The 54,682-nt window shown below is 70.2% G+C and carries 61 protein-coding genes (2 of these 61 running past the window's edge); 27 read left to right on the top strand and 34 right to left on the bottom strand.

Translation table 11 applies throughout. The annotated features are described in order from the left end of the window. Positions 1–759 carry the 3' portion of a metalloregulator ArsR/SmtB family transcription factor gene (locus tag DMB42_RS14545; RefSeq protein ID WP_125634686.1) on the top strand. The gene continues 99 nt to the left of window position 1, outside the view, so 759 of the gene's 858 nt are visible here — the last part of the coding sequence; its start codon lies off the left edge, out of view; it ends in the stop codon at positions 757–759. Then, on the top strand, positions 756–1,358 hold the full coding sequence (locus tag DMB42_RS14540) for a dihydrofolate reductase family protein (RefSeq protein WP_125634684.1): 603 nt from the start codon (positions 756–758) through the stop codon (positions 1,356–1,358). Before DMB42_RS14545 ends, DMB42_RS14540 begins: the two co-directional genes overlap by 4 nt. Before the next feature lie 92 nt (positions 1,359–1,450). On the opposite strand, the gene DMB42_RS14535 is transcribed toward DMB42_RS14540, so the two are convergent. Next, positions 1,451–2,665 carry an MFS transporter gene (locus DMB42_RS14535; protein ID WP_260477681.1) on the bottom strand — a complete coding sequence of 405 codons (1,215 nt, stop codon included), beginning with the start codon at positions 2,663–2,665 and terminating at the stop codon, positions 1,451–1,453. A 78-nt stretch (positions 2,666–2,743) separates the two neighbouring features. Here DMB42_RS14535 and DMB42_RS14530 point away from each other — a divergent pair, with 78 nt between their 5' ends. From DMB42_RS14530 to DMB42_RS14520, 3 genes are all read left to right on the top strand, one after another. Next, a complete protein-coding gene (locus DMB42_RS14530; RefSeq protein WP_125634681.1) occupies positions 2,744–3,133 on the top strand; it encodes a MerR family transcriptional regulator in 390 nt (129 codons plus the stop codon). Between the two features lie 90 nt (positions 3,134–3,223). Beyond that, positions 3,224–3,805 carry a helix-turn-helix domain-containing protein gene (locus DMB42_RS14525; RefSeq protein ID WP_125634679.1) on the top strand — a complete coding sequence of 194 codons (582 nt, stop codon included), beginning with the start codon at positions 3,224–3,226 and terminating at the stop codon, positions 3,803–3,805. Further along, complete coding sequence (locus DMB42_RS14520) at positions 3,805–5,127, top strand: MFS transporter (protein ID WP_125634677.1); 1,323 nt, start codon at positions 3,805–3,807, stop codon at positions 5,125–5,127. The genes DMB42_RS14525 and DMB42_RS14520 overlap by 1 nt, the downstream gene beginning before the upstream one ends. Before the next feature lie 95 nt (positions 5,128–5,222). Here the strand turns inward: DMB42_RS14520 and DMB42_RS14515 are convergent, their stop codons facing one another. The 4 genes from DMB42_RS14515 to DMB42_RS14500 form a co-directional block, all read right to left on the bottom strand. After that, positions 5,223–6,542: an MFS transporter gene (locus DMB42_RS14515; RefSeq protein WP_260477680.1), complete on the bottom strand. Its 1,320-nt coding sequence runs from the start codon at positions 6,540–6,542 to the stop codon at positions 5,223–5,225. A 158-nt stretch (positions 6,543–6,700) separates the two neighbouring features. After that, positions 6,701–7,339: a DUF6461 domain-containing protein gene (locus DMB42_RS14510; RefSeq protein ID WP_125634673.1), complete on the bottom strand. Its 639-nt coding sequence runs from the start codon at positions 7,337–7,339 to the stop codon at positions 6,701–6,703. Further along, entirely contained in the window at positions 7,336–7,911 is a 576-nt protein-coding gene (locus tag DMB42_RS14505) for an NUDIX hydrolase (protein WP_221762140.1), read from the bottom strand. Before DMB42_RS14505 ends, DMB42_RS14510 begins: the two co-directional genes overlap by 4 nt. Before the next feature lie 144 nt (positions 7,912–8,055). Further along, entirely contained in the window at positions 8,056–8,664 is a 609-nt protein-coding gene (locus tag DMB42_RS14500) for an XRE family transcriptional regulator (protein ID WP_125634671.1), read from the bottom strand. Positions 8,665–8,776: 112 nt separating this feature from the next. On the opposite strand from DMB42_RS14500, the gene DMB42_RS14495 reads away from it, so the two are divergent. Further along, positions 8,777–9,595, top strand: a complete 819-nt coding sequence (locus DMB42_RS14495; protein ID WP_125634669.1) for an MBL fold metallo-hydrolase — start codon at positions 8,777–8,779, stop codon at positions 9,593–9,595. A 43-nt stretch (positions 9,596–9,638) separates the two neighbouring features. On the opposite strand, the gene DMB42_RS14490 is transcribed toward DMB42_RS14495, so the two are convergent. Then, positions 9,639–10,346, bottom strand: a complete 708-nt coding sequence (locus tag DMB42_RS14490) for a 3'-5' exonuclease (protein ID WP_312024730.1) — start codon at positions 10,344–10,346, stop codon at positions 9,639–9,641. A 75-nt stretch (positions 10,347–10,421) separates the two neighbouring features. On the opposite strand from DMB42_RS14490, the gene DMB42_RS14485 reads away from it, so the two are divergent. After that, positions 10,422–10,682, top strand: a complete 261-nt coding sequence (locus DMB42_RS14485; RefSeq protein WP_125634667.1) for a hypothetical protein — start codon at positions 10,422–10,424, stop codon at positions 10,680–10,682. 112 nt (positions 10,683–10,794) lie between these two features. Continuing rightward, positions 10,795–11,241 (top strand): nitroreductase family deazaflavin-dependent oxidoreductase, encoded by a 447-nt coding sequence (locus tag DMB42_RS14480; protein ID WP_125634863.1) that lies wholly within the window; start codon positions 10,795–10,797, stop codon positions 11,239–11,241. A gap of 48 nt (positions 11,242–11,289) precedes the next feature. Here DMB42_RS14480 and DMB42_RS14475 read toward each other — a convergent pair whose 3' ends face one another. Further along, positions 11,290–12,486, bottom strand: a complete 1,197-nt coding sequence (locus DMB42_RS14475; RefSeq protein ID WP_125634665.1) for an MFS transporter — start codon at positions 12,484–12,486, stop codon at positions 11,290–11,292. Between the two features lie 100 nt (positions 12,487–12,586). Between DMB42_RS14475 and DMB42_RS14470 the strand changes: the two genes are divergently transcribed. Then, positions 12,587–13,672, top strand: coding sequence for a helix-turn-helix domain-containing protein (locus tag DMB42_RS14470; RefSeq protein WP_125634663.1), 1,086 nt, complete (start codon positions 12,587–12,589; stop codon positions 13,670–13,672). Here the strand turns inward: DMB42_RS14470 and DMB42_RS14465 are convergent. Together DMB42_RS14465 and DMB42_RS14460 are read right to left on the bottom strand one after the other, a co-directional pair. Beyond that, complete coding sequence (locus DMB42_RS14465; protein ID WP_125634662.1) at positions 13,649–14,503, bottom strand: DUF4240 domain-containing protein; 855 nt, start codon at positions 14,501–14,503, stop codon at positions 13,649–13,651. The two genes, DMB42_RS14470 and DMB42_RS14465, sit on opposite strands and share 24 nt — an antisense overlap. A gap of 75 nt (positions 14,504–14,578) precedes the next feature. Next, positions 14,579–15,307, bottom strand: a complete 729-nt coding sequence (locus tag DMB42_RS14460; protein WP_125634659.1) for a TetR/AcrR family transcriptional regulator — start codon at positions 15,305–15,307, stop codon at positions 14,579–14,581. A gap of 86 nt (positions 15,308–15,393) precedes the next feature. On the opposite strand from DMB42_RS14460, the gene DMB42_RS14455 reads away from it, so the two are divergent. The 3 genes from DMB42_RS14455 (at position 15,394) to DMB42_RS14445 (ending at position 18,058) form a co-directional block, all read left to right on the top strand. Next, positions 15,394–16,239, top strand: coding sequence for an alpha/beta fold hydrolase (locus DMB42_RS14455; RefSeq protein WP_125634657.1), 846 nt, complete (start codon positions 15,394–15,396; stop codon positions 16,237–16,239). A gap of 143 nt (positions 16,240–16,382) precedes the next feature. Further along, positions 16,383–16,790, top strand: coding sequence for a SigE family RNA polymerase sigma factor (locus DMB42_RS14450; protein ID WP_396982224.1), 408 nt, complete (start codon positions 16,383–16,385; stop codon positions 16,788–16,790). After that, positions 16,787–18,058: a hypothetical protein gene (locus tag DMB42_RS14445; protein WP_125634655.1), complete on the top strand. Its 1,272-nt coding sequence runs from the start codon at positions 16,787–16,789 to the stop codon at positions 18,056–18,058. The genes DMB42_RS14450 and DMB42_RS14445 overlap by 4 nt, the downstream gene beginning before the upstream one ends. 31 nt (positions 18,059–18,089) lie before the next feature. On the opposite strand, the gene DMB42_RS14440 is transcribed toward DMB42_RS14445, so the two are convergent. From DMB42_RS14440 to DMB42_RS14395, 10 genes are all read right to left on the bottom strand, one after another. Then, on the bottom strand, positions 18,090–18,764 hold the full coding sequence (locus tag DMB42_RS14440; RefSeq protein ID WP_125634653.1) for a serine protease: 675 nt from the start codon (positions 18,762–18,764) through the stop codon (positions 18,090–18,092). A gap of 13 nt (positions 18,765–18,777) precedes the next feature. Then, positions 18,778–22,995: a caspase, EACC1-associated type gene (locus tag DMB42_RS14435; RefSeq protein WP_125634651.1), complete on the bottom strand. Its 4,218-nt coding sequence runs from the start codon at positions 22,993–22,995 to the stop codon at positions 18,778–18,780. Next, positions 22,988–23,383, bottom strand: a complete 396-nt coding sequence (locus DMB42_RS14430; RefSeq protein WP_125634649.1) for an effector-associated constant component EACC1 — start codon at positions 23,381–23,383, stop codon at positions 22,988–22,990. The genes DMB42_RS14435 and DMB42_RS14430 overlap by 8 nt, the downstream gene beginning before the upstream one ends. Positions 23,384–23,474: 91 nt before the next feature. Continuing rightward, positions 23,475–24,050, bottom strand: coding sequence for a hypothetical protein (locus DMB42_RS14425; protein WP_125634647.1), 576 nt, complete (start codon positions 24,048–24,050; stop codon positions 23,475–23,477). 31 nt (positions 24,051–24,081) lie between these two features. After that, positions 24,082–25,284, bottom strand: a complete 1,203-nt coding sequence (locus DMB42_RS14420) for an alpha/beta hydrolase (RefSeq protein ID WP_125634645.1) — start codon at positions 25,282–25,284, stop codon at positions 24,082–24,084. Positions 25,285–25,913: 629 nt separating this feature from the next. After that, positions 25,914–26,378, bottom strand: coding sequence for a hypothetical protein (locus tag DMB42_RS14415; RefSeq protein ID WP_125634643.1), 465 nt, complete (start codon positions 26,376–26,378; stop codon positions 25,914–25,916). A gap of 48 nt (positions 26,379–26,426) precedes the next feature. Next, entirely contained in the window at positions 26,427–27,644 is a 1,218-nt protein-coding gene (locus tag DMB42_RS14410; protein WP_125634641.1) for an MFS transporter, read from the bottom strand. Next, positions 27,635–28,510 (bottom strand): alpha/beta fold hydrolase, encoded by an 876-nt coding sequence (locus DMB42_RS14405; protein ID WP_125634639.1) that lies wholly within the window; start codon positions 28,508–28,510, stop codon positions 27,635–27,637. Before DMB42_RS14405 ends, DMB42_RS14410 begins: the two co-directional genes overlap by 10 nt. A gap of 150 nt (positions 28,511–28,660) precedes the next feature. Further along, positions 28,661–29,299, bottom strand: coding sequence for a DUF4386 domain-containing protein (locus tag DMB42_RS14400; RefSeq protein ID WP_260477691.1), 639 nt, complete (start codon positions 29,297–29,299; stop codon positions 28,661–28,663). Continuing rightward, complete coding sequence (locus DMB42_RS14395; RefSeq protein WP_260477679.1) at positions 29,281–29,760, bottom strand: nitroreductase family deazaflavin-dependent oxidoreductase; 480 nt, start codon at positions 29,758–29,760, stop codon at positions 29,281–29,283. The genes DMB42_RS14400 and DMB42_RS14395 overlap by 19 nt, the downstream gene beginning before the upstream one ends. Positions 29,761–29,944: 184 nt before the next feature. Here DMB42_RS14395 and DMB42_RS14390 point away from each other — a divergent pair, with 184 nt between their 5' ends. Beyond that, a complete protein-coding gene (locus tag DMB42_RS14390) occupies positions 29,945–30,592 on the top strand; it encodes a TetR/AcrR family transcriptional regulator (protein ID WP_125634633.1) in 648 nt (215 codons plus the stop codon). 45 nt (positions 30,593–30,637) lie between these two features. Here the strand turns inward: DMB42_RS14390 and DMB42_RS14385 are convergent, their stop codons facing one another. Then, a complete protein-coding gene (locus tag DMB42_RS14385; RefSeq protein WP_125634631.1) occupies positions 30,638–31,126 on the bottom strand; it encodes a MarR family winged helix-turn-helix transcriptional regulator in 489 nt (162 codons plus the stop codon). Positions 31,127–31,238: 112 nt separating this feature from the next. Here DMB42_RS14385 and DMB42_RS14380 point away from each other — a divergent pair, with 112 nt between their 5' ends. From DMB42_RS14380 to DMB42_RS14370, 3 genes are all read left to right on the top strand, one after another. After that, positions 31,239–32,087, top strand: coding sequence for an alpha/beta hydrolase (locus DMB42_RS14380; protein WP_125634629.1), 849 nt, complete (start codon positions 31,239–31,241; stop codon positions 32,085–32,087). Beyond that, positions 32,084–33,457, top strand: a complete 1,374-nt coding sequence (locus DMB42_RS14375; protein ID WP_125634627.1) for an FAD-binding oxidoreductase — start codon at positions 32,084–32,086, stop codon at positions 33,455–33,457. Before DMB42_RS14380 ends, DMB42_RS14375 begins: the two co-directional genes overlap by 4 nt. Positions 33,458–33,627: 170 nt before the next feature. Then, positions 33,628–34,035 (top strand): hypothetical protein, encoded by a 408-nt coding sequence (locus DMB42_RS14370; RefSeq protein WP_125634625.1) that lies wholly within the window; start codon positions 33,628–33,630, stop codon positions 34,033–34,035. 185 nt (positions 34,036–34,220) lie between these two features. Here the strand turns inward: DMB42_RS14370 and DMB42_RS14365 are convergent, their stop codons facing one another. Beyond that, positions 34,221–35,189, bottom strand: a complete 969-nt coding sequence (locus tag DMB42_RS14365; RefSeq protein ID WP_125634623.1) for a YafY family protein — start codon at positions 35,187–35,189, stop codon at positions 34,221–34,223. Between the two features lie 65 nt (positions 35,190–35,254). Between DMB42_RS14365 and DMB42_RS14360 the strand changes: the two genes are divergently transcribed. Next, positions 35,255–36,757 carry an MFS transporter gene (locus DMB42_RS14360; protein WP_125634621.1) on the top strand — a complete coding sequence of 501 codons (1,503 nt, stop codon included), beginning with the start codon at positions 35,255–35,257 and terminating at the stop codon, positions 36,755–36,757. On the opposite strand, the gene DMB42_RS14355 is transcribed toward DMB42_RS14360, so the two are convergent. The 3 genes from DMB42_RS14355 to DMB42_RS14345 form a co-directional block, all read right to left on the bottom strand. Next, complete coding sequence (locus DMB42_RS14355; RefSeq protein ID WP_125634618.1) at positions 36,743–37,384, bottom strand: M15 family metallopeptidase; 642 nt, start codon at positions 37,382–37,384, stop codon at positions 36,743–36,745. The two genes, DMB42_RS14360 and DMB42_RS14355, sit on opposite strands and share 15 nt — an antisense overlap. Before the next feature lie 141 nt (positions 37,385–37,525). Next, positions 37,526–38,383, bottom strand: coding sequence for a hypothetical protein (locus DMB42_RS14350; RefSeq protein ID WP_125634616.1), 858 nt, complete (start codon positions 38,381–38,383; stop codon positions 37,526–37,528). Positions 38,384–38,576: 193 nt separating this feature from the next. After that, on the bottom strand, positions 38,577–39,770 hold the full coding sequence (locus tag DMB42_RS14345) for an MFS transporter (RefSeq protein ID WP_260477678.1): 1,194 nt from the start codon (positions 39,768–39,770) through the stop codon (positions 38,577–38,579). A gap of 97 nt (positions 39,771–39,867) precedes the next feature. Between DMB42_RS14345 and DMB42_RS14340 the strand changes: the two genes are divergently transcribed. From DMB42_RS14340 to DMB42_RS14330, 3 genes are all read left to right on the top strand, one after another. Beyond that, positions 39,868–40,449, top strand: coding sequence for a TetR/AcrR family transcriptional regulator (locus DMB42_RS14340; RefSeq protein ID WP_125634614.1), 582 nt, complete (start codon positions 39,868–39,870; stop codon positions 40,447–40,449). A 138-nt stretch (positions 40,450–40,587) separates the two neighbouring features. Continuing rightward, on the top strand, positions 40,588–41,085 hold the full coding sequence (locus DMB42_RS14335) for a SigE family RNA polymerase sigma factor (protein WP_125634612.1): 498 nt from the start codon (positions 40,588–40,590) through the stop codon (positions 41,083–41,085). Then, positions 41,082–41,804 carry a hypothetical protein gene (locus tag DMB42_RS14330; RefSeq protein WP_125634610.1) on the top strand — a complete coding sequence of 241 codons (723 nt, stop codon included), beginning with the start codon at positions 41,082–41,084 and terminating at the stop codon, positions 41,802–41,804. The genes DMB42_RS14335 and DMB42_RS14330 overlap by 4 nt, the downstream gene beginning before the upstream one ends. A 31-nt stretch (positions 41,805–41,835) precedes the next feature. On the opposite strand, the gene DMB42_RS14325 is transcribed toward DMB42_RS14330, so the two are convergent. From DMB42_RS14325 to DMB42_RS14315, 3 genes are all read right to left on the bottom strand, one after another. Next, the gene (locus DMB42_RS14325; protein WP_125634608.1) at positions 41,836–42,096 is read right to left on the bottom strand and encodes a hypothetical protein; all 261 of its coding nucleotides are present in this window, start codon (positions 42,094–42,096) and stop codon (positions 41,836–41,838) included. A 162-nt stretch (positions 42,097–42,258) separates the two neighbouring features. Then, positions 42,259–42,729, bottom strand: coding sequence for a hypothetical protein (locus DMB42_RS14320; protein ID WP_125634606.1), 471 nt, complete (start codon positions 42,727–42,729; stop codon positions 42,259–42,261). A 26-nt stretch (positions 42,730–42,755) separates the two neighbouring features. Continuing rightward, positions 42,756–43,919, bottom strand: a complete 1,164-nt coding sequence (locus DMB42_RS14315) for an MFS transporter (protein ID WP_221762139.1) — start codon at positions 43,917–43,919, stop codon at positions 42,756–42,758. A gap of 220 nt (positions 43,920–44,139) precedes the next feature. Here DMB42_RS14315 and DMB42_RS14310 point away from each other — a divergent pair, with 220 nt between their 5' ends. The 3 genes from DMB42_RS14310 (at position 44,140) to DMB42_RS54960 (ending at position 45,602) form a co-directional block, all read left to right on the top strand. Continuing rightward, positions 44,140–44,484 (top strand): helix-turn-helix transcriptional regulator, encoded by a 345-nt coding sequence (locus tag DMB42_RS14310; RefSeq protein WP_125634602.1) that lies wholly within the window; start codon positions 44,140–44,142, stop codon positions 44,482–44,484. A 237-nt stretch (positions 44,485–44,721) separates the two neighbouring features. Continuing rightward, entirely contained in the window at positions 44,722–45,471 is a 750-nt protein-coding gene (locus DMB42_RS14305) for a Clp protease N-terminal domain-containing protein (RefSeq protein ID WP_125634600.1), read from the top strand. 8 nt (positions 45,472–45,479) lie between these two features. After that, complete coding sequence (locus DMB42_RS54960) at positions 45,480–45,602, top strand: hypothetical protein (RefSeq protein WP_260477677.1); 123 nt, start codon at positions 45,480–45,482, stop codon at positions 45,600–45,602. Between the two features lie 22 nt (positions 45,603–45,624). Here DMB42_RS54960 and DMB42_RS14300 read toward each other — a convergent pair whose 3' ends face one another. From DMB42_RS14300 to DMB42_RS14285, 4 genes are all read right to left on the bottom strand, one after another. Beyond that, positions 45,625–46,137, bottom strand: coding sequence for a hypothetical protein (locus DMB42_RS14300; protein WP_125634598.1), 513 nt, complete (start codon positions 46,135–46,137; stop codon positions 45,625–45,627). A 163-nt stretch (positions 46,138–46,300) separates the two neighbouring features. Beyond that, positions 46,301–46,576, bottom strand: a complete 276-nt coding sequence (locus tag DMB42_RS14295) for a hypothetical protein (RefSeq protein ID WP_125634596.1) — start codon at positions 46,574–46,576, stop codon at positions 46,301–46,303. A 168-nt stretch (positions 46,577–46,744) separates the two neighbouring features. Next, positions 46,745–47,953, bottom strand: coding sequence for a serine hydrolase (locus DMB42_RS14290; RefSeq protein ID WP_125634594.1), 1,209 nt, complete (start codon positions 47,951–47,953; stop codon positions 46,745–46,747). Positions 47,954–47,963: 10 nt separating this feature from the next. After that, positions 47,964–48,395, bottom strand: a complete 432-nt coding sequence (locus tag DMB42_RS14285) for a hypothetical protein (RefSeq protein WP_125634592.1) — start codon at positions 48,393–48,395, stop codon at positions 47,964–47,966. A gap of 92 nt (positions 48,396–48,487) precedes the next feature. Between DMB42_RS14285 and DMB42_RS14280 the strand changes: the two genes are divergently transcribed. Beyond that, the gene (locus tag DMB42_RS14280) at positions 48,488–49,444 is read left to right on the top strand and encodes a helix-turn-helix transcriptional regulator (protein WP_125634590.1); all 957 of its coding nucleotides are present in this window, start codon (positions 48,488–48,490) and stop codon (positions 49,442–49,444) included. A 15-nt stretch (positions 49,445–49,459) separates the two neighbouring features. Here DMB42_RS14280 and DMB42_RS14275 read toward each other — a convergent pair whose 3' ends face one another. Continuing rightward, positions 49,460–50,353, bottom strand: a complete 894-nt coding sequence (locus DMB42_RS14275; protein ID WP_125634588.1) for a hypothetical protein — start codon at positions 50,351–50,353, stop codon at positions 49,460–49,462. A 222-nt stretch (positions 50,354–50,575) separates the two neighbouring features. On the opposite strand from DMB42_RS14275, the gene DMB42_RS14270 reads away from it, so the two are divergent. Both DMB42_RS14270 and DMB42_RS14265 read left to right on the top strand, forming a co-directional pair. Next, positions 50,576–51,256 carry a TetR/AcrR family transcriptional regulator gene (locus DMB42_RS14270; protein ID WP_125634586.1) on the top strand — a complete coding sequence of 227 codons (681 nt, stop codon included), beginning with the start codon at positions 50,576–50,578 and terminating at the stop codon, positions 51,254–51,256. Beyond that, positions 51,253–52,479, top strand: coding sequence for a cytochrome P450 (locus DMB42_RS14265; RefSeq protein ID WP_125634585.1), 1,227 nt, complete (start codon positions 51,253–51,255; stop codon positions 52,477–52,479). The genes DMB42_RS14270 and DMB42_RS14265 overlap by 4 nt, the downstream gene beginning before the upstream one ends. A 49-nt stretch (positions 52,480–52,528) precedes the next feature. Here the strand turns inward: DMB42_RS14265 and DMB42_RS14260 are convergent, their stop codons facing one another. Together DMB42_RS14260 and DMB42_RS14255 are read right to left on the bottom strand one after the other, a co-directional pair. Then, a complete protein-coding gene (locus tag DMB42_RS14260; protein WP_221762138.1) occupies positions 52,529–53,062 on the bottom strand; it encodes a chloramphenicol phosphotransferase CPT family protein in 534 nt (177 codons plus the stop codon). 100 nt (positions 53,063–53,162) lie between these two features. Next, positions 53,163–53,972, bottom strand: coding sequence for an IclR family transcriptional regulator (locus DMB42_RS14255; RefSeq protein WP_185844650.1), 810 nt, complete (start codon positions 53,970–53,972; stop codon positions 53,163–53,165). Positions 53,973–54,267: 295 nt separating this feature from the next. On the opposite strand from DMB42_RS14255, the gene DMB42_RS14250 reads away from it, so the two are divergent. Then, positions 54,268–54,682: the 5' portion of an amidase gene (locus tag DMB42_RS14250; RefSeq protein WP_125634581.1), read on the top strand. It continues 1,001 nt past the right edge of the window; 415 of the gene's 1,416 nt are visible here — the first part of the coding sequence; the start codon lies at positions 54,268–54,270; the stop codon falls past the right edge of the window.

Raw genomic sequence — 54,682 nt, 5'->3', positions numbered from 1 at the left:
GCCGAGGCACGTCAGCCGCAGACGACCAAGCACCTGCAGACCCTTGAACGTGCCGGTGTCGTCGTCTCGCGGCGCACCGGCCAGCGTCGCATCTACGCGCTCCAACCAGGTCCCCTACGGGATCTGGCGGGCGTACTCAGTCGGCTCGCCGACACCGCGGACCGGCGCGGCGGCCCACGCGAGGCGTACGACCGTTACGTGGCCGGCCTCGACACCGAGCGGCACGCCGCGCAGGAGCCGGGGTGGGCCGACGGCCGCTCGTTCCGGTTCCACCGCTCCCTGACGGGACCGCCCGAGCTGGTCTGGCACCACCTGACCGACGCGTCATCGCTCGCCCAGTGGTGGGCGCCCGACGGCCTGCGCGTGTCCGAGTTCGTGTTCGAGGCGCGACCGGGCGGGCGGATCGTCCTGGAATACCGCGACGCCGAGGACCTCGACGACTCCGACGTGGTCGTCGGGCGCGCTCAGGGGGTTGTCGACGACGTACGCACCGGCGAGCACCTGGCCTACCGGCTCTCTCCCCTGCTGCCCGACGGCGGCCTCGCCTTCACCGGTCACCTCGACTTCGATCTCCGGCCCACCCGTACCGGTGCCGACCTGGAGGTCCATTACCGGATCACCGACAGCACCACCGACTCGGCGGATTTCGTCGCCGGCATCGAGATCGGCTTCGGCCAGAGCCTCGACCGACTCGCGGCGGCCCTCGCCGCCGACACCCACAACATCGAGCACGACACCGATACAAGGAGCACGAAATGACCGGGCAGCCCACCGGACGCAAAGTTACCGCCAACCTGGTCATCAGCCTCGACGGGCGTTACCACGGCGCCGGCGGGCCGGCCGATTTCGCGGCGTTCGCCACTTACGCGACCACCGACGTGGCACGCGACCAGATGACCCGGATGCGGGAGAACGCGACCACGGCCGTGCTCGGCCGGATCCTCGCCGAAGGGTTCATGTCGTTCTGGCCGTCGGTCGCCGCCGACGACAACGCCGATCCGCGCGACCGCGACTACGCCAAGTGGCTGGTCGAGACCGAGAAGGTGGTCCTGTCGACCACCCTGACCGAGGCGCCGTGGGAACGGACCCGCGTGGTGAACGGCCCCGTCGCCGAGCTCGTCGCCGACCTAAAGGCCGACGGCGAGGGCGACATCCTCGTCAACACCAGCCCCAGCGTCACCAAGGCGCTGCTCGCGGCCGACCTGCTCGACCGGATGTACCTCGTCGTCATCCCGGAGATCGCCGGAGGCGGGCTGCGGCTCTTCGACGACGGCCTCCCGCCGTCGAAGTGGCAGCTCACCTACCAGGAGACCGGCGAACAGGGCGCGATGGCCCTGGTCTACGACCGGGTCCGCTGAACCCGCACGGTTTCGAAGGACCGAGCCACAGGACGGTCGAGGAACCGCGCCCCTCCTCGCCGTGACTCTGCGAGGTGGATGCACGGGGAATCTCAGACGACGATCGGGGCTTCGTGCCCGGCCGCCTTCTCCGACGTCCGTGTCCGCGTCCGTGTCCGTGTCCGCGTGCGAGGGAGGACGAGGTAGGTGAGGGCCAGTCCGATCAGGCTCAGTGCCGCGCCGGCCAGGCCGGTCCACCGCAGAGCGCCGGCGGCGACGATCGCGCCGCCGATGACCGAGCCGGCCGCGGCCCCGAGGTTGAAGGCGCCGACGTTGGCGGAGACCGCCAGGTTCGGGGCGGCGCCCGCGTGGTGCAGGATGAGTCCCTGCAGCGGGGCGATGGTCGCGGTGCCGAGCAGGCCGAGCACCAGGACCGCGGCCACGGCGGTGGGCTGCCACACCACGGCGAACGGGACGAGCAGAAGCGTCCCGGCCAGCCCGCCGAAGACCCCGCGTACGGTGGCGCTCATCGACTTGTCGGTCAGCCGTCCGGCGGCGATGTTGCCGATGAAGCTGCCCGCGCCGTAGGCGAGCAGCAGGCCGGAGACTGCCGCGGCGGAGAAGCCGGAGACGCCGATCAGCAGCGGGGCGATGTAGGTGAACACCGTGGCGACGCCGGAGAAGCCCACCGCGGTGGTGGCGATGGCGAGCATGACCGGCCGGCGTGTCACCACGCGGATCTCCTCACGCAGCCGGGTGGACGGGGCGTCCTCCCGGGGCAGAACTGCGGCCAGGAGCATGGTGGCCAGCAGGGACAGAACGGTCAGCACGGCGAACGGGGCCCGCCATCCGGCGGCCTCGCCGAGCAGCGCTCCCAGGGGCACTCCGAGGAGGGTGGCCACGGTGAAACCGGAGGCCACGGTGGCGATGGCCGAGCCCGTCCGCTCGGCCGGGACCACGCGGGTGGCCGTCACCAGGGCCAGGGCCAAGAAGGCGGCGTGGCTGAGCGAGGACACCACGCGGCCCGCCAGGAGCAGGCCGAACGACGGCGCCGCCGCGCTGATCGCGCTGCCCGCGGCGAACAGCAGCATCAGGCCGACGGCGAGTCCCTTGCGGGGCAGGCGCGAGGTCAGCAGCGCCATGAGCGGCCCTCCGGCCACCACGCCGAGGGCGTACGCGGTCACCGCTTGTCCGGCGGTTCCCACGGAGACGTCAAGATCGGCTCCGACCTGGGGCAGCAATCCGGCGATCAGGTATTCCGAGGTGCCCACGACGAAGACGCTCGAACACAGTGCCGCGAGCGTCGCCAAACCCTTGTTCATCTTCATGGCGTAGACGCTAAAGTCTCATATCGATGTGAGAGTCAAGTCGAGCCGGGGTGATGCCCGTCTCGTCAGGAGGTCGTCGTGCGCATCGGTGAGCTGTCCCGGCGGACCGGCGTGGCCGTGCACCTGCTGCGCTACTACGGACAGCAGGGTCTGCTCCATCCGCAGCGGCGCGCCAGCGGCTACCGGGAGTACGTCGAAGAGGACGTCGCCGTCGTCCGCCGCATCCGCAGCCTGCTGGCGGCCGGGCTGAACACCTCGACCATCACCACGGTCCTGCCGTGCCTGCGCGACACCGGCGACCGCCTCGTCCCGACCTGCCCGGACCTGCTGGCCGACCTTCACCAGGAGCGCGACCGCATCGCCCAGGCCATCGGCGACCTTCAGGCCTCCATGGACGCGCTCAACGACGTCATCGCCGCGGCCCCGGCCGACGTCACCCGCCGCGCCCTGACCGCACTCGGCAGGTGAACGCTCGCTCGGGACGGCCGGCACTGATTGCCAACATTTCTTCGCGAATGAGTCTTTGCGAATGAATGTTTGCGGTCTAGCCTTCGAGGCATGACCGAACCCCGCGAGAACGTGATCGTCCTCGACGCCAAAGGGCTGCGGGCGCTGGCCCACCCCGTACGGGTGCAACTCGTGGACCTGCTGCGCAAGCATGGGCCGTCCACCGCCACCCGCCTGGCCGAGCACCTCGGCGTGAACTCCGGCACGGCCAGCTACCACCTGCGCAGGCTCGGCGCCGCCGGGTTCGTGGAGGAGGACACCGAGCGCGGCAACGCCCGCGAGCGCTGGTGGCGCTCGGTCCACCACATCACCCGGCTCACCGACGACCAGCTGGCGGAGCAGGAGCCCGAAGCGGTGCTGGCGTACATGCAGTCCATCGCCGCCCTGTACAACCTCCGTACCCAGCGGACGCTGAACGAGCTGCAGACCATGCCGGGACAGTGGCGGCGCGTGCTCGACCTCAGCTCCATCGCGCTGCGCCTGACCCCGCAGGAGGCGCAGCGGCTGCGCGAGGAGCTGGAGGAGGTCGTCTCCCGCTACCGCCCCGACCTGCCCGGCGCGGCGGCGCCCGAGGGCGCCGCGCGGGTCTCGTTGATCACGCAGCTCCTGCCCGAGCTGCCTGAGGACTCGTGATGGGAACACGCGGGTCCTTACGCCCGATGGCCGGCCTGCTCGCGGCCATGACGGTGTCGTTGACCGGTACGCGGGTGTCGGCCCTCGCACTGCCCTGGTTCGTCCTGACGACGACCGGGAGCGCGGCGCAGACGGGGTTGGTGGCGTTCGCGGAGATGGCCCCGTACGTGCTGGTCAAGGCGCTGACCGGGCCGCTGGTCGATCGGGTCGGGCCGCGCCGGATCTCCTGGGCCGGCGACGTGCTGAGCGCCGCGGCGGCCGGGGCGGTCGTCCTTCTGCACGCGCTGGACCTGCTGCCCCTGGGCACGTTGATCGCCCTGGTCGCGGTGGTCGGCGCGGCCCGCGGTCCAGGGGACCTGGCCAAGGAGATCATGGTTCCCGAGGCGGCCGAGCGCGGGCGGGTGCCGCTGGAGCGAGCCACCGGGCTGATGGGCGTGACCGAGCGGCTGGCCCAGACGCTGGGGCCCGCGGCGGGGGGCGCGGTGGTGGCGCTGCTCGGGCCGCTGGCCAGCCTGGGCATCAGTGTCACCTGCTTCGCGCTCGGCTCCGTGATCGTGGCGTGGGCGCTGCCGCGCGGCATGGGGCACCGCGCGGCGGCACAGGAAGGGCAGGAGGGGCAGGACGGGTACTGGCGGCGGTTCGGCCAGGGCTTCACGTTCCTGCGTGGCGAACCGCTGCTGCTCTCCGTGATCGTGATGGTCGGCGTCACCAACCTGCTCGACGCGGCCTTCAGCCAGGTGCTCGCCCCCGTGTGGGCCAAGGAGTCCGGCTACGGGCCCGCCATGGTCGGCTTGAACAGCAGCGTGATGGGGTTGACGGCCGTCGGAGGCAGCCTGGTCGCGGCCGCCGTGGCACACCGGATGCGGCGCAGGCCGGTGTTCTTCGTGGCGTTCCTGCTCGCCGGGCCGTCACGCTTCCTCGTCCTGGCGTTGGACGTGCCGGTGTGGGCCATCGTGGCGGTGTTCGCGGTGGGCGGGTTCGCCGGCGGGTTCCTGAACCCGATCCTCGGGGCGATCTCCTACGAGCGGGTGCCGCGACGCCTGCTGGGCCGGGTCAACGCGTTGTCGGACTCCCTCGCCTGGGCCGGGATCCCGCTCGGCGGGCTGGTGGGCGGGGTGGCGGTCGCGGCGGCGGGGCTGGCGCCGGTGCTGTTCGCGGGCGGGGCGGCCTACGCGCTCACCACGAGCCTGACGGGACTGCGGCCCGAATGGCGGGAGATGGACCGGCTGCGCGGCCAGGGCCCACCCGGCGTACCACGGGCACAGCCGGAAGACGCCGGGAACACCCCGCGCGCAGCTTCACTTGAGGAGCCCGCGCCATGACGACGGACGGACTGCGGAGCATCGAGGTGGTCCGCGGCGATCCGTGGGTTCGGCCCGATCTCATGGCTTCCGGGTGCGCACATGTCGCCGGCCTGTCAGGCGGGGGCGTGCGGGGCCCTGTCATCGGTTGAACTGCCGTCCCCTGAAGTGCCGTCTCCGGCCGTGGAGGCTTCTCCGGTGAAGTGGCGCAACTGCGGGCTGAGCGCGGCCAAGGCGGCGGTCAGCCCGAGCAACCCGCCCAGCACGACGAGTGCCGCCGCGCCGCCCAGCGCCGCGGCCAATGCCCCGCCGAGGACCGGCCCGAGGGGCTTGAGCGCCATCCCGCCCATGCTCAGGACCGCGCCCATCCGGCCGAGCATCGTTTCGGGCACCATTCGTGCGATCACCACGTTCATCACCACGTTCAGAGAGGGCGTGGACAGGGTGATGAACACCAGCGGGATCATCGGCCACCACGCTCCCCAGGGCAGTGCCGTGGCCGCCAGCGCGGCGCCGAAGACCGTCACGACGGCCAGCAGGAGCCTGCCGGGAGGCAGGAGCTTGCTGATGCGGCCCGACAGCAGCGCACCGGTCAGTCCGCCGATACCGAGACCGGCCAGGACCGTGCCGGTGACGCGCGCGTCGCCGCCGCGTTCGCCGACGAGCACGATCAGCGGGATGAGGAATGCCCCGCCCAGCAGGTTGAGGATCATCACCGCTGCGGTGACCTCCCTCAGGCCATGCCGGCGCCACAGCCATGTGACGGCCTCGGCCGCTTCCCGGCGCATGCTGCGCCGGATCGGCCGCTGCTCCTCGCCGTCGTCCCTGGCGGAGGGTCGCGGCTCGTCCGCCGGGCGGCGCGGCACCTTCGCAAAAGCGTAGAAGAGCGTGGCGGCAAGGAAGGTGACGGTGTCGACGACGAACGGCACCGCCCGCCCCAGGCCGTACAGCAGGCCACCGAGCGGAGGGCCGAGCAGCCCGGCCGCGTGGGTACGGGCCTCCTCCTGCGCATATGCACTGTGCAGTTGGCCCGAGGGGACGATGCCGCGGATCGCCGTGTCTTTGACGGGACCGATGAACGCGGCGCACAGCCCGTCCAGCGCTGCCAGTGTGACGAACTGCCAGACCTGCACCTGACCGGTGAGGATGAGCGCGGTCAGCAGGGCGGAGGCAATCGCCTGGAGGCCCTGGGCAGTGATGAGCGTACGACGGCGGTCCCAGCGGTCCACCCAGACGCCGGCCGGCATCTGGACCGCGACGAAGGCGACGGTGCGGGCGCCGGCGACGATGCCCGCCAACCCGGGCGAGCCGGTGAGCGCCAGCACCAGCAGCGGCATGGCGAGCCTGGTGAGCTCCGACCCCAGCTCGGAGACCGCGCTGCCGACCCACAGCAGTTGAAACCGCACGTTCTTGCGCAGCGGGACGATGTCGGTCACGAAGTGTCTTCCTCGGATGCGGGGGGCGGTCACCTGGCCTGAGGCACCACTCTCGGTTCCGGACAGGTCGGGCGGGACCCGGAGAAGATACCTACCGGAGATGACGCTGTCCATCGAATAGAACGGACGTCGTCCAAGGTCCGCCTGATCGCGGGGAGTCAGCGTAGGGCGTCGGGCATGCGGACCGTTACGTACGGATGTGGTTGTTCCAGCCACTCGCTGGTCAGCCTGGCCCCTGTGGTCTGGTCGATGACCGCGAGCATGGCGGCCTGCCAGTCGTAGTCCTCGCCGCGTTCCTCGAAATCGACGAAGAAGTCCGTCATCGCCCGCAGTTCGGGCCATTGGCCGATGCCGGGGTGGTCCTCCGGTCTGCCGGGGCCGAACGCGTCGATCGCCAGGACCAGCTCGCCCGATGACGCGAAACTCAGCCGGTTGTGGGCGTTGACGTTCCACCAGGCGCTGTAGACCCGGGCCCCCTCGCTGAGCCGCCGGAGTACGGCGGGTGTTGATCCGAGGAAGTCGTCCTCCACGAGCATGGCGGCGGCTCCGCACCAATCGACGGACACGGGAAGGTCGGTGTCGTAAGGAAGCAGGACGGCTTTGGGCGGCGCCGGCTCAAAGAGCCGGTACGGCGCGTCTCCGCTGAGCCTGGCGGCGAGTTGGTGCAACGGGAGCGCTTGCCCGCTGTCGGGGACCACGACGGTCCAGCACATGGCCACGTCGAGCCATGGCTGGCTGGAACGGAGTTGCCTGTAGTGCTCGCGCAGGCCGACTGTCGGGGGTTGTCCGATGTTCACGCATTACTCCCTTGCTCGCCGAATTCGCCTCCCGGAACGGATCTCAGAGAGGGCCCGAGGCCGTCACCTGTCGCCGCCACGTCCAGAGCACGGAAGGAGACCCGGGTCGCGGCCAGGTCGGGATCGCGGACGTACGTCTTCGCCTCGGACTCCGGAACCAGCCGCCGGTGCTGTATCTCGAACTCCGGCGCCCATTCCTCGAGCCGGACCTCCGCACGCCAGTAAGAGCGGATGAGGACCAGACCAAGCTCGCGCCCGCGCACGCATTCGCTGCGGGAGTATCCAAGCAGGCGGCTGCCGATGACCGTGACGCACGCTTCTTCGAGCATTTCCCGGCCAAGGGTCTCCTCGATCGTCTCCGTTCCTTCGGGGCGCCCGGCGGGAAAACCCCAGTGCTCGCCGTCATGGCTGATCAGAACCAGCTCATCGGGGGCCGTCACGCATATGCCGGCGGCCCCGTGAGGCCTGCCTTCCTGCGGGTCGTCGACGGAATGCCAGGACACGTGCCAATCCTGGCCGTTCGAATGCGTCAGCATCCGCTCCCCGTCACGGGCAGGGACGATGGCTGTCATGTGGCTCTCCCATTGAGGTTCGCGGGCAGAAGAACCGGCCGCGTCCGGCGGCTGGATGACTCCGGCATCACTCACCCCCCGCAAATAGGGCCGGTTCCCACGCTCAGACCCACAGCGTTGTCCTGATCCGCAAGCTGCGGCCGATCAGCTTCTGCGCGAGATGACCATGATGTATTCGCAGGGAGCATTCGTTCGGTTGGCGAAGCCGTGGTCCGCGTCGGCCTGGAAGAACAGGGAGTCGCCCGTGTCCAGGGTCTCGGTGATGCCGCCGATCGCGACGGTGAGGGTGCCTTCGAGCACCACGAGTTGTTTCTCCGTACCCGGCGGATACGCGGGCAGCAGCCCGGTGGAGACCTGCGCGGGAAGGTAGTGGACGATCATCTCGGCTCCTCCCGCGCCCGGGGCCGCTGACACGATGTGCCGCTCGAAGCCGGTTTCCGGGTCACGGAAGACGGGGCGATCGTTCTTGCGCATGGCAATGGCCACGCCGGACGCGGCGGCAGCCGGCGCGCCGATCAGGTCCGAGAGCGACGCGTCGAGCGCGTGCGCGATCCTGGACGCGACGCCGATCGTCGGGCTCTTCTCACCGCGTTCGACCTTGGACAACATCGCCCGGCTGACCGACGACTGCGTGGACAGCTGCTCCAGCGTCAGTCCCGCCTCCTCGCGGCGTCGCCGTACGTTACCGCCGAACGCGCCGGCCAGGTCGTCACCGTGCTCTGGTTCGGCCGCGTTTCCGTCTTTCTCGACCACCGTGCTCCTCGATCGATGGGTATGTCGCTGCCCACAGTGTAGGGTTTCTCCTAAAGTAGATATAGTCTTCTTTAGGAGACGCACGACGTGCGCTCGACACTACGGAGGTTCCATGCGTTTGATCTCGAGTGGCCTGCACCATGCCACGTTCGAATTCGGCGATCTGCAGGTGGTCTCGTTGCGAGACGGGTACATCGACATGCCGCCGACACGGCTCCGCGACGAGGACGGGCACACGCTCGACGAGCTGCCGGCCGCCGTCCTGCTGGCCGGCGACAACCTGCGGTTGTCGGTCAACGCCTTCTTCGTCACCGACGGCACGCGGTCGGTTCTCGTCGACACCGGCGCGTCCAATGTCTGGCACGACCCCACCATGGGATTGATCTACGACGCCCTCGACGAAGCGGGAATCGACCGCGCGCGGATCACTGATGTGGCCATCACCCACAGGCACGAAGACCACGTGAGCGGCCTGATCACGCCGGACGGTTCAGAGGCGTTCACCGGACTCGAGCGCGTGTGGATCGGCGCGGGCGACACCTCGGTGTTCACCGGGCGGCTGGAGCCGATCCGCGACCGGGTCGTACCCGTGTCGGAGAAGGTCGCGATCAACGACTGGACCACCGCGATCCCGACACCGGGCCACACACCCGGGCACACCGTCTACGAGATCAGGAGCGACACCGGCCACCTTCTCGTCTGGGGCGACACCGTTCACGTTCCCACGCTGCAATTCGACCAGCCGAAGGTGTCCTGGGAGCTCGACGGCGACCAGTCCCAGGCCCGCGCCGCGCGAGCGGTCCTCCTCGAACAACTGACCCGACCACACCACTTCGTGGCCGGCGCCCACCTCGACTCCCCCGGCATCGCCCGCGTTGCCCCCTCCGGCGACGGTTACGCGCTGGAATACCTCGCACCCCCGATCGGCTGATCGACCCCGCCAGCTCCGGGGCGCCCACCCCGGACCGGGATTTTCAGGTGAGGCCGGACGCACTCGTGAACCCGCCTGACGGCGCCGGCCATGCCCCGCGGCCCAACAGATCGAGAACGATCGCCGCGATGTTCCACGCGTCGTCCTCGCCGCGGTGATGGCGTCCCTCGAGCGGCAGTCCGGCGACCCGCAGAGCGTGATCCATACCGGGTTTCTTGTGCAGCCCGTACGCCTCGGCGAACACGGCCTTGGCGTTGGTGTGGGTACGTTCCGTCGGATGGCCGAACGGATAAGCCACCCCGTCGGCCTGACTCTGCCGAGCGAACTGCCGACGGTCGTACTCGCCCCAGCTCGCCCACGGGCGCTCCCCGGCCCCGAACTCCCCGACCAGGATCCGGCACGCCTCGGCGAAGGTGACACCCCGTTCCACCTCGGCTTGCGTCAGGCCGGTCAGCTCGGTACAGAACTCACTCACCGCCGACCGGACAGGACGGACCAGGACACGATGCCGCGACACGCGGCGCCGCGCCGACACGTCCACGACGGTGAGACCGATCTCGATGATCTCGCTCACAGAGCCGGGCGGCGGCTGCCCCTCCCAGCAGGTGGCCTCCACGTCGATGACGTTCAGCAGGGCGGATTCGTGGCGCATGAGGCCGAGGGTAGGGATGCGCACCCGGTTCCGGCACCTCAATTTCCCCATGCCCACCTCTCGATCGGCGGGGCGGGACCACTGGTTGGCTGGAGACATGGCGGGCACTCCAGCGCGACGGCACGTACGACACGCTGCCCACCGCCGCACTCGGCAGACCTCGTATGCCTGCTGATGCAGTCGGACCTCGGGGCACGCGACCCGCAAAAGATCTTCCTCGCCGGCCCCGCCGGACGCGACGCCGATCCCCTGCAGGTGGACGCCTTCCTCGTGGCACTCGGCAGCTACTGGACCCACACCGCCACGCTCCCCGGCCCCGACCACGCACCCCACCTGCGCGAACGGCGCGAACACTCCAGACGCGCCACGATGAGCCGGCTCAGATCGCGATGGACACAGAACGGCGCGCCGCCGACCACCGGCACCCTCCGGTAGGCGAAGGCGCTCCCCACCACCGCCGTTCCTCGGGCGCAACGGTCTTCAGCACTTACGATTGGAACGGCTGGACTGCGCAGCACAGTCCGCGAACGACGACGGGATGGCCACCATGCCGCTCGAAGGCGAGTACGGGCCGAGTCCGGCTCAGTGGATACGCGACCAGGTCGAGCTGTACGAGAGTTCAGGCGGCACGCAGGGAACGACGCTCTGGGACACGGGCCTGCCCGTCGTCATTCTCACGACGCGCGGCGCGCGCAGCGGCAGGATTCGCAAGATCCCGCTGATGCGCGTGGAACACGAGGGACGGTATGCGGCCGTCGCCTCGAAGGGCGGCTTCCCGCGTCATCCGGAGTGGTACTTCAACCTCAGGTCCGACCCGCACGTGGAACTCCGCGACGGCGCCGTATGCCAGGACATGACCGCACGTGAGGTTGCCGGGGACGAGAGGGCCGAGTGGTGGGAGCGCGCGGTCGCCGCGTTTCCGACGTACGCGGATTACCAGGAGCAGACCGACCGGGTGATCCCGGTCTTCGTACTGGAGCCGCGTGTGTGGTAGGGCTGGTCGGCGGTTCTCAGTCACATGCCAGCGCCTTTACAATGTAGATCACGTCTTCTGATCCTTCTCGGCGGCAACGGCTGAGGCGGACAGGAGCGTCGCGGCGGAGAGGCTGCCCCAGAGGGCGGCCGGGCCGTGGGAGGCGAGAGCGGTGATCACCGCCGGGGAGACCGCCAGGCCGAAGCCCGTGGAGAGCTGGAAGCGGGCGAGGGCGCGTCCCAGCAGATGTGCCGGGGCGAGGGCGGTGACGAGCGCGGTGGCGCTGCCGGCGTAGATGATCTCGCCGATGGTGCAGACCACGGACACCACGGCGACGGCCGGGGCACCCCAGCCGCCGCCCAGCGAGGTGGCCACGAGGAAGCCGAGGTAGGAGACGGCGAGCACCACGCCGGCGAGAGCCAGGACGGCCCGCCGGGAGAAACGGGACATCAGCACGGTGACCGGAACCTGGAGGGTGACCACCAGCACCGTGTTGGCCACGAAGATCGCCGCCGACCACACCGGAGAGGCGTGCATCTGCGTCACCAACACCAGAGGGAGCGCGATCTCGGGCACGTTGAGGCAGAAGACGTAGATCACGTTGGCGCCCAGCAGCGCGCTCATCCGAGGTGCGGGCTCGGCGTCTCTGTCCGCGGCCGCGGCCGGCTCAGCGTGAACGTGCACCGACCACGCCAGAGCCGCCGCGGCGAGATAGGCGACCCCGGTGACGGCGGCCAGCGCCTGCAACGCGGTGGTGCCGCCCGCCAGGCATGCGGTGGCGAGAAGGGCGCCCACGCCCAGACCCGCGTTACGCAGGGCGCGGCCTCCCGCGAGGGCGGCGTCGCGTTCGCGGCCGTGGGCGACCGTGGCCACGAGGGCGGCGTGGGCGGCCGGCCAGGCCTGGTTGCCGATGCCGAGGAAGAGCGCCGCCGTCCCGAACAGCCAGACGTGCCCCGTCGGGGCGGCCAGCAGCAGTGCCACGCCCAGCACCCGTACCAGCATCGACGCCGCCACGACCGTACTGCGTGCGCCCCGGTCCAGCCATCGGCCGACCGCGGGCATGCACACCAGACCCATGACGACGCCGGCCGTCATGGCGATGCCGGTGGCCGGCGCGGACAGCCCCAGCACCGTCACCCCGTACAGCAGCAGGAAGGGCCGCAACAGGCCGGTGCCGAGCGCGTCCACGGCCAGGGCGACGGCGTAGCGGGGACCTCCGGAGGCCCGGACGAGGGCACGGGGCCGGATCTTGGTGGTGGTTGCCATGGCGTCAACAGTGCGTTCGGCCGCCGGGCTCGACCGTGTCAGTTGACGGACACCGTCAATCGACGCGGTCGTCGGCCATCCGACCAGCGATGATGAGGGGATGACGTTGAGGATCGACATCGGCGGGCTGCCGTCCGGGCGGCTGCGGTTCGCCGCCTCCCCGCTGGCCGAACTGACCGCGATGTTGCACGTGCTGGCCGAACCCGGGCATCACCCGCAGCTCGCCGGCTGGGCCGGGGACGTCTGGGCCGGGCTGCGGCCGGAGCTCGCCGAGCGGTTGCGGGAGGCGGAGTTCCTCTGGCGTTCCTCACGAGCCGACTTTCTGGTCCCCGCGCGTCCTCGGCCGACCCTCGCCGACGAACTGGACGACGTGGACCGGATCGACGACGAAACCTATGTCACCGCCGCGCTCATCACCACGTGCGGCAGCAACCGGGTGCACTTCGCCGCGCCGTCGCCGCTCGCCGACGCGACGGCACGCGACCGGGCCCTTGACCTGGCCCAGGCCCGCGGCCCCCTTCAGGAGGCCTTCGCGGAACGGCTGCTCGCGGACCCGGCCGCCGTACGGGCGCGGGTGCGCCACACCCTCGAACAGTGCGCCGAGGCCTTCTTCGACGCCGCCTGGGCGGGCGTCGCCGTGCAACTCGCCACCGACCTGCGCCTGAAGAACGACCTGCTGAAACGCCAGGGCATCGGGGCGGCACTCGCGTCGGTCTCCGGCGCGATCACCCTGGCGCCGGACGGCAACTGCATCATCGTGGACAAGCTGCAGGACAACGCGACCGCCGCCGACAGTGCCGGAGTCACCTTCCTCCCCAGCGTCTTCGGCCGCCCGCACCTGGTGGTGGTCCACGCGCCCGGGTGGCAGCCGGTGGTCCAGTACCCCGTGGCCGAGGCGAGTCCGTCGGAGCCGGTGTCGCTGGAAACGGTGACGCTACGGCTGGAGGCACTCGCCCATCCGGTACGGCTGCGGCTGCTGCGCACCCTGGCCCGCGGCCCGCACACCACCGGTGAGCTGGCCCACGCCTGGGAACTCTCGCCCCCGGAGGTCTCCCGCCACCTCGCCGTCCTGCGCCGCGCGGGCCTGCTCACGTCCCGGCGGCACGGCCGTTACGTCCGTTACACCCTCAATCTCCCCGACCTGACGACGCTGGGCGCCGATCTACTGACGGCCGTACTGCGCTGAGCACCATCGATCTGCTTGGCGATGACGTCGCTCCCGAGTGCGGCGTCCGCCTGAAGCTTTGCGGTGGAACGACCAGGCGCGGGTGCGTTCGCCGCCCCATGCCGGGCCGTAGGGCCAAGGGGTGCGGCGGGTGCGGGCGGGGCTCGGCTTGTCGTGCTCCTGAGGCTCGTCGGTGATGCCGTAGCGGCGGGCCAGGCCGGGGAGCCGGCGTGTGTACTCGGCCCTGTCGCTGAAGTCCCACGGCTCGTCCTCGGGCTCTGCGAGATGGCTCAGGAAGGGGAAGACGCTGGTGATTCCGCGTGCCTGGACGGCTTCGCCCGGGTGGGCCGTGTCGTCCCCCATGACCCGCTCGTACGCCTGGCAGGCCACGTAGGCGAACGACTCGAACTCCGGCCAAAGTTCGTCCGGCCAGCGCTGACGCCGGACCCGTGTCAGCCGTACGAGCCGGACGGCGCCGTCCTCGGAGGCCGAGATCCGCCTGTGGGAGAAGTTCCGCGACAGCTCGAAGAGGCGCTGCACCTCGGGGAGTTCGACAAGGCGGTCGGGACGCTCGGTGATCTTCTCGAAGACGTCGCGGCCGAGGCTGATCAGCCAGTCCACGAAGTACTCGAAGCCGGCTGAGGATCCGAAACCGGTGATGGTCCAGCAGGCCGCGTACAGGTCCCAGGTGCAGGCACGGTTGGCGCAGAGCGTGAACCAGGCCTCGTAATCCACGATCTCCTCAGCGGTCAGGCGGGAAAGACGCTCTTCCAGCCAGTCCACCCTCTCCTCTTTGGTGACGGTCTCCTGCGCGGAGCGTTCGACCAGTGCCCGGAAGCCATCGACGTCCATGGCACCTGATCATGGCACCTTGATCGAGCGCCGCTTCTGCTCGACCGGCCACCAGGAGTCGCGCCCGCTCCGGCGCTATGACGGGGAGGGGGTCGCGCACCGGATGGCGAGGCCGTCCAGGAGACAGCCGAGGCCGAACGCGAAGCGCCGCTCGCTCTCGCGTTCGACGTCGATCTCGCCCGTGGCGGCCATCCGGCCGGCCAGCGTCGGGTGGCGTTCGGCGGCCTGGCGCAGGTACTCGGCAGCCCGCTCGTCCCAGCCGGCCCCGGTCCCGCTCATGCGAGCCAGCGTGTCGCGCCAGGCGGCCTCCGCGATGACCGCGCCGACCACGTGGTCGTTGACGGCGGCCATGGCGGCGTCGAGGTCGGGGCCGGCGAACCCGGCACGCTCCAGCAGGCGCAGGCCGGTCTCGGCCAGGGCGAGCGCGTTGGGGCCGAGGTTGGGCCTGACGGTCAGTTCGGACAGGGCCCACCGGTGGCGCAGCAGCATGGCTCGGTTGCTGCGGGCCAGCGCGGCCAGGCCGTCACGCCAGTCGGACGTGCCGGGGCCGGCGCGCACCTCGGCCAGCACGCGGTCGAGGGCCAGCTCCAGCAGGTCGTCCTTGGTGTCGACGTACCAGTACAGCGACCCGGCGGTCACCCCGAGCTCGGTGGCGACGCGGCGCATGGACAGACCGCGGTGCCCCTCGGCGTCGAGCTGGTCGACCGCCACGTCGACGATCCGCCCGCGGGTGAGCTGGCGGTCGCGCGGCGGCCGCTCGGGACGCAGCCACACGGACCCGCCGGAGGACTCTGACGACGGCACGCGATCACCCTACCCGCCTTGACGTCGCCCTCCGACTGCCTTATACAACGTTCAAGACTATTAAACGCTGTTTAAGGAGGAGTCGGATGTCCACCCACACCCCGCTGTTCAGAGCGAACGGCCCGCTGCCGGGCGACGTGCACGTGACCGCGCTCGGCCCCGAGTCCGGGCCGCGGGCGGTCTTCGTACACGGCTCCACGAGCTGGGGCGACGACCCGGTGTACGGGTTCGCGGCGCAACGCCCGCTGGCCGGCCGGTTCCGGCTGCTGCTGATGGACCGCCGGGGCTGCGGCGGCAGCCCGGACGCCGGGGACAGGCTCCCCGGCGACTACCTGGCCGACGCCGACGACGTCGCCGAACTCCTCGGCGCGGGCGCGCACCTGGTCGGCCACTCCTACGGCGCCGTCGGAGCCATGATCGCGGCGGCGCGCAGGCCGGAGGCGGTGCGCTCGCTCACCTTGATCGAGCCAGGCTGCTACCAGGCGGCCGCCGACCACCCCGCCGTGGCCGAGGCGCTGCGCGCCAACCGCGCCGCCTACGCCGACCTTCCCGACCTGACGCCGGAGGAGTGGCTGCGGGCCGCCGCCGGCTCGGCCGGTACGTCGGAGCCGGAGACGGGCGATCGGCGGTTGCGCGCGGCCGCCACGGCACTGCGCGAACGTGTCTGCTGGGAGGCGGGCCTCCCGCTGCCGGCGTTGCGGGCGGCGGCCTTCCCCAAGCTGGTCGTCTCGGGCACCTGGGAGGACGCCCCCGGGCCGTACCGGGAGCGCGGCGGCGTACCTCTCATGGCCTGCGCACGGGTCACGGCCGAGCGGATCGGCGCCCGGCACGAGCAGGTGCCGGGCAGCGCCCACTACCCGCACGTCGAGGCGCCGGAACGACTGAACGCCCTGCTCACCGCCCTCTGGTCCGGCCGAGAACTGCTGATGTGAAGGATGAACCTCCGGCCGGGGCGTTGCCGTCCGGAATGGTAGCTTCGTGCAACAGTTGTGTGCCCCTACCGGTCCTTGGGTTTGTGGAAGATTTCGACGAGTTCGTCCGAGCACGAGGGGACGCGCTCCTTCGGTACGGCTATGTGCTGACAGGCAATACCGAGGACGCGGCCGATCTCGTGCAGGAGGCGCTGGCTCGCCTGGGGGACGCCTGGCCACGGGTCCACAAGAAGGACAACCCCGAGGGGTACGTCCGCACGACCATGGTCAGGCTGCACATCAGGTCGTGGGGCCGGCGTCAGCGCGAGGAGTTGGTCGCCGCCGTCCCCGACCACGGCAGCCTCGACCAGTACGGCGACGCCGCCCTGTGGGCAGGGCTGCAGGAGCTGCCGCGCCGGCAGCGGGCCGTGCTCGTGCTGCGCTACTACGAGGACCTGCCGGACCAGGAGATCGCCGAGATCCTCGGCGTCTCCCGCGGGACCGTACGGAGCCAGGCCGCCCGCGCTCTGGACAAGCTCCGGATCAAGCGCGTGTTTCAGGAGGCACGATGAGCGACGAACAGGACCTGATCCGGACGCTGCGCACGGCGGCGGACCAGGTGGAACGCCGCGACCTGGTGGCGAGCGTGGCCCGGCGGCGCCGTGCCCGGCGTACCAGGCAGCGGGTGAAGGTCCTGCTCGCGGCGGTCGCGGTCGTGGTGATCGCGGGCGGCACGACCGCGATCGTGTCGGGCGAGGACGGGCGGGACGCCCCGCCTGCCGTGCAGGTCACTCCTTCGTCGTCCGTGCCCGCCGCGCGGCCCGCCGCCGAGTTGTGGCCCAAGGCGGTCGTCAAGGTGCCGATGAGGGACTCCGAAGGGCGGGGGGTGCAGCTGGTGACCGGCCTGGGCACGACGGAAGTGCTACTGGTCGTGAACTCGGCGTTCGAGAAGGCAGGGCGGCTGGAGGTGTACGACTCGGCGTCGGGGACGACGCGGGCGCTCGGTGACATCCCCAGCCCGCGCAAGAAGTACTACCCGCAGCTCTTCGCCGCGAGCCGCGAGTACATCGCCTGGTTCGGCACGACTCCGCAGGACTCCGTCCCCTGGGCGGACTTCTGGGTCATGCCCGCACAGGGTGGTAAGGCCAGACGTGTGGGCGAGGTCGACGCCGACGTCGACAGGATCGCCCTCGCCGGCGACTCGCTCGTGTGGTCGGTGAAGGAGGGCGGCGTCTATCGTATGCCGCTGACCGGCGGCGCTCCCGAGCGGCTGCCCGCCACCGACGGGCTGCACCTGATGGCCTGGCCGTGGGCGGCGGGGCTGAGCGACGACCGGCCGTTCGCCAACCAGAACCGCGTCGTCAACCTGGAGACCGGCCGCTCGGCCGACGTCGCGCTGCCCGAGAAGGCGGAGGGCGTGCAGTGCGACGCGCAGTGGTGCGTCGGGATGCTCGACGAGCACGTGCTGGTGCAGCGCATCGACGGGTCCGGGCGCAGGACCCTGCCACAAGGGCTGAGGCTACGTCCCGGGCGGACGCTGCTGGGCGGCTCGTACGCGCTGTTCAGGGTGTACGACCCGGACCGGTACAAGAGCGGCGTGCCGATCGCGATGTTGTACGACCTGGCGACGGGCACGATGGCGGGGGTCGGCGAGCGTTCCGTGGGCGTTTTGTCCGGGAACGTGGGAGCGGGGGCGTCCTTCTCCTCACCGTCCACAGCCGTCTTCTGGGACGCCGACGAAAAGTACTACGAGCAGTGTGCGAACGGGCAGTGCCAGGTCAAGACCCGCGGCGGAGGCAAGGAGTACACCGTACTGAACCTGGCGGCCGTCACCCGGTGAGCACAGCCTCGATCCGTTCCCGCTCGGCGTGTCAGTCCGGCTTCAGGTGCAGTTTGTCGAGGATGGGCTTCATGGCGGCCAAATCGGGCTGTCCAGTGGTACGGGCGGCGGCCTTCGCGTAGAGATAGGCGAACTGGGAGTCGAAGTAGGCGAAGGCCAGGCCGTCCGGGCGGTTGCCGGGGGTGTCGCCGAGAAGGTCGCTGACGACGCCGACCACGTAGGTGATGCCTCGGCGCTGCTCGAAATCGTCGATCACCGGACCGCCGGAGGCCATGCGGTCGATGCGGCACTTGATGGTGAGGGCCTCATGACCGGACATCCGGCCGGAGGAGCCCTCACACCACTGCAAAGCGCTGCCGGGGAAGAGTCGGGGCTCTCCGGTGGAGGTACGGGGGTAGCCGAAGGCGTGGTACCTGTTGCCGATGCGGCGGTTCCAGGCAAGGCCCTGGGTGGGCACGTTGCTGCCGAGCGGGCCCAGGTCCACGGCGCGGCCGGACGGGTGGGAGCCGGCGCCGTTGTAGACGGTGGCGAAGCCGTAGTCGTAGGCGGGGTCGCTGGTGTCGTCCAGGAAACCTGACGGGACGAACAGGTCTTTCAGCAGGTAGACGCCGTGTGGAGCGATCTTGTCATGGTATTGCGGGATGAAGACCAGGTCCTCGTGCTTCTTGCGGGTGCGCAGGTCGACGAGGCAGCGCGCCGAGGTCATGATCAGGTTCTGCCTACGGGACTGTACGGCGGTCGCCGCGCAGTGCACGGTGTCGCCCTTCGAGACCCGGAAGAGGGCGCCGACGGAGAGCACCTGTCCCGACAGGGTGACCGGCGCGCTCTCCGTCGATGTCGGAGACGGGCTGGGCGGGGAGGCGGCCGACGTGGCGGGAGGCGCCGAGCATCCCGCCGCGATCAGCAAGGGCAAGGCCGCGAGAGGGCTGAGACGTGGCTTCATCAGGGCAGACCTCTTCGAATGTCATGTCGAGCCGGCGGTCGTCCACCCGGCCGTCGAGGACCGGCCGGCGGCTGAACCGGCAGACGTCGGCGAACGGGTCGGCGGAGCGGCCGACCTCCCACCGGTGGATGTTTCCCTTGGTGTCTCCGGTGACGACCGTCGTCTCGCCGGGGTCGATGGCCACGGTCTGGGCCTCTCCGGGGAGGCCGGTCAGGGACGCGCCGATCTGGCGGTGCGTGGTGACGTCCCACACCCGCGTGGTGCCGTCAGCCCCCGAGGTCACGACCACCTGACCACTCCGGCCGAAGGCCGCCGACAACACCCGGCCGGTGTGGCCGGTCAGCGGTTCGCCCTCCGCCACCAGGCCGGGCCCGTCCACCTTCCAGATCCGGGCGGTTCCGTCGGCGCCGGCGGTCACCAGGCGGCTGCCGTCGGCGTTGAAACCTGTTCTGACCACCGGGAACGAGCGGGCGTCGACCGTGAGGAGCGGGCGGAAGGTGTGTGCGTCGAACACGCGGATCGTTCTTCCCGCGACGACGAGCCTGCGTCCGTCGGGGCTGAAGGCCACGTCGTCGAACGACTCGGAGGGCCCGGCGATGCCCGGGGCCGCCTCTCGGTGGGTGGCCGTGCTCCAGAGGCGTACCGAATCGCCGGCGCCCACGGTCACGAGCGTGCGCTGATCAGGGCTCACCGCCACGGCGACGATCGACCCCTTGTGCCCCCAGAAGGGCTGCCCGATCTGCCGGCGTGTGGACACGTCCCAGAGGCGGAGGGTGCCGTCGTCGCCGACGGTCGCCAGGCGCCGGCCGTCGGCGGTGAAGGTGAGCCCGGTCGCCTGTTTCGCGTGGCCGGTCAGCCGGCCGGCCTCTTTCCAGGTGGTGGTGTCCCAGAGACGGACGTCTGCACCGGCCGTCGCCAGGAGGCGCCCGTCGGGGCTGAACGCCGTTGCGGTGATCCCCTGGTCGCTGACCGCGAGTAGAGCACCACGCGGGTAATGGGTGTCGATACGCCACAGGGCGCTGCCGTCGATGGCCGCGGTGACCAACGTGCGGCCGTCCGGACTGGAGTCGAAGCCCAGCGGATCGTGGGCGCTCGCCGGGATTCTGGCCCGTGTACGGAAAAGTCCGTCCTGGATCTCGATGAGATGGTCCGAGGGTACTGCGAGACTTTGGCCGTCCGCGCTGAACTTGACGGCTCCGACCTGCCGGGCCTGACCGATCGGACGAAGGCGGAGTGCGTCCCATGTCCGGAGGTACCCGTCGGCGTACGTGGCCAGAAGGGCTCGGTCACGGAAGGCGAGATCGGTGACGGGGCTTCCGTTCGTGGGCAGAGGCCGCCCGATGGTCTTGCGCGTGGCCACGTCCCAGAGCCTCAAGGTGCCGTTCCGGTCGCCTCCGGCCAGTACGGTCCCGTTGAAGGCCAGTGCGTTGACGGGACTGCCGCCCACGAACGCGGCGCCCGTCGGCGCACCCGTACGGTCGTCCCACAGGCGTACGGCTCCGTCCTCACCGGCCGTGGCCAGCACGTGAGGGCCGAAGGCCACGTCGAAGAGCTGGCCCGTACCGACGTCGATCGGGCTGCCCACAGGCTTCCCGGTGGGCACCGACCAGCGGCGGACCACTCCGTCAGCACCGGCGCTGACCACGACCCGGCCGTCCGGGCGGAAGGCCAGCGCGTTCACCGGCCGGTCGTGGGCGTCGATGGTCTCCCCCACCTGCTGATACGTACGGGTGTCCCAGAACTCGACGGCGCCGGCGTCGGTCCCGATGGCCACCAGACGCCCGTCGGGACTGAAGACCGCGGCGTTGGTCCGCACACCAGGGTTGAGCACGATCCTGATCGGGTGGGCCAGCGCGTTGAACAGGCTGTACCGGGCCTCCGGGGTGTGCGCGAGGTGCCAGGCTTCGGCGGCGAGCCAGCGGGCCGACTCCGGTTCGGTCTGGATCAGGTCGGCACTCGTCTGGGCGAACTGCCGGGAGAGGGTGTTGTCCCGCTCGGCGGCCACGGTGTTCGCCGACACGACGGCGATGCCCGCCGCCACCACGGACAGTACGGTCAGCCCGGCGAGCAGGCCGATGACCGTACGCCGGATTCGGGCCGCCCGCGCGACGGCCCGGTCGCAGGCGTGCAGGAAGGCCAGCGTGGTCGCGCTCAGGGCGGTCTCGTCGGCGAGACGGTCGCGGACGGGGCCGACGGCGGCCAATCTGGGCGCGGAGTAGAGGTAACCGGGCTGGCGCCCCGCGGCGTTCCATTGGGCGGCGTCGTCGGCCAGCCGGTGCTGGACGGTGAGGTCGGCACGGTCGGCCTCGATCCAGCCGCGGAGCCGGGGCCAGCTGCGGATGAGCGCGTCGTGGACGATTTCGGCGTTGTCCTCGTCCACGGTCACCAGGCGGGCCTCGACCAGGACGTCGAGCACGTGGCGCCCGGGAAGTTCGCCGATGGGCACCCGGCTGCGGGTGTCCTCGGTGCCCGTGCCGAGCCGTACCAGCCGGAGCAGGATCGTGCGGGCGATGCGCAGGTCCGCCTCCGGCAACGAGTCGAGCACCTTGTCGGCGGCCACGGCCAGGGAGCTGGCGATGCCGCCGGTCGCGCGGTACGCCCGCAGGGTGAGCACGCCGTCGGCGTGGCGGAGCCAGGTGGCGAAGAGGGCGTGCGAGAGGAGCGGCAGGGAGATCCCTGCGGAGGCCACGTCCTCCAGGAGCAGGCCGACCAGGCCCTCCTCCAGGGTGAGTCCGGTGGCCAGGGCAGGTTTGGCGATGACCTCGCGCAGCTGCTCCTCGGTCATCGCGGCGACCGGTTCGGGGTGGCGCAGGGCCGGGACGAGCTCGGTGAAGTCCGTACAGTGACTGAAGAAGTCGGCGCGCAGCCCGAGCACGACATGGGCGCGGTCACAGAGCCGCACCAGATCCGCGACGAAGGCGCGGCGGCGCGGCTCGTCCGCGCAGAGGGTGAAGACCTCTTCGAACTGGTCGACGACCAGCAGCCCGCCGTCCGGAACACCACCCGGAACGCGCGGCTCCGCCCCCGGTTTCATGATCATGTACGGTCGCGCGCCCCACCCGTTGAGCAACCCCGCCCGCAACACCGACGACTTCCCGGCCCCCGACGGCCCGACCACCAGCAGCGGCACGCCGTCCCGCCGCTCCAACCGGTCGATCAGCCGTCCGGTCAGATCGTCGCGGCCGAAGAAGAACGCCTCCTCGTCCACACCGAACGGGCGGACCCCCGGGTAGGGGCAGTGCTCGTCCCCGCCGGACGCGACGGCGGACAGCGCACGCTCCTGACGCGGCCGGGCGGCGTTGACGGCGAAGGGCAGGCGGGCGCCGGAGTCGGCCGCGACGCGGTGCGGCCGAGGGCGCCCGTCGAGAGCGCGGGTCAGGCAGCGGTAGACGTCCTCGATGGTGAGCACGGGCGGCGCGGCCGGATCGCCTTCGCGCAGCACCCGGATGAGCGCCCCGCCGAACGCCGTGTGCTCCTCTCCGGGCACCGCCCAGGCCTGATCCTCCCGGCTGGTCGCGGTGAGCAGATAGCTGCCCGGCCACGCCTCGGCCATGCCTGCGTGGCAGCAGTCGAGCACCACGATGGTCAGCCGGGCGCGGCTGCGCGACAGCAGGTCGTAGACCTCCTGGTAGGGCAGCGCCTGGTAGGTGGCCGACCCCTTGGTGAGGTCGACAGTCCGGCTGGTGGCCAGGTGGAGCGTGTGCTGCGGACCGATCAGCCCATGGCCGACGTAGTAGAGGAACAGAACGTCCGGACGGCCCTGGCTGAACCGGTCGACGGCGTCGGCCAGCTTGCGCGGGCCGTCCGGGTCGATCAGTTCGGTGATCGCCTCCCGAGCGACACCGGCCCGTTCCACCAGCGCGGCCGACAGGTCCGCGACCGTCCGCGCCACCGCGGGTACGTCGCCCAGCTTGGCCGCCTGCTGATGGCGGCCGGTGCCGACCAGCAGCACCCGGGCGTCGGCCGCCGACAGCAGCAGCGGCGGCTCATCCACCGGCCCCGCCGTCAGGGGGAAGCTCGGCTGGAGGCTCTCCGCTGATCGCCCGCTTGATCTGCTCGACCAGATGAGCGCCGTCGAGCGCCCTCACCCGGGTCACACTGACGTCCACCTGACTGGTGGACCTGGTGTTCCTGATCTTGATCTTCACGTCGCCGCGCCGAAAGCGCAGCCAGGCGATGATCACACTGGTGACCCCCGCCACCACCTCCGGCGACTCCACGGCGATCTGCACCAGATCGGCCACCGGCCCCAGCGCGCCGTCCGGCGGCGGGCTCTCCACCAGCTCCACCCAGGCCCGCAGCTCGTGATCCTGGGTCAACCACGCGTGCAGGTCACGCAGGTCGGCCGACGCGTCCATCTCGATCGTCGCGACAATGCTCACATGTATGACATCTGCCGCCGCCACCGATTCGTCACACCTGTCATCGCCGGTGCCGTGGACCTACCCCGGCACGCGGTTCTCCCCCGTTCGATCACCAGTCGTCGGTGATGAGGTGCTTGGGCGGGGCCGTGATCTTGACCGGACTCCCCCATCCTCGGTAGATGGTGTTCATCGTCATGGTCTCGACCCCACCACCGCCGTGCGTCGGGGCGAACCTCAGGACGGCGTGGAAGCGTCGCGGCAGGTTGTCCGGGCCCACCCACAGCTTCCAGGTGATCGACCCGCGCCACGAGCCGTCCTCCTGCTCGGTCCCGAAGAACATGCCGGCCTGCCGCTCCCCCAGCTCCGGAACCGTCACGACGCCGTTGAAGACCGTGGTCCGGACTCCCTCGAAGGTTCCGCCGTCGGCGCTGTACGCGGTGTTGAAGGCGCCCAGCCTGAGGAAGCCCGGGTTGATGCCGTTGATCAGGTCCTCTCCCCGGACGACACCGGGGAAGTTCTGCCCGTAGGACCACTTCCCCAGCACTGACGGCGACTTCCACGTGTATCTGCCGTCCTTGGCACGTACGTAGTCCTGGGAGTAGAACCTCCGGCCGATGCTGATCTCCCGGGACCGGCCCGTCCCCCCTACCTCCTGGGAGATCGTCGTGGTGTCGGCGGCGTACACACCCGAGGCATTGAAGCGGTACGCGCCGGACTCAGGGGTTGTGGAAGGCCACTTCCGGGTTGGCGGGGGACGGGCCGTTCAGCAGGGGCTGGTTCTCGCCGCGGAGGTGCTGGTCGAAGAAGGCGCCGACGTACGCCGTGGTGATCTCGCCCGACCGCTTGCCCGACAGGGGCGCGGAGGGGTCGACGATCCCGACCTGCGCGCCCAGGATGGGCAGGTCGATGAAGGTGAAGTGGCCGGAGTCGGCCACGGTCAGCCAGCGCTTCCAGCCGTCCAGGCGCGGCCAGTCCCGCGTCCAGGTGGTGTCGGCGGCGCCGGGTGAGTGCTGGACCTTGGTGCCGAGCATGAGGAACGGCCGCCTGCCGAGGCCGGAGACCGCGACCGGGGCGAAGAACGAGCCGTCCAGGTTCACCCCGGCGCGTACCCGCTGGTCGGCGGCCATGACGCTCGCCGCGGCGTTGCCGCCGAGCGAGTGGCCCGCGGCGCCGATCCGGCGCGGGTCGATCATCTGCCAGTGCCTCCAGGCGGGGGCTGACCGTACGGGACGGGTCAGCCGGTCGATCACGAAGGACAGATCGGCTGCCCGGTTGACCGCGGCCTTGGCCATCAGTTCCTTCTCCGCCTCGTCGGTGGGGGCGCTCTCCACCGTCTCGCACGCGACGCAGGTCAGGGTACGGCCGCCGGGGAAGGTCGTGCCGAACGACTCGTAGGCGTGATCCACGAGGGCGACGACGTAGCCCTTGGAGGCGAGGTCTTCGGCGAGCGTGGTCAGGGTGGCGCGGTTGAGGGTGAACCCCGGGGAGAGCACCACCAGGGGGTGCCGGCCACCGACGGGACGTGCGTTCAGGTGCGCGTTCGTGCTGACGCCGGCGAGTTGCCCGGCCTTGAAGACGGTGTCGAGTCTCTGCCCCTTGAGGAGGAGCCGAGCCTCGTCAACGCTCATGTACGGCGCGGCGCTCCCGCCGGTGCGGGCCGGGTAGTACACCGACACCATCAGCTCGCGTGCCGCTGTGGGCATCCACGGGTCGCGGCGGCCGGCGTCGACGAGATGCAGGGTGTCGCGGCCGACTTCGTACTGGCCGGTGGGGCGCGGGATCGCGACGCGTACGTCGGAGGTGTCCGCGGTGGAGGCGGCGGCGGGCGACGACATCGAGCCGGCCGCCGCGGCCGCCGCCGGGAGGGCCAGCGTCAGGGCGAGGAGGAGGGGGGCAGGGTTGCGGCGAGTTCTGATCATGCACAGAACTGTAGAAACGAGGCCACCACCCCCCACATGCCCGAAAGACAAGCCCGGCCCCTTACTTTTGGCAGGGGTCAGGCCGGTACGCCCTCCGTCCGCCGAGCGGCAGGCTCGCCCGCCGTGGAGTCCTGGCCAAGAACCTTGGGCGCAGATGCCTGTACGGGAGCCGGGCAGCGGCCTCGGCAGTAGCCGTTGGCGACAACGAGGCGTCCGCGGGCGGATGTGTAGTCGCTGCGCTGCCGGGCGACGAGGACTCCCCTGCAACTGGGGCAGCAGATGGGCTGGTCAGCGGTCATCAGGGCCTTCCATAGGGGTGGGATGTCGTGAGGCTGATGCTCTGGGCCCCCGAAGGCACCGGAGCATCAGGCCGGCGGGAGGTGTCGTGGCGACCTGCGCTCGCCCTGTGCAGTATGCCCAGCTCGGGTACGCGACGAGAGCGTCGCCCCCGCAGCAGGCTAAGGATCGTCCCTCACGGAGTCCTTTCCACCACCCCGTGAGGAAGAAGCACCCACCCGGCCGACGGAACGCGTACGCGCCGTCAGTTCGTACGGCGCAGCGATGGCGGGCGGCCCCGACAGCACCGGCAAGCCCTCGCCGACCTGATCGGACCGTCCCTGGGCTCGCCGTCAGACGGTCTCGTCCAACTGTCCGGCCAACTGCTCCAGTCCGCCTCTGATGAGCTGCCCGTACTCGTCGTCGCCCAGCGCTCCGATACCGGCCCGCGCCTGCTGGAGGTGCTCACGGGCGCGGTCGAGATCGCCCAGCCTGCGATAGCAGTCGCACAGGTTCAGGTGCAGGGACGGATACAGGCCGGCCACCGAGAGCGGCACCCCGGCCTGGGCCACCCGCTCATCGGTGATCAGGCCGACGGCGGCGAGCGCGCGCAGATCCCACATCAGCTCCTGAGCCACATCGTCCTGCACGTCGGCCATCGAGTGGGCGAGGACGCAGACATGCAGCGGATCGCCTTGCTCGCCGCCGATGTCGTCCCAGATCTGCGCGAACAACTCGCGGGCGGCTTCACGCTGACCCTGGTGGTGATGCAACTGCACTCCCTGGCCGATCCGGGCCATCGTCGGGTCGGCGGTCATGAGCGGCTCCCTCCACTGTGGCAGGCGATCATGGTCAGCCTATTGGCCTCAGGCGCGTTGGCGAGCGGCAGCCGGGTCTCCTGTCGCGGCGCCCGCTTGACGGGCGTGAGCCGGGCGAGGGAGTTTGCGTGCTCGGTGGAGTCCTGCGGCGATGGTGGCCGCGGCGGCCAGGACCGGGAGCGCGGCGGCGACCGGCAGCGGCCCGGGGCCAAGGAGCCTCAGTGTCTGGCCGCCCAGCGTCGAGCCGGCGGTGATGCCGAGGTTGAAGGCGATGATGAACAGTGTGGAGGCGGCTGCGACGGCGTGCGGTGCGGTCTTCAGCGCGAACGTCTGCAGCAGGGTGGGCAGTGCCGCGTACGCCAGGCCCCACACCGCGATCACGGCGATGGTGACCACGCCGCCGGTGACCGGCAGCACCGCGACGGCGGCCGCGTGCAGGCCGAGCGTGACCAGCAGGTAGCGGCCGGTTCCGCGGTCGGCCAGCAGGCCGGCGGCCCAGACTCCCAGGATTCCGGCGGCGCCGAAGACGAACAGCGCGACCGTGGTGGCCCCGCCGCTCTGATCGGCATCCCCGAGGTAGGGCACCAGGTAGGTGTGGAGGGTGAACTGCCCCAGCATGACCAGGGCCGTGGCCGCCGTGACGATCCGTACCGAGGGCAGGCGCAGCGCTCCCCGCAGCCCGCTGGGGGCGGGGGACGCGGACTGTTCGGGTAGCAGGATCCTCGCGGCGACCAGGAGCAGGGCCGACAGGCCGCTCAGGACCGCGAAGCCGGTGCGCCATCCGGCCGCCTGCCCCAGGAGGGTGCCCAGCGGGACGCCCGCGGTCAGCGCGGCGGAGTTGCCGGCGAACACCACGGCCACCGCCCGGCCCGCCTTGTCACGGGTGACCAGAGAGGCGGCGTACCCGGCCATGGCCGACCACAGCACCCCGTGGCCGGAGGCGGTCACCAGGCGGGCCAGGAGGGCGGTGGGATAGTTCGGGGCGATGGCCAGCAGCGCGTTGCCCACGGCGAACAGGCCCATGATCAGCACCAGCAATCGGCGGCGGTCCAGGCGTGCGGTCATCGTCGCGAGGGGCATGGTGATCACGATGATGACCAGCGAGTAGCCGCCCACCAGCCAGCCGATCCGGTCCTGCGAGGCCCCGAGGCCGTCGCTCATCTGCGGCAGCAGGCCCATCGGAAGCGTCTCGGTGGTGATGGTGGTCAACGCCACCGTGAACAACACCGCCAGCCCCACGGCGGGACGCCGCGCTGTCAGCTCCACACACGGTCCAGGAAGTCGGCGATGAGCGGGGCGATCTGGGGCAGGTGGTCCTCGAGGGCGAAGTGGCCGGTGTCCAACAGGTGAAGTTCGGCGTCGGGCAGGTCGCGCAGGTAGGCCTGAGCGCCGGGCCGGGGGAAGAACGGGTCGTTGACGCCCCAGGTGATGAGGGTGGGCGGGGTGTGCTGGCGCAGCCATGCCTGCCACTCGCCGTAGCGCTCGACGTTGGAGTGGTAGTCGAACGCCAGGGCCACCTGGGCCTCCTTGCGGCCCGGAAGGTCGAGGAAGTGCTGGTCGAGGGTCCAGCCGTCGGGGGCGATCAGCTCGGGGTCGGTGACGCCGGTCTCGTACTGGCTGCGCGTGCCGGGCAGGGTGAGCAGGTCGCGGATGGTGTCCTCGGCGCCGGGGGTGCCGGGGCGCAGGGCGATGAAGTCGCGGGCTCCGTCCGAGAGGCCCTCGGTGTAGGCGTTGCCGTTCTGGACCACCAGGCCGGCGATCCACTCGGGGTGCCGTTCGGCGAGCCGGAAGCCGATGGGAGCGCCGAAGTCGAAGACGTACATCACGAAGCGGGTCAGGCCGAGCCGCTGGATGAAGCCCTCGGTGATGTCGGCGAGCCGATCGAAGGAGTAGGTGAAGTCGGCCGGGGCCTCGGTGTGGCCGAAACCGGGATAGTCGGGTGCGATCAGCCGGTAGCGGGCGCCCAGCACGTCGATGAGCCGGCGGAACTGGTGCGAGGCCGAGGGGAAGCCGTGCAGGAGCAGCAGCACCGGCGCGTCGGCCCGCTCGGGCAGTGATTCGCGGTAGAAGACCCGGACGCCATCCACGTCGAGGGTGCGATGGGCGGTACGGGCCACCAGGGGGGACGACATCGCTAATGCCTTTCCAAGGGAATGATGCGTTAGTTATAGCGAGATCGCGCCTAATGTGTCAACTCCGTGAAGTACCATTAGCATACGAGCACCCGGCCGGACCGCGACGCATGCGGCGTGGCGTCGCAACAGAGCAGGACGGCCTGCGCGTCAGCCGTGCCGATGGGACGTGACCGACGTGTTCGCGGCGAAGCCTCTGGCGATCAACCACACGGCGAGGACCAGGGTCTGCAGGGCCAGTGGCGCGTTCATGGCCAGATAGAGCGGCGTGACCACGTCAGTTACGCGCAGCAATACCAAGAAGCTCGCCGACATGGCTGCCCCGATTCCCAGAAATCCCCACCCGGACAACCATCGAGGGACGGATCTCGACCGCCACAGAATGCGGAACAACAGAAGATCTCCGATGCCGAGCGAGATGATCAATGCGACGTGATTGACCAGGTCGCGCGCCGTCCGCAGCAACTCGCCCAGGACCTCGAAATGGGATGCGTCCGAAGCGCCGGCTTGGGTGAATCCGTCGCCCAGCACAAGGAACAAGGGCAGGATGATCACGCCTATGAAGTGGAACGCGGCTGCGATCAGCCTGAACCCGAGGAAACCCAGACTGAGCGCTTCACTCTCGGCCCTCAAAGCCGGATAAAGGTATAACGCGAACCCGACGTAGACGGGGATCATGATGGACTGAGCGACTGCGCCGAGCACGACCTGGCTCTCTCGGGTGGAAATGAGAGCGAGATAGCGTGGCCCCTCGAGAACGGGCACGACGCTCAGCACACCGGCGACCATGCCCACGATGACCAGTGTTCCCGCGATCGCGGTTGCCCGCCTGTCTGTATGCACGATGTTCGTCCTCTGATTGTCGTGGTGACGGAGTACGTCTTGCCGGGCGGCGGCAAGGGTCCGCCTGTGAGCAGGTCCATGCGGAGGAATTCGGTGATGCGGAGCAACTTCGGTGGGCGTGCCACCTCATCGGAAAGGGCCTGGAACGCCTCGTCCGTCCCGACAAGGCGCGGGGCGGTCAGTTGCACCTCTCGCCCGTCGACCCGCAGCCGTGCGCCTCTGGCCGCCAGGACGTTCTGCAGCCAATCGGAACGCGATCCATACACCAGGACGAACACGTAACCGCCGTCGACGGGATGCGCGTCGAGCGGCGTGCGATATGTAGCACCAGAAATACGACCGACGTGAATCAGCACCGGCCATTTCCCGCCGGATATCGCGCGGGGGTTGAACACCTTCTTGTTCACGTGCCCCCACCACCTCGGCATCGGCATCGAAATCTCCTTCTCTCGCTCCGGCAGGGCGCGTCACGGGTCAGGTGGCGGCCGAACCTCTGCTAACTGGATGGCCTTACGTGCGTAAGGCCACTTACGGCTGTAAGGTTGGCTTACGCTCGTAAGGCTGTCAACCCGTCCACACCCCGGAGCCGTCGTGTCACCACCCCCGCAACCGCTCAGCAGAGGCCTCGTCCTGGAAGCCGCGATCCGGGTCGCGGATCGCGGAGGCGTGGAGGCGATCACGATGCGCCGGGTGGCGCAGGAACTGGGCGTGGAGGCGATGTCGCTCTACCACCATGTGCCGAACAAGGACGCGATCCTCGACGGCGTGGTCGACATGGTGTTCGCGGCGATCGAGCTGCCCGGCGCCGAACGCGACGACTGGCGCGACGCGATCCGTACGCGCGCCCGCTCCGCGCGTGCGGTCCTGTCGCGGCACAGCTGGGCTCTCGGCCTCATGGACTCCCGTCGCGATCCGGGACCGGCGACGCTGCGCCACCATGACGCCGTCCTGGGCGTCCTCCGGAAGGCGGGGTTCACGCTGCCGATGGCCGCGCATGCCGTCTCGCTCATCGACAGCTACGTCTACGGGTTCGTCCTGCAGGAGGCGAGCCTGCCGGTGACGTCGCCGGACGACGTCGAGGAGGTGGCCGGGGGCATCCTCCGGCATCTGCCGGCCGAGGAGTTGCCGTACCTCACCGAGATGATCCGCGACCACGCCCTGCGGCCGGGCTACGACTACACCGGCGAGTTCGGCTACGGCCTGGACCTGATCCTGGACGCGCTCGAAGCTCGCCGGTAAGAGACGATGAGCGCCGGAGCATAGAAGGCCCCGGCCCCGGTGCGTCTACCGCCGGGGCGGCGCGCTCGGAGTGATGACCGCTTCGAGCGCCACGACCCGCTCGAGGGTGTGCCGCAGCATGGCGACCTCGTCCGAGCCGAGCTGCCGCGACCACCGCTGTTCGACGTCCGCGAGGATCCTCTCGGCTGCGGCCTGGGCCGTCCTGCCCTGGTCGGTGAGCCGGATAATCTTCGCGCGGCGGTCGGCCTCGTCGGCCACCCGCTCCAGGTAACCGTGATCCTCCAGATCGTCGACCAGTTCGCTGATCGCCTGCTTGGTGAGTCCGGAACGGTCGGCGAGCGTGGTCAGCCGCGAGCCTTCGGCGTCGATGAACCGGAAGACCGATCCGTGGACGTGCCGGATCCCTTCGAACCCCTCGTCGACCAGCTGCTGGTGGAGTCCTTCGAGCACGATGTCCCTGGCCCGCGTGAGCAGGGTGGACAGCGGCAGCTTGGCCTCGTGTCGCCGCTCGCGCGCTCCCGAACGTGTCGTCATCGTCGTGCGCTCCCCCTTCTGGGCAATTTCGTCAGGCTGCTTGACGATACCAGCCTCCGCGATGGTAAGGTCGCCTGACTGTTAGGCTGCTTGACTAATTTCTGGGGGCGAAATGTTCACCATTGCCCAGCGACGCGAGCAGTTCGCGGCGTTGTTCACCCGGCCCTTGCCCGCGGACGTCGACTCGTCGGCGACGACACTCGGCGGGCGGCCGGCATTGGAGCTGCGGAGGGCGGTGCCCGGCACGACAGGCGAGGACGTACTGCTGTATCTCCACGGCGGCGGGTTCGTGGTCGGGTCGGCGCGTGCCACCGCCCACGTCACCGCCGCGCTGCTGCGGCACCTGGACGGCCGGGCCGTCTCGATCGACTACCGGCTGGCGCCCGAGCACCCGTTCCCGGCCGCGCCCGACGACTGCCTGGCGGCCTACCGCGAGCTGCTGGACTCCGGTGCCGACCCGCGGCGGCTGGTGGTCGCGGGCGACTCGGCCGGTGCCGCTCTGGTCGTCGTCACCCTGATCCGCGCCCGGGACGCGGGCCTGCCGATGCCGGCGGCGGCGGTCCTGTTCTCACCGGCCGTCGACCTGACCCTCAGCGGCGCGAGCATGCGGTCCAAGGACGGGGTGGACCCGTTCTTCGCGCCGGCCGATCTCGGGTGGCTCTTCGACCAGTACGCCGCCGGCAGTGACAGGTCGGCGCCCGAGCTGAGCCCGCTCTTCGCCGATCTCACCGGACTGCCGCCCCTGCTGATCCAGGTCGGCTCGAGCGAACTCCTGCTGGACGACGCCGTACGGCTGGCCGGACGCGCCGGGGCCGACGAGGTCGCGGTGACGTTGGAGGTGGCTCCGCGTCAACCGCACGTGTTCCAGCTCGACGACGGATCGGCCGAGGCGGCGGCGGCGCTGGAGCGGGCCGGACGGTTCCTGGCCGCGCGGCTCGGCGGCGAGCAGGACGGATCATGAACCGGCTGGCCGATCGCGTGACGGGCCCGGTGCTCGCGCCCCGCGACAAGGGGTACGACGAGGAACGCGCCGGTTGGCAGACCGCCCGCCGGCACCGTCCCGACCTGGTGGTGGGCGCCACCGGACCCGCCGACGTACAGGCGGCGGTGACCTACGCGCAGGAGCACGGGCTCCCCGTGGGGGTGCAGGGCACCGGGCACGCCTCGGCGGTCGGCCCCGCCGAGGGCGGCGTGCTGATCACCACCGCGCGGATGAGCGCGGTCCGGGTGGACGCCGATGCCGGCACCGCGTGGGTCGCCGCGGGAACACGCTGGGACCAGGTGATCGACAGGACGGCGCCGGCCGGGCTGGCGCCCCTGTCCGGTTCGGCCCCGCGCGTGGGCGCGGTCTCCTACACCCTCGGCGGTGGCCTGGCCCTGCTGTCCCGGAGCTTCGGCTACGCCGCCGACCACGTACGCGGCCTCGACGTCGTCACGGCGGACGGCCGCCTGCGGCACGTCACCCAGGACTCCGACCCGGACCTGTTCTGGGCGCTGCGCGGCGGCCGGGACAACTTCGGCGTGGTGACCGGAATGGAGATCGATCTGATGCCGGTCGCCACGCTGTTCGGCGGGGTGCTGATCTTTCCCGTCGAGAAGGCCGCCGAGGTGTTCGGCACCTACCTGCAATGGGCCGCCACCGTGCCCGAGGCGATGAACTCCTCGATCGCGCTCATCTCCCTGCCGGACGTTCCAGCGATCCCGGAGCCGATGCGCGGCCGTCACACCGTCCATGTGCGCATCGCCTGCGCGGCCGGTGCTCCCGGAGCCGGCGAGCGCCTGGTGGCGCCGTTACGGGCCATCGGCCCAATGCTCGACACCCTCGGTGAGCTGGCCTACGCCGATGCCGGGTCGATCTACAACGACCCCGTCGCGCCGGGTGCGGTCGAATCGGGCACGGCCATGCTCGGCGAACTCGACGCCACCGCCGTACGGACCGTCCTCGACCTGGCGGGCCCCCACGCGCCGGTGCCGCACATCGTCGAACTGCGCCACCTCGGCGGCAGGCTCGCCCACCCGCCCGCCGTGGCCAACGCCATCGGCAACCGCGACGCGCGATACCTGCTCAACGTGATCTCCCGGCTGGAACGTGCCGACCTCACCCAGATCCGGCCGGCGCACGCGCGCATGTTCGAGGCGATCGGGCCGTGGAGCACCGGCGGCCGGTTCCTCAACTTCATGAACGGCGAGAACGCCGCCGCGCAGGTCCGCTCCGCCTACAACCCCACGGACCACCGGCGGCTGACCGCCCTCAAAGCCGTCCACGACCCGGCGAACGTCTTCCGTCTCAACCACAACATCCCGCCCGGCCGAGGACCAGTCCGGGACTGATCGGCACGGGCGTCGTCCTCATGGGCCGGGGCATGCCGGAAGCCTCCGGCACACCGAGAATTCACATGCTGTACAGGCTCCGGTGAGGAAGATCATCGCAGCTCGCTCCAAAGGTCGTCGTAGAGTCGCCCGCGTCCCTGAAGGATCATGAAAAGAAGCGGAAGAGGCTCATGCGCAAGTTCAGGACGAAGGTAGCGCTCCCCCTTGTCACCGCGGCGATGCTGGCCGGTTCCGTGGTCGTGAGCAGCCCGGCGAACGCGGCCTCGTCGCCGATCGCCGCGTGCGGCGGCGGTAGTTACCACGTGATCGATCACCACAACATCAGCGGCGGAGTCATCTATCTGATGTACAACGGCCGTACCAACTGCGCGGTCACCTGGAAGACCGCCAACCTGGGGAAGTCCACCCCCATGGATGTCTGGATCGCGAGAAAGAACGACGCGAAGTCCGTCGAGGACGAAGGCAGCTACGCCTACTACGCCGGTCCGGTCAAGATCGACGCCCCGGGACAGTGCATCAACTGGGGTGGCAGAATCTCGTCGTCCACCTGGTATTCGGGCTGGTCGCACTGCGGTTGATCACGAAGGCGCCGGCACCTCTCCATGGGTGAGGCGCCGATCCCGGACGGCTGGAGCCCCCGACCGAGCCGTACGGCCCCCTGACGTCCGTACGGCCCGGCGGCAGAAGGTCAGCCGCGTGATCACTTCACCGGCGCGCGCCGAGATCACCCACGGACGGGGACGCGGACGCCGGATGTGCGGGTTCAGCCGGGTCGGAGAGCCCGGGTGATCCGGGTGCGCAGGGAGTGCAGGGCCTGCCTGAGTTCGGCCGGTTCGACGTCGGTGATGTCGGCGTCGAAGGTGAGGAGCAGTCCGGCCAGTCCTGGCCACGACCATGCGCCGAGTGTGAGCCGGCACGTGGTCTCGGTGTCGTACCCGACCGTCGATCCGCCGGGGGCGAACTGGGCGACGGTGGAGGCCGGCAGGGCGAGGGTGGCCGAGCCGCGGCATTGCCATTCGGCGGCGGCGTCGCCGCGGTCGTGCGCGGTCATGACGAAGGCGACGGGATCGCCGTGCGGGATGTCACGCCGGACGAAGGGGGTGTGCGTGGGCAGGCGGGGTTCGACGCGGTCCACGCGCATCGCGCGCCATCGGTCCGCGTCCGGGTCGAAGGCGACCAGGTACCAGCGTGCGGCCCAGACCACGAGATCGTGCGGCTCCAGCGTGAGCGTGACGGGTTCGCCGTCGCCGGTGTAGTCCACGCGGAGGAGATGCTGCCGGTTGATCGCGCTGCCCACGGCGCGGACGATCCCGGCGTCGATCGGTGGCGCCGGGAACTCCCAGTAGTTACGGGCCGAGGAGACGGTGAACGCCTCGGCGTGCACGCGGCTGCGCGCGGGCATCGCCTGGTGCAGCGTGGCCAGAGCACGGGCCGCGTTCTCCCGGATGCCGGACAGGACCGTCGGCACGGTCTGGAGTGCGACGGCCGTGGCGACGGCCTGGTCCTCGTCGAAGACGACCGGCGGCAGGCGGGTGGCGCGACCGAGGCGATACCCTCCCCCGACCCCGCGGACGGCCTCGATCTCGTACCCGAGGTCCCGGAGCGTGCCGATGTCGCGACGTACGGTCCGCACCGACGTTCCGAGGCGGGTGGCGAGTTCCCCGGCGGTCAGGGTCGCACCGATCCCGAAGATCGACAGCAGTTTGAGCGTTCGCGCTGAGGTGACAGCCATGATTCTCCGATCCTTACACCGATAGCGGTCACTCGGTGGCAACTATGCCGTCGATGGTGGCCGGCATGACCGACACACCGAGCCCTCGAGAGGGCACCCGTACCACTGAGGCATCGCAGGCACTCATCGCCGGCGCCGGCGCGAGCGCGGCGTTGTCGGTGGTGCTCTTCGGTTCCTTCATGGACCTTCTGGACGCCACGATCGTCACCGTCGCGGCCCCCGCGATGGCCCAGGATCTGGGTGCCGGCGACGCCCAGATCCAGTGGACGATCGCCGCGTACACCCTCGCCCTGGGCGCGGGCCTGATCACCGGCGGACGGCTCGGCGACCAGTACGGCCGCAAGCGGCTGTTCCTGATCGGGCTGGCCGGGTTCATGGTCACCTCGGCGCTGTGCGCGCTGGCCGCCGGTCCGGGGATGCTCATCGGCATGCAGGCCGGGCAGGGACTGACCGCCGGGATCATGGTCCCGCAGGTGTTCGGGATCATCCGGGCATCGTTCGCTCCGGGCGAGCGGGCCAAGGCGTTCGGCGCGTACGGAGCGGTCCAGGGCCTCGCCTCGGTCGCCGGCCCGCTGCTGGGCGGCCTGCTCGTCGACGCCGACCTGTTCGGCCTGGGGTGGCGCACGATCTTCTGGATCAGCGTGCCCGTCTCGATCGTGGCACTCGTCCTCGGCGCGAAGGTCCTGCCGGAGTCCCGTTCCGACTCGACCGCGCGGCTGGACCTCCGAGGCGCGCTCCTAGCGGCCACGGGCATCCTTCTCCTGCTGCTGCCGATCATCCAGACCGGGACATGGGGTTGGACCTGGGCTTCCTACGCCCTCCTCGCAGCCGGGGTCATCGTGTTCGCGATCTTCCTCGCCCACGAGCGCCGGCTCACCGGACGCGGGGACGAACCCGTCTTCGACCCGGCCCTGCTGAGGATCCGCGCCTTCACGGTCGGCCTGACCGCTTCGCTGCTCTTCTTCGGCGGCATCGGGGCGTCCTTCCTCACCCTCTCGATCTACCTCCAGAACGGCACCGGCCGGACCGCGTGGGAGACCGGCCTGGTGATCCTCCCGTACGCGCTCGGCTCGATCATCACCTCCGGCCTCGGCGTCGCCCTCGCCGCCAGGGCGGGCAGAACGCTGCTGATCGCCGGCTCGCTCACCGTCGCGGCCTCCCAGCTCGTCCTGTGGTTCATCGTCAAGGACGGCGGCGATCCCGGATACTGGCTCCTCGCCCTGGCGCTCCTCATCGGCGGACTCGGACTCGGTCTCGCCGCGCCCATCCTCGTGAACGTCGTCCTCGCGGGCGTGCCCGGACGCGACGCGGGCGCCGCCGGTGGGGTGCTCTCGACCGTCAACCAGATCGGCGGCGCCGCCGGCATCGCCGTGCTCGGCACGATCTTCTTCACCACCGTCGCCGGATCACCGGCGCTGCCGGACTACGGGCACGCGCTCGGCATCGTCCTGATCGTCTCCGCCGTGCTCTACCTGGTCACGGCACTCGTGATGCTGGCACTCCCGAAAGCCGCAGTCGAGCACGTACCTGGGCAATCACGAGACGGCGGCGCGTCAGAGCTGGTCTGAGGTCACCGGTCCGTACCGTGCGGCCGAGGCGCCGGTCGTGCAGGCCCAGTAGCGGTCGCCGTAGGACCAGTGCCACCACTCGCTGGGGTAGTTGGTCAGACCGACCGTGGTCAGCGCCTCGGCGAGGATACGGCGGTGTTCCCGTGCCTGCGCGGAGATCGCCGTGCTGGCGGTGTGGCAGGCGTCCGTGTCGGTGTCGTTCACCTCGGTGCCCAGCCACAGTTCGTGCCCGTCGGTCTCGCACAGGGTCAGATCGACGGCCGCGCCGGCCGGGTGGGGCGAGACCTCCGGCGGGGATATGTAGCGACTGGCCCGGTGGCGGTACCAGTCCTCGTCGTGGCCGGGAGCCGACGCCCTGAGCCGGTCGACGTGGGCGTCGAAGTACTTCACCTGCACCTCCACGGGCCGGAAGCCTTCGACGACCAGGAAGCGCAGTCCGGGCCGCATCAGGGTCTGCGCGGTGATCAGACGGTCCACGAGGCTGAGCCGCAGGCGGGCGTAGTGCGCGTCCGGATCGGCCAGGCGCGGGTCGAGGCGCAGCGCCGGGATGGCGCGCAGGTCGATCAGGGCCTCGCCGGACTCCTCGACCGGTATCCGGCTGATCTCGGGATCGGCGAGAACAATCATGCCGTGTCCTTCGTGCTGCGGTTCGGTACCGCTCAAGGGGCCGTCGATCGGCGATCGCGCGGCCCGGGGAACCCAGGGGGGTGATCATGCCGATGCCGGTGACCGGTGGGAGCCGCCGGTCACCGGTGCCGGGTGGGGAGGTCAGTCAGTGGGGGCGGAGGTGAGGTTGAACACGTTCCTGCGCACGATGAGGTGCCTCAGCATGGCGTCGGTGTACAGGCCGATGTCGTTGCCGGTGAACAGGTTGTACTCGATGACGTTCGCGTCCTGCGGCAGGAAGGTCTCGCTCGCGCCGATGCCCGCGGTGACCGAGTTCTTGAAGACATTGGCCTTCACGAGGTTGCGGCGGCTGTCGTTCGACAGGCCCATGGGGAAGGCGTCGAAGACGTTACGGGTGAAGGTGCCCTGGTCGGTGGCACTGACCGTGAGGCTCCCGGCGGTCAGCGCGCTGTCGCGGATCGCCGAGCCTCTGCTCCGCACCATGACGGTCTGCCCGGTCAGCGTGCACCGGTCGACCGTGAGCAGCCCGTCCACCAGCCTGAGGCCGGACATCAGGCAGGCGTTCGGCCGGGTGCCGGTGAGGGTGATCGTGCCTGGCCAGGCGTCGATGGGGGCCAGGAGCCGTACGTCGGTGGCGGTGAGGTCGGTACGCGGCTGCCCCGACCAGAAGGAGATGTAGATGCTGTGGGTGAAGCCGCCGATCGTGCCGTTGCGGACGGTGGCACCCACCCGGCTGAAGAGCGTCAGCCCCTTGCCGGTGCCCGAGCCGGTGATCGTGTGGCCGTTGAGGTCCAGGTCGACGTTGTCGGCCCCGATGGTCAGGGCGTCGCCCGGGCAGGTCAGATCGGCGGTGAGGGTGGTGTTCGTGGTCAGGACGTCCCCGCAGGCCACCGCCAGTGTGCTCGCCCCGGCCGGCCCCGCCGACAGCAGGGCGGCCGATAAGAACAGCAGGCACGCGGCCACCCCGCGCGCGATCCCCGCCGTACGTGCTCCGGGCATGGTGATTTCCTGCCGGTCCGTGGATCAGGAAGTCGTGAAGAGAAGCATGCGCGCGGTGATCCGTACGGAGGAGTCATTCGATCACGGCCGGCGAGCGAGAAAATTATGGCCGCGGCACGCGTAACGAAGGAGCCGGACCCGCCCATCGCGACCACCACCGAACGTGATCACCGCCAGCTCGGTGAGACGGATGTCATCGAAGGTTGGCGTTTCGGCGTGCGGTCCATACTGCGAGCCCGGCCAGCAGCAGGAGGACGCCGGCGAGCCACAGGATGCCCTCGAGTGGCAGGGCGTCGACGATCGTGCCGCCGGCCAGCGCGCCGACCACGATCGAGAGGTTGAACACCGCCACCCACAGGGCGGAGGCTTCCTCGATCGCTTGCGGCGCTGACCTGATCATCCAGGTCTGGAGGCTCGTGGAGACGCCGCCGTACACCAGGCCCCAGACGACGAGCAGCGTTATCCCGCCGGCGGCGGTGACTCCGGCGATGGGGTAGAGCAGCACGGTCACGCCCAAGGCGGCGGCGATGATGAGGACCGTCCGGTGGAGCCTCTTCGCCACGGTGGCGCCGGCGATGAAGTTGCCCACGACGCCTGCCAGGCCGAACCCGAACAGCAGCGGCCCGACGAGTTGCCCGTCGATGCCGGACAGATCCTGCAGCACCGGGCTGATGAACGTGTAGGCCGCGAAGTGGCCGGTCACGATCAGGAAGGTGGCCAGGATGCCGACCCGTACGCCCTGGTTGCGGAACTGGTCGGCCAGCCGGCGCAGGCCGACGGGCTGGTCGGCGGCCAGCGGCGGCAGTACGGCCACCAGGGCGACCAGCACGACCAGTGCGAGCACGCTCAGCGCGCCGAACGCGATCCGCCAGCTTGCCAGCCCGCCGACCAGCGTGCCGAGGGGGACGCCGAAGACGTTCGCCGCCCCGACGCCGCCGAAGATGATCGCCGTGGCCCGGGGTACGAGCGAGGCGGGGACGAGCCGGACGGCCAGACCGCCGGCGATGGCCCAGAATCCGCCGATCGCCACCCCGACCAGTACGCGGGCGGTGATCAGGAGGGGATAGTTCGGGGCCAGGGCGGAGGCCAGGTTGGCGAGCGTCATGAGTCCCATCAGGGCGACGAGCAGGAGCCGGCGGTTCATCCTGCCGACGAGCACCGGGACCAAGGGCGCCGCGAGGGCGGCGACGATGCTGGGGACCGTGACCATCAGGCCCGCCGCGCCCTCGGAGATCGACAGTGCCGATCCGACGGGGGTGAGCAGTCCGATGGGGAGCTGCTCGGCCGTCACCAGGAGAAATGTGCCAAAGGCCACGGCGGACACCGCGATCCAACGATTTCTCGCCGTCGCGTCCCGCCCGGGCGTCATGGAGTCCGTTGCCGTCACGTGAGATCTCCTCTGTCATTTGGGAGCGATCGCTCCCATACGACCCCGAACCCTAATACGGGAGCGCTCGCTCCACAACTTCGGTAGAGTGGCCTCTATGGCACGGCCCAGGGAGTTCGACGAGCAAGAGGTGATCGCCAAGGCGACCGACCTGTTCTGGCGTCGTGGCTACAACGCCACGTCCGTGCGCGATCTGGGCGCCGAACTCAGCCTCAAGCAGAGCAGCCTGTATCGCACCTTCATCGACAAGCGCACACTGTTCCTGCGGACGCTGGACCACTATCGGGCGACGGAGTCCACACAAGCCGAAGAGCTGCTCAACGCCCCCGGCCCCAGCCTTGAGATCCTGCGGGATTGGCTGATCTGGATGATCAGTCACGAGGCCGGTCGCGGCTGCTTCGTGGTCAACACGGCCGCCGAACTCGGCACCACCGACCCCGAGGTCCAGGAGAGGACCGAGGCCGCGTTCGAGGTCACCAGGAAAACCCTGGCGTCACTGCTCCGGCGCGGCATCCGCGAGGGCGACCTGCCCGCCGCACTGGACGTCGACGCCGCGGTGGAACTGCTGTTCACGACGGTGCTCGGGCTGCGCGTACGCGAACGTACCGGGCACGACGCCCAGCGGCTCGCGACGGCGATCGACTTCACGATCAGAACGCTCGCGGCGTCCGCGAGCTGACCACGTCCGTCCCGCTTGCGATGCGGAACGCCCGAGCCACCCCGCCGTGGCGGATGCTGGAGACTCACGATTTCCCTGTCACCCAAAGGCGCCTCCTGGACGGTAGTTCCGGAGAAGGCGTCGTAAAGGGAGTGGGAGATGGTGGACAGGTTTGCCTGGTATGTCGAGCAGCGGCATGAGCGGCTGTGCCGTACGGCGTTCCTGCTCACCCGGGACTGGGCAGCGGCGGAAGATGTGGTGCAGACCTCGCTGATCAAGGCGTGGAGGGTCTGGCACAAGATCGAGAGCAACCCCGATCCGTACGTGTACCGGATCATCGTCAACACGCACGCCTCCTGGTGGCGGCGCCGATGGCGGGGTGAAGTGCCCACCGAGGCGATGCCGGAGGGACCCGAGCAGCGGGACATCGCCGGAGCGGTGGCCGACCGCGCCGCCCTGTGGGCGGCGACCGGCGCCCTTCCGGCTCGGCAGCGAGCGGTCGTCGTCCTGCACTACTTCGCCGATCTGCCACACGAGCAGATCGGCGAAGTGCTCGGATGCTCGCTCGGGACGGTGAAGAAGCAGCTCAGCCGGGCATTGGCACGACTTCGTGTGGATCCGGCGCTGCGCGAACTGAATGTGGAGGCGAAGCGATGACCCAGTACACCGAAGGTGACCTGCGCGCGGTGTTCGAGGAGTACAGCGCCGCAGGGCCGGGCCGACCCGCACACGTACCGGAGATCACCCGGCGGGCACGGGCGGCCCGCCGGCGCAGGAGCGGGTCGGCCGGGGCGGCGCTGGCCGGGGCCGCCGCGGCGACCATCGGTGTCGTCGCGCTCTTCGGTTCGTACGGCGGCGGGCCCGCGCTGGGCCCCGCCTCCACGGTGCGGGTGACGAACGGCGTCGATCTGCCCAGGACGGCCGTCGGCACGAACGGAGACACACTGGAGTTGATCCACTCCGAGAACCACTCGACGGTCGGCCAGGGCGTGAAGGTGACCTTCCAGCCGACCACCTCCAACACCGGCTACTCCATCCGGTGCGCCGATCCCGACGTCTGGGTGCTGGTCAGGCAGGGCAACGAATCGGGCTTCGGCCGGTGCGGGGATCGTCGTGGAGAGGGTCTCGACGCCCAGTACGACTGGCAGTCCGCCGGACCGGGATGGCTCGGCAAGCCCCAGATCCTGGAGATCTGGATCTTCCCTTCCGACGCCCCGCTCGGCCAGAAGATCGAGGGCGGCAGCGGCACCTACGACATGGACACGATCGTCACGACGCCGGAACGCCTCGCCAAGGTGGTGGACCGGCGTCCCAGCGAGTGGACGATCGGCGTCTACGACAAGCCGGCCCAGCAGTCACCCACCGATCACTCATGACGGCGCCCTGATACGGTCGCGTTTCGTCAGGTCACACGAGGATCATCAGTTCGTAGTGCGGCTGCGGCGGATAGTCCCAGCTGCTGGGGTAGTAGACGCATTTGTAGCCGCGGCCGGTCCGTACGCCGTCCCGGTGGCACTCCTCGTACATGTTGGGGCCGTAGTAGTACCCGGCGAGCTCCCAGTCCGATGCCGCGGCCGACGCCGTGGCCGACGCCGTGGTCACCGGTGCCGCGGCCGCGAAGGCGAGGGCGATCCCCGCGATGCCGAGCGTGCGCTTCCAAATGGCCATCGAATTCTCCGATCGTCATGTGATGAGGTGAAATTTCGCGCTTTACCCTCACATGATCGATATGGCTACGTCGTTAGCGCCGGGCGCATGATTCGTTCGCATCGACGCGATGTGGACGGCCGCGTGGGACCGCAGGTGGCGCTGGGTTGGGCCGAGGCGGGACTACTCGGTGGTGGCGAGCGTCCTGAGCCTGGCCGTGTGCCCGGGGACGTGTTCGGTCGCCCGTAGACGGATCAGCTCGCCGAAGGACACCTGCTGGTCGGGGAGCGGTTCGCCGTCGCGGGTGACCAGGCGGAGCCGGACGGGTGTGGCGGCGGCGTCGTCGGGGATCGCCTTGATCACGGTGCTGAGGTCGGTTGCGTTACGGCGTACCAGGTCGACGCGTTGGGCGTGGGTGGTGGAGGCGACCAAGGAGTTGACGGCGGTGTCGTCCATGGCCTCACGGTTGTCGACGGTGACGGGCAGGCCGGCGAGTACGTCGCGCGCCGCGGCGGCGAGGACGCGGTCGCTGAGCGCGAGGTGGCTCAGGGTCCAGTCGGCCGCGGAGCGTGCCGGTGCGGCCAGTGTGGCGGTGATCGCTTCGGCCGCGGCGAGCAGGTCTCGGTAGGCCGCGTCGAGTCGGGTGGCGTTCATGGCTTCTCCTGGGGAGGGGGTCGGCGTCAGTCAGCGTCGAGAGCGGACGGGGTGGGCGCGGTGTCGTGGCGCGTTCGGACGAGGACAAGCAGCATCACCAGGCACAGCAACGCGACGAAACCGGCGAAGTACTGCACGGCGGCAAGAAGACCGGCCACGGTGGCGAGGAAGCCGACGCCGATGACGGGCAGGCCGACGCCGAGATAGATGATCACGTAGAAGCTGGAGAGAACGTCGGCATGGCGGCCGGCGGGCGCGCCCTGGTTGACCGCGGTGAGGCCGCCGAGGAACGCCAGGCCCTGGCCGGTGCCGGCGATGACGGTCGCGGCGAGCAACAGGGGCAGCGAGGCGAGCGCGCCGGCGAGGGCGAGCAGCACCAGCCCGGTGGCCAGCAGCGGCAGGCCGGCCATCTCCAGGGTCCGGGCCGGTCTGCCGTAGCCGAGGAGTTGGGCGAGCGCGGAGCAGAGCAGCATCAGTGCCACGGCCGCACCGCCCAGCAGCAGGTTCGTGCTACCCGACAGGTTCGCCGCATATGCGGGGATGAGGGTGAGGAACAACCCGATCACCGCGAACGCGAGGAAGCTCGCCGTCCCGCTGGTGGCGAACACCGTACGCATGGCGGCGGGGATCTCGGGACGGCGAGGGCGCCACCGCGTCCTGGAGCGGGCCGCCGGCAACACGACGACGGCCGCCGTCGCCGGAACCAGCAGTACGATCTCCACCGCGAACGGCAACACCTGCGGCGCCGGAGCGTACTGGGCGAGCACGCCCGCCAGCACCGGCCCGAGCCCCAGGCCACCCACGGAGGCCACGGTGGACACCAGCGCCGCCTTGCGCCGGTTTCCGGTGGGTTCCAGTTCGGTCAGCGCCGCGGTCAACGGCCCCGAGGCCGCGCCGAGCGCGAGACCTTGCAGGATACGGGCGGCGAACAGCCAACCCGTACTCGCGGCGAAGGCGAACACCAGCGATCCCAGCGCGGCCAGAGCCACTGCCGGCAGCAGCACTCCGCGGCGGCCGACCGCGTCCGACACCGGGCCCGCCACCAGCAGTGAGGGGATGAGCACAGCGACGTACGCGGCGAAGATCAGCGTGACCATCAGCGGCGAGAACCCGAACCTGGCCTCGTAGTCCCGGTACAGCGGCGTCGGCAGGTTCGTGCCGGTCAGCAGGATCAGCAACGCGTAGGCCACGGCCCAGAACCGCCACCGCCCTCTCGGGGTCGGCTTCGCGTCCGGGTCCGTGTGCAGCGTGCCGGCACGTGGGCCTGGACGCTGACGGTGTGGTGGCGTGCCGCCAGGTGCGTCGGCGGCGGAGTGTTCGAGCGGCATTCGTTCCCTCCGGAACATGTTCGGGGTTTCCGAACATAGCAGATGTTCGAGAACACCGAACATGTCTGGCTATCCTGGAGGCATGGCCAGCCGTACCGCGACCGAACTCGTCCACCCCGACCGCGCCCAACTGCGGTTCACCACCGTGCTTGCCGCCCTCGGCGACCCCGTCCGGCTGGCCATCGTCGCCCGGCTCGCCGACGTCGAGCCCGACGGCGAACTGGCGTGCACCACGTTCGCCCTGCCGGTCAGCAAGTCCACCCAGAGCGGCCACTTCAAGGTCCTGCGAGAAGCCGGCGTGATTCGCCAGCGGGACGAGGGAACCCGGCGACTGAACCGCCTGCGCCGAGACGACCTCGACATGCGCTTCCCGGGCCTTCTCGACCTCGCCATCCCGCAGGGCCGTGACGTCATCGCCAACTGGTGACCGGAGGAGTGCGGCCGGGCGGCTACAGCTCCGCATCCTCTGGAACGTTCCAGACATTCCTCCGCGCCCGGCCCGGCCGTGACCGCACAGTCCCCACTTCCCCAGTCCCGACCTTGGGCGCTTCGTCGGGGCCCGCCTTTCCGTGGATTAGGGTTATTAATTCGCCGACATGTAACCCCTGAGGGTGTATAAGTAGGAGGTAACCCGCCGATAACCCCAAGCTCGGAGGATGACGCCGTGCCGAAGATCAACGTGTACCTGCCCGACGAACTGGCCGAGGCGGTCAAGGCCGCCGGCGTCCCGGTGTCGGCGATCTGCCAGCGCGCGCTGGAGCAGGCGGTACGCCGGATCACCGCCATCCGCCAGACCGCCCTCGGCGAGCTGGGCGCCGACGATCTGGCCGAACGGCTGCCGCGGTTCACCGAGCGCGCCCGTACGGTCGTCAAGCTGGCCGTCGACCGGGCCCGCGCCGACGCGGCGCCGAACGTCGGCACCGGGCATCTGCTGGCCGGGATGCTCGCCGAGGGGCAGAACCTGGCGCTGCACGTGCTCAAAGCGGTCGAGATCGACCCTGGACAGGTCCAGCGTGACCTGGATCGGCAGGCGTCCGGCGAAGAGGGCGGAGCCGGCGGGGACTCCTCGGTGCACTTCAGCGATCCCGCCGCCGCCGCCCTCGAACTGACGGTCACCGAGGCGACCGCGCTCGGGCACAACTACGTCGGCTGCGAGCACCTGCTCCTGGGACTGATCACCGAGCCGGACGGCACCGCCGGGCAGGTGCTGCGGGCGCTGGGCGCCGAACCTCGGCTGGTCCGCCGGGCCGTGACGGCGGCCCTGGCCGGCTACGTGCACCTTCGTGCCCAGACCTCGGCCGCCGGTGATCCGGCGCAGGCGCTGGCCATGGCGGTGCAGCAACAGTTGCAGCCGCTTGTCGAACGTATCGAGCGCCTGGAGCAGAGCCAGGGCTCCACGTCCGAGCCTCGGTGACGACGGCCGTGCGTACCCCGACCCGCCGGCGGCGAGCCCCGGTCCGCGTGGCCCGCGTCCTGCTCAGCGTGGCGGCCGTCGCCGTCTTCTGGCTACTGATCCTGCTCCCGCTTCTTCTCGACAGGCGGTGATCGTTCCTTTCCAGCGCGCGGCCTAGCGACCGATCAGCGTCGCGTCGGGGAGCGGTTCCTTGACCGCCTCCGGCGTGCCCACCACGACCGTCAGTCTCCCCTTGGTCTTCTTGGCCGCCGCGTTCCCGAACAACTGCACCTTTTCGAGATCCTTCGCCTCGACGGTGACGAACATCCGGGTGGGCGTGCACCACAGCGTCACCGTGCTCTCCCAGTCGCTTCCGACCATGGGTTCCCTGGGCCCCGCGAAGCCCGCTTCCGCGGTGACGACGTTGCCCTCCGACTTCGTCAGGTCTTGGCTCATGTTGAAGTTGGCGTCGGAGGATCCCTGGTCGGCGAGCCCGCACACGCCCTTGCTGTGGATCCAGGGGACCATGTCGTACTTCGCGACCCGGATCCGCGCCAGCACCTTTTCCGCCCCGTTCGGCATGCCCGACCTGGAGGCCGAACCCGGCAAGGCCGCCAGGGGCCATCGGCTCGGATCCTTGAGCAGCCAGTCCTTCGATTCCCCCGTCGAACAACCGGTCAGCAGCAAGACCACAACTATCCCGATTTTTCGCCACATAAGGGGATCATCATAGGTTGGGTCACCGGGTGCGGCGTGGAACGACGGTCGCCCGCCTGACCTGGCAAGGCCCGGCGGGCAAGGATCCGGCGGCGCCGGATCCTCAGTCGCTCGCGGCGACCGCGGGCGGCGATCAGCAGTTCAGCCCGCTGACGAGGCCCAGTTGGGGTGTCGGGTTGATGACCGCGCAGCCGTAGGTGCCCCACGGGATGGTGATCGAGCCGGCTCCCGAACCTGCCCCGGTGCAGCCGGACCCCAGTATGTGGTAGCCCACGACGCTGCCCAAATAGGTACGAGAACCGCTGGTGCAGACCCACGAGCTCATCGCGTAGGCGGACGACGCAGGCAGAGCCGCCATGGCAAGGGCGAAGGCCGAGACGATGGCGAGCCGTCTCGCTGATGTGATCACGAGGTTCCCTTTCTTCCGAAGGGACGGGGTACCACTTCTCTGCCCCGCGCCCCGGCGCGCGCCACCGGAAGGCGGTGTCCAACATCGGACGTGGACGGTGAACGCCGTTCGTCAGAAATGCGGCACATGGCCCAGACGGCCCACAGCTGCGGGTCAACGGATGCCTGGTCAGAAGTACTGCGAGGACAGGTCGCCGGCAGGCCAGGTCTTGATCGCCTGAGCGGCGTCGTAGAGCTCATCATGAAAGGCGTCGAAGTCGGGCGAGCCGGACTCCTCGCGCCTGTTGAAGGTCGCGCACAGCACGATCCCGTTGTGGGTCCTGCTCAGCACGGCGAAGGCCCCGGGCATCGAACCCGCATGCCACAGGTTGAGCCCGCTGCCCACGGATCGGACGAACCAGCCGCCGCTGTACCAGGATCCGCTCTCGAACGCGCCGGTCTCCGGCTTGGCCAGCAACGCGGAGACCGAGGCCGGGGTGAGCACCGAGGTGGTGCCGTCGAAGATCCGCGTGAGCCGGACGAGATCGACGGCGGAGACCGCCCAGCCGCCCGAGGAGTCGCAGTTGGCGTAATTGGTGCCGCCGTAGGGGTACGGCACGACCTTTCCGGACTCGTCGAGCACGGTCGTGGTGGTGTACTTGGACAGATAGGGCACCTCGCCGGTGCCCGGGTTGGTGGTCAGTCTCGGCCGGGTCACGCCCAGCGGGGCCATCACCTTGTTCTTGACGTACGTCGCGTAGTCAAGGCCCGATACCTTCTCGATGATCCGGCCCAGCAGCAGGAAGTTGTAGTTGTTGTAGGAGTAGCGGGTGCCGGGGTCGTGGTCGAGCGGGCGGCTGGTGGCGTACCGGAGAATGTGCCCCAGCCCGATCGGGAGCGGCACGCCGAGCTCCGCGGCGATGTCGCGGTCGGAGAAGATGTAGTCGCGTCCGGCGGCCGTCTTGTCCCAGCCGCCGAGGTGCTGCATGAGGCGGCGCACGCTGACCGTGACCAGCCTGGGGTCGGCGGCGAGCGAGAGTCCGAGCAGGTCGGCCACGGAGTCGGAGAGCCGGAGCCTGCCCTCCTGGACCAGCCGCATGATCGCGGCGGCGGTGATGTGCTTGCTCAGGCTCGCGACCCGGAACAGGCTCGTCGGCTGGACCGCGGTGTTCGCCGGGCCGTACGAACCGTAGCCGCGGGCCAGCACCAGCCGGCCCGCCTTGGCGACGGCGAGTTGCGCGCAGGTGATGTCGCGTTCGGCGAGGAAGGCCCGCATCATCGCGTCGAGCGGGGCGAGTTCGTCGGTCACGATCCCGGTGGCCGACGCGGCGCGCGCGGGCAGGGCTCCCAGGGCGAGTGCGGCCTCGCCGATCGTGAGCAGGTTGCGGCGTGTGATCATGGTGTGTCCCTTAGGGGCAGATGGCCGAGGTGGTGACGTGGCCCCACTGGTGGTCGCCCCACTGGGTCGCGCCGAATGCCTGGAAGCAGGGCTTCGTCCGCTTGACGGCGAGCCTCGCCGAGCGCGTCAGCTCGTTGTCGGTCCTGAGGGTCGACCAGGTGGAGCAGCCGGACTCCCGCTCCGCGCACTGGCGAAGCGCGACGAGCATGCGCTTGCGGGTGTTCTGCGACTGTTCGGTGGTGGTGACGTACGCGCAGATGGTGGCGTTGGAGGAGGTGTAGAACACGTCCAGGTAGGTGCCGATCACACCGTTGGTCCGGATCTGCTCCCGTACGATCCGCTGGCCGTAACACTCCGGCAGCGACCGAGCCGACGCGGGCACCACCGGGACGACGGTGAGCGCGGCGACGACGGCGGCGCCGCCGATCTTGAAGACGTTCATGCGGCAGAATCATGTGGGACGAGGAGTTTGATCACACACCTCCACCAAGCCTTACGATCATTGCGATCAAATGCCGAGCAGGAGGTTGACTGGTGCCGGACGGCCCGCGGCGCGGCAGGCGCAAGAAGCCACTCGTTCACGACGGCACCCCGGTGACGGCCTTCGCGCTGGGGCTGCGCGAGTTACGTGCCCAGGCGGGCGACCCGCCCTATCGGACGATGGCCGAGAAGACGCACGTCGCGCCGAACGTCCTGTCGCAGGCCGACTCCGGGCACCGCCTGCCCACGACGGAGGCACTGGTGGCCTACGTCCGCGCCTGCGACGGCCAGGTCGAGGAGTGGAAGGCCCGCCTGGCGCGAGCCCAGGCGGCTCAGAACGCACTCGATCGCCCTGAGCCGGCCGTCCCGGACACGCCCGCCGGCCCGATTGATCAGAGCCGGCGAGAGCATGGGCGGACCAATTCCCGGTGGCGCGTCCGGCTGCTGCTGCCGATCGGCGGCCTGCTCGCCGTGTCGGTGGTGGCCGGGCTCCTGGTGTCGGACGTGTGGCCGCGCGGCGTGTGGCCCCGGCCGCCCGCGCCTTTTCCGCCGGCGCCGCCCGCCACCCCCGCGACCGCGTCGTGCCGGCCGGGGTGGGCGTACGTGGAGCAGGCCGAGATCTTCTTCCTGCCCTGCATCGAGCGTAAGCCCGAGGGCCTGGTCATCTCGGCGCTGGCGAAGCCGGTGGGGCGGGGCGTGGTCGAGGGCGGCGTCACCGTGTGGCTCTGGCCGATGAACCTCAAGGAGGACCTGCTCAGGTCCCGCGAATACCACTTGACCAGGAACAGGTTCACGCTGCGCCACTGCCTGCTCGACTTCGACGGCACCGACGAGATCAGGACCTGCGGCCCGTTCCTCGTCCGTCCCGCCGACCAGGGCACGCTGTACGCGACCTCGGGAACGGCGGACGAAGATCACGCGGGTGCCCCGCCGAGCTGGAGCTCCTCGTCGTTCACCGGCACGCAGAGCCCCGCCGTACAGTGGCAGGCCACTCCCTCAGCAGGCGGTTGACAGCGTCAACGGCGATCACGAACTCCGGGCCGCCAGGAGGAACAGCAGGCCGGTCAGATCTTCGCCCTGGGGCGCGCGGGTGCAGGCGCCGCGCGCGATGAGCTGCTCGGTGATCTCCCAGATCAGCTCATGGGAGATGACCACGGTGGCCACTTTCCGGTCACCGGTGGTGATGTACCGGTGCGCCTCCTGGCAGGCACGGCTCAGCAGGAAAGCCGAGACGGGAGCGGCGATCGCGGAGGCGAGCTCGTCGAGGACGTCGCCCACGCCGACGAGCGGCAGAGCGGAGCGGCCGTCGTCGAGCCGCACACGCCAGTGATGTCCTTCCGGATCGGTGACCACGGACACGTGACGATCTCGCAGCGCCTCCGCGATCCGGGGTGTGGCGGCCAGGTCGTACAGGCGGCGCAGGGTGGCGTCCGACCAGACGGCCACCAGGGTGAGATCTTCGGTCAGGCGGTGGAAATTCGTGCCGGAACTGTCGGCGCGTGGTGGGTGGATGGCCCAGAACGCCCCGTTCCACCAGGGGCGTTCGGCGGTCAACGTGGTGTCGGGCACGGCTTCCTCGGCGCGTAATCGCTGCCACAACAGCAGGTCCAGCGCGTAACCGAACACCATCGCGTACAGGCTGTGGCCGATCCCCCGGCGCCGCAGTTCCGTGGCGAGCTCTCGTACCGGCTTTTCGACGGCGTCGACGAGCGGGATCGCCAGGCGTCGCAGGGCCGCCCGCAAAGGGCCCATTTCACCAGGGCCCAGCACCGGGAAGGCGGTTCGAAGCCGCTCGCCGTCACGTTCCACAAGGCGGAACTCCAGGAGCTTGGCCAACTGCTCGTCGGAGATGTCCAGATCACGTCTCGCGGCGCCGTGACGTGCCGCGTACAGGGCCCGTCCGTTGTTTCCGTCTGACACCACTTGATGCGGCGTTCGGATCGCGTTGGGGCAGTAGCAGTGCAGGGCCCAGAGGGCGAGGTCCGCGGGATCGGACATTCCATCCATCCGGTCAGTGTCCGGCATTCCACGATCTTTGTCATCGCAGGCCGTCCGTTTAAAGCAGTCGCTTGACTTACACCGGTCCGCGTTGGTTACCTGGACCTGACAAGGGAGAGTGCCGGTGAGTCATGGCGGATGTCGATGAGCGCCGTACGGGCCGAGCGGGTCAACGCCACCCGTGAGCAGATCCTGGCCGCCGCCGAGCGGCTGTTCGCCGAGCAGGGCGTGTACGCCGTCTCCAACCGCCAGATCAGCCTGGCCGCCGGCCAGGGCAACAACGCCGCCGTCGGCTACCACTTCGGCACCAAGGCCGACCTGGTCCGCGCCATCGTGCGCAAACGCACCGAGGACGTCGAACTCCTGCGCCGCCGCATGCTGGCCGAGGTCGAGGGCTCGACCGAGGTACGCGACTGGGTCGGGTGCCTGGTCCGCTCGCTCACGGAGTACCTGTCCGGGCTCGGCACCCCCACCTGGTACGCCCGCTTCGCCGCCCAGGTGATGACCGACCCCGCCCTGCGCCAGATCATGAGCGAGGAGGCGCTGACCTCGCCCACCCTGCAACGCGTCGTGGACGGCCTGCGGCGCTGCCTCCCCCGGCTGACCCCCGAGGTACGCGCCGAACGTGCCGACATGGCCGGCCGGCTCGTCGTGCACATGTGCGCAGAGCGGGAGCGCGCCCTCGCCGAGGGCCGTCCCACCGTACGGCCGACCTGGCACGACGCCGCGACCGGGCTGATCGACGTGGTCGCGGCGATCTGGACGGCCCCCGCCACCACCGGCGCGGCCGACCGGACCCATCGAACGGAAGGAACACCGTCATGACGGCCATCCCGGACCAGGACACATCCGGCACATTGCCCGAGTTCCCCGGCGTGCGGGCGGCGGCCTGCCCGTTCGACCCGCCGCCGGCCTTGCAAGCGCTCCAGCAGGACACGCCGCTCACCCGGGTACGGCTGCGCGACGGCGGCACCGTGTGGCTGGTCACCGGGTACGCCGAGCAGAAAGCCGTACTGAGCCATCCGCACGTCAGCTCCGACATCACCCGGCCCGGCTACCCGCTGCCGATCCTGACCCCCAGGCGCCCCGACAGCTCGATCAGCTTCATCCTCATGGACGACCCCGAGCACCACCGCCTGCGCCGCATGGTGCAAGGGGCGTTCACCGTCAAACGGGTCGAGCAGATGCGCCCGGCCGTGCAGCGTATCGTCGACGACCTCATCGACGACCTGCTGGCCGGGCCGAAGCCGGTGGACCTGGTGGAGGCGTTCGCGCTGCCGGTGCCGTCGCTGGTGATCTGCGAGCTGCTCGGCGTCCCGTACGCCGACCATGACTTCTTCCAGGACAACAGCAAGATCATCGTCAAGCGGGACGTGTCGGTCGAGGAGAGGGCCGCCGCGGGCGGGCGCCTGAGGCAGTACCTGGACGGGCTGGTCGGCGACAAGCTCGACCATCCAGGGGACGACCTGCTGTCCAAGGTGGCCGCCCGGGTCACGGCGGGCGAGCTGACCAGGCAGGAGGCGGCCCAGATGGGCGTGCTGCTGCTCGTGGCCGGTCACGAGACCACCGCCAACATGATCGCCCTCGGCACCCTCGCCCTGCTCCGCCACCCCGACCAGCTCACGCTGCTGCGCGGGAGCGAGGACCCCTCGCTGATCGCGGGCGCGGTGGAGGAACTGCTGCGCTACCTGAACATCACCCACGGCGGACGCCGCCGGGTCGCGACGGAGGACATCGAGGTCGGCGGCCGGCTCATCCGCGCGGGCGAGGGCATCATCGTGGCCAACGACATCGGCAACCGCGACCCCGAGGTCTTCCCCGCCCCGGACGAACTGGACGTACGCCGCGACGCCCGCCGGCACGTGGCCTTCGGCTTCGGCGTCCACCAGTGCCTCGGCCAGCCCCTGGCCCGGATGGAGTTGCAGGTCGCCTACGGCACCCTCTACAAGCGCATCCCCACCCTCGCCCTGGCCACCGAGTTCGAGAAGATCCCCTTCAAGCACGACGGCCAGGTGTACGGGGTGTACGAACTCCCCGTGACCTGGTGACGACGCCGGAAGCGGCCGAGACGGTCGCCTGAGGTCCGGGGGCGGGCTGTCACCGCAGGGCGCGGGGTGCGGTGCGGTGTCGCCAGGCGTCCAGGACGGTCGTGGTGAGGGCGGGCGTGACGCCCGAGGTCGTGTCGATGTCGAGGTCGTAGGGGCCGAAGGTGTGGATGCGGTCGAGTTCGACATGGCCGCGGCCCTCGCCGATCTGCCGGTCGCCGCGTGCCCGTTCCCGCCGGTCGAGCTCGTCCAGGTCGCAGTGGACGCCGACCAGGAAGACGTCCAGGTGTCCCAGGAGGCGGGCCAGGTCGTCCCGCCAGGCGGGGAACTCGATGATGTGCTCCACGATCAGGTCGTTGCCGGCGTCGGCGAGTGCGGGCAGGCAGCGGTGGAACCCGGCGAAGAACCGGGGCCGCATCTGGGTCCACCACGCGAACGGCCCATCAGGCTCGCGCCGCGGCGGCAGCATCCCCGCCTCGACGAACTGGTCGGAGGAGACGTGCAGGAACGGGGTGTCCAGGGCTTGCTGGAGCGACCGGGCCAGGGACGACTTCCCCGAACTCGACGCGCCGTTGAGGAGGATCACGCGGCCTGGTCCGCGGGGCGAGGGCAGTGGTTCCACCCCTCCATGATCCACCGCGCCTCCCACGGAAGGCGCGGCCGTACGGACGGCGGCGGGACGCGGGTCAGAGGTCGTTGCCGGCCCGCGTCACGGTGAAGCGCAGTTCGGCCACCAGCGAGGGCAGCCGATCCCGGGAGAACCGGGACGTGGGCATCGCCATGGTCAGGGCGCCCACCGCCTGGTCGGACCGGTCGACGACGCACATGCCGATGGCGCAGATGCCGACCTCGGTCGCCTCCAGGTTGAGCGCGTACCCCCGCTCGCGCACCCACCTCAGGGACGTGATCAGCCGGTGGAAGCCGTCGGGCGACATCGTCTCGGGAGCGTCGGAATCGCCGGGACGGGCCGTGCCCGGACGCCGTCCGTCCGCCTGATCGGGTTCGCCCGTGTGGTAGAGCTCGGCCAGTTCCGCGTCGCTGAGGCGGGCCAGCAGCGCCTGGCCTCCCGACGACAGGCGGGCCGGCAGGATCGTGCCCTGCCGGTCCCCCACGCGCAGCACCTGCGGACACTCCACCGTGGCGAGGAACCGGGTCTGCGTGCCCACGCGGACCACGAAGTTCACCGTCTCCCCCACCCGCTCGCACAAGGCGTCCATGTGGGGCAGCAGGACGCGGCGCAGCGAGCGCAGCGGCATCCCGGTGGAGACGTGGGGGGCCGACAGGGAGGGGCCGGGCAGGTAGCCGCGGTTGTCGTCCTGAACGGCGAAGCCCCGGTAGACCAGCATGGCGAGCAGGCGATGGGCGGTGGAACGGGCCACGCCCAGTTCGTCGGCCACCTCGCTCACCCGGATGCTGTCCTGGTCGCGCAACATCTGCAGGATACGCAGCGCGTTGTCGACGGAGTTGAGAGGGTACGGAGGCCGCGGATTCTCCATAGCAGAATACTGTACGCCTATGTGGAACATTGGGCTTAACGTGGCCGCATGTCGAGCACATCTACGCACGTGAACGACGTGCCGGGTGACTCGCTCGTCCGAACAGCCGGCCACACACAGGCCCCTACGAGCCTTCGACCACCGTCGTAGGAGCATCCACGCCATCCCGGACGCCCGAGGGTCGCAAGCACTTCTCGGCGGATCCGCCCACACACCTGAACGCCACCGACCATCGGGGCAATCGATCGGCTCCACGGCCTGGACCGTGCCGCGGAGCCGTGATGGGAGGAGACTCATGGACCTGTTCGCGTCCGCGGTGAGGCTGGCCGGTGCGATCCGTGCCCGGGACCTCAGCCCGACCGAAGTCGCCACCGCGTACCTGGACCGGATCGACAGGCTCGACCCGGAGATCAACGCGATCATCTGGCACGATGACGAGGCGGTTCTGGCCGCCGCCCGCGCGGCCGAACGAGCACTGCTGTCCGGCGCGCCGACGGGACCGTTCCACGGCGTGCCGCTCCCGGTCAAGGACCTGACCTCGGTCGCCGGGCAGCCCAACACGATGGGCTCGCGCGGTGTCTCCAGCGTTCCCCGTACGGTGAACGACCTGGTCGTCGATCGGCTGCTGGAGGCCGGCTTCATCCTCATGGGCCGCTCCAACACCCCCGAGATGGGCACGCTGCCCGCGACGGAGAACGCCCGCTACGGTG

This window comes from Nonomuraea sp. WAC 01424 (genome assembly GCF_003947315.1).
GTDB lineage: Bacteria > Actinomycetota > Actinomycetes > Streptosporangiales > Streptosporangiaceae > Nonomuraea > Nonomuraea spiralis.
Note: the sequence above shows the minus strand (reverse complement) of the source record. Positions and strands in the feature narration are given on the sequence as shown.

What these genes read in the sequence shown, in the direction of transcription:
- DMB42_RS14540 (WP_125634684.1), top strand. Translation starts at nt 756, where the DNA reads ATGACCGGGCAGCCCACCGGACGCAAAGTTACCGCCAACCTGGTCATC.
- DMB42_RS14535 (WP_260477681.1), bottom strand. Translation starts at nt 2,665, where the DNA reads ATGAAGATGAACAAGGGTTTGGCGACGCTCGCGGCACTGTGTTCGAGC.
- DMB42_RS14525 (WP_125634679.1), top strand. Translation starts at nt 3,224, where the DNA reads ATGACCGAACCCCGCGAGAACGTGATCGTCCTCGACGCCAAAGGGCTG.
- DMB42_RS14520 (WP_125634677.1), top strand. Translation starts at nt 3,805, where the DNA reads ATGGGAACACGCGGGTCCTTACGCCCGATGGCCGGCCTGCTCGCGGCC.
- DMB42_RS14505 (WP_221762140.1), bottom strand. Translation starts at nt 7,911, where the DNA reads ATGACAGCCATCGTCCCTGCCCGTGACGGGGAGCGGATGCTGACGCAT.
- DMB42_RS14495 (WP_125634669.1), top strand. Translation starts at nt 8,777, where the DNA reads ATGCGTTTGATCTCGAGTGGCCTGCACCATGCCACGTTCGAATTCGGC.
- DMB42_RS14490 (WP_312024730.1), bottom strand. Translation starts at nt 10,346, where the DNA reads ATGTCTCCAGCCAACCAGTGGTCCCGCCCCGCCGATCGAGAGGTGGGC.
- DMB42_RS14485 (WP_125634667.1), top strand. Translation starts at nt 10,422, where the DNA reads ATGCAGTCGGACCTCGGGGCACGCGACCCGCAAAAGATCTTCCTCGCC.
- DMB42_RS14480 (WP_125634863.1), top strand. Translation starts at nt 10,795, where the DNA reads ATGCCGCTCGAAGGCGAGTACGGGCCGAGTCCGGCTCAGTGGATACGC.
- DMB42_RS14475 (WP_125634665.1), bottom strand. Translation starts at nt 12,486, where the DNA reads ATGGCAACCACCACCAAGATCCGGCCCCGTGCCCTCGTCCGGGCCTCC.
- DMB42_RS14470 (WP_125634663.1), top strand. Translation starts at nt 12,587, where the DNA reads ATGACGTTGAGGATCGACATCGGCGGGCTGCCGTCCGGGCGGCTGCGG.
- DMB42_RS14465 (WP_125634662.1), bottom strand. Translation starts at nt 14,503, where the DNA reads ATGGACGTCGATGGCTTCCGGGCACTGGTCGAACGCTCCGCGCAGGAG.
- DMB42_RS14455 (WP_125634657.1), top strand. Translation starts at nt 15,394, where the DNA reads ATGTCCACCCACACCCCGCTGTTCAGAGCGAACGGCCCGCTGCCGGGC.
- DMB42_RS14445 (WP_125634655.1), top strand. Translation starts at nt 16,787, where the DNA reads ATGAGCGACGAACAGGACCTGATCCGGACGCTGCGCACGGCGGCGGAC.
- DMB42_RS14440 (WP_125634653.1), bottom strand. Translation starts at nt 18,764, where the DNA reads ATGACCTCGGCGCGCTGCCTCGTCGACCTGCGCACCCGCAAGAAGCAC.
- DMB42_RS14420 (WP_125634645.1), bottom strand. Translation starts at nt 25,284, where the DNA reads ATGATCAGAACTCGCCGCAACCCTGCCCCCCTCCTCCTCGCCCTGACG.
- DMB42_RS14415 (WP_125634643.1), bottom strand. Translation starts at nt 26,378, where the DNA reads ATGACCGCCGACCCGACGATGGCCCGGATCGGCCAGGGAGTGCAGTTG.
- DMB42_RS14405 (WP_125634639.1), bottom strand. Translation starts at nt 28,510, where the DNA reads ATGTCGTCCCCCCTGGTGGCCCGTACCGCCCATCGCACCCTCGACGTG.
- DMB42_RS14400 (WP_260477691.1), bottom strand. Translation starts at nt 29,299, where the DNA reads ATGGTCGCCGGTGTGCTGAGCGTCGTGCCCGTTCTCGAGGGGCCACGC.
- DMB42_RS14385 (WP_125634631.1), bottom strand. Translation starts at nt 31,126, where the DNA reads ATGACGACACGTTCGGGAGCGCGCGAGCGGCGACACGAGGCCAAGCTG.
- DMB42_RS14380 (WP_125634629.1), top strand. Translation starts at nt 31,239, where the DNA reads ATGTTCACCATTGCCCAGCGACGCGAGCAGTTCGCGGCGTTGTTCACC.
- DMB42_RS14375 (WP_125634627.1), top strand. Translation starts at nt 32,084, where the DNA reads ATGAACCGGCTGGCCGATCGCGTGACGGGCCCGGTGCTCGCGCCCCGC.
- DMB42_RS14370 (WP_125634625.1), top strand. Translation starts at nt 33,628, where the DNA reads ATGCGCAAGTTCAGGACGAAGGTAGCGCTCCCCCTTGTCACCGCGGCG.
- DMB42_RS14365 (WP_125634623.1), bottom strand. Translation starts at nt 35,189, where the DNA reads ATGGCTGTCACCTCAGCGCGAACGCTCAAACTGCTGTCGATCTTCGGG.
- DMB42_RS14360 (WP_125634621.1), top strand. Translation starts at nt 35,255, where the DNA reads ATGACCGACACACCGAGCCCTCGAGAGGGCACCCGTACCACTGAGGCA.
- DMB42_RS14355 (WP_125634618.1), bottom strand. Translation starts at nt 37,384, where the DNA reads ATGATTGTTCTCGCCGATCCCGAGATCAGCCGGATACCGGTCGAGGAG.
- DMB42_RS14350 (WP_125634616.1), bottom strand. Translation starts at nt 38,383, where the DNA reads ATGCCCGGAGCACGTACGGCGGGGATCGCGCGCGGGGTGGCCGCGTGC.
- DMB42_RS14340 (WP_125634614.1), top strand. Translation starts at nt 39,868, where the DNA reads ATGGCACGGCCCAGGGAGTTCGACGAGCAAGAGGTGATCGCCAAGGCG.
- DMB42_RS14335 (WP_125634612.1), top strand. Translation starts at nt 40,588, where the DNA reads ATGGTGGACAGGTTTGCCTGGTATGTCGAGCAGCGGCATGAGCGGCTG.
- DMB42_RS14330 (WP_125634610.1), top strand. Translation starts at nt 41,082, where the DNA reads ATGACCCAGTACACCGAAGGTGACCTGCGCGCGGTGTTCGAGGAGTAC.
- DMB42_RS14325 (WP_125634608.1), bottom strand. Translation starts at nt 42,096, where the DNA reads ATGGCCATTTGGAAGCGCACGCTCGGCATCGCGGGGATCGCCCTCGCC.
- DMB42_RS14320 (WP_125634606.1), bottom strand. Translation starts at nt 42,729, where the DNA reads ATGAACGCCACCCGACTCGACGCGGCCTACCGAGACCTGCTCGCCGCG.
- DMB42_RS14310 (WP_125634602.1), top strand. Translation starts at nt 44,140, where the DNA reads ATGGCCAGCCGTACCGCGACCGAACTCGTCCACCCCGACCGCGCCCAA.
- DMB42_RS14290 (WP_125634594.1), bottom strand. Translation starts at nt 47,953, where the DNA reads ATGATCACACGCCGCAACCTGCTCACGATCGGCGAGGCCGCACTCGCC.
- DMB42_RS14285 (WP_125634592.1), bottom strand. Translation starts at nt 48,395, where the DNA reads ATGAACGTCTTCAAGATCGGCGGCGCCGCCGTCGTCGCCGCGCTCACC.
- DMB42_RS14270 (WP_125634586.1), top strand. Translation starts at nt 50,576, where the DNA reads ATGAGCGCCGTACGGGCCGAGCGGGTCAACGCCACCCGTGAGCAGATC.
- DMB42_RS14265 (WP_125634585.1), top strand. Translation starts at nt 51,253, where the DNA reads ATGACGGCCATCCCGGACCAGGACACATCCGGCACATTGCCCGAGTTC.
- DMB42_RS14255 (WP_185844650.1), bottom strand. Translation starts at nt 53,972, where the DNA reads ATGGAGAATCCGCGGCCTCCGTACCCTCTCAACTCCGTCGACAACGCG.